At 64.2% G+C, this 56,678-nt stretch carries 56 protein-coding genes, 3 tRNA genes and 1 other RNA gene (1 of these 60 running past the window's edge); 28 read left to right on the forward strand and 32 right to left on the reverse strand.

Annotated features, from left to right (window positions below; translation table 11 throughout):
- Positions 1-340 precede the first annotated feature (340 nt).
- The 4 genes from FM101_RS08005 (at position 341) to FM101_RS08020 (ending at position 2,190) form a co-directional block, all read left to right on the forward strand.
- Positions 341-757, forward strand: a complete 417-nt coding sequence (locus FM101_RS08005; protein WP_086998052.1) for a DUF3052 domain-containing protein — start codon at positions 341-343, stop codon at positions 755-757.
- Positions 758-786: 29 nt separating this feature from the next.
- Positions 787-1,233: a redoxin domain-containing protein gene (locus FM101_RS08010; protein WP_281255509.1), complete on the forward strand. Its 447-nt coding sequence runs from the start codon at positions 787-789 to the stop codon at positions 1,231-1,233.
- Positions 1,234-1,305: 72 nt separating this feature from the next.
- A tRNA-Val gene (locus tag FM101_RS08015) sits at positions 1,306-1,378 on the forward strand.
- A 149-nt stretch (positions 1,379-1,527) separates the two neighbouring features.
- Positions 1,528-2,190, forward strand: coding sequence for a mismatch-specific DNA-glycosylase (locus tag FM101_RS08020; protein WP_086998058.1), 663 nt, complete (start codon positions 1,528-1,530; stop codon positions 2,188-2,190).
- A 53-nt stretch (positions 2,191-2,243) separates the two neighbouring features.
- On the opposite strand, the gene arfB is transcribed toward FM101_RS08020, so the two are convergent.
- From arfB to FM101_RS08040, 4 genes are read right to left on the reverse strand one after another with little or no spacing between them, the layout of a single operon-like run.
- Positions 2,244-2,666 (reverse strand): alternative ribosome rescue aminoacyl-tRNA hydrolase ArfB, encoded by a 423-nt coding sequence (gene arfB, locus FM101_RS08025; RefSeq protein ID WP_086998060.1) that lies wholly within the window; start codon positions 2,664-2,666, stop codon positions 2,244-2,246.
- A gap of 3 nt (positions 2,667-2,669) precedes the next feature.
- Positions 2,670-3,470 carry a glycosyltransferase family 2 protein gene (locus tag FM101_RS08030; protein ID WP_086998063.1) on the reverse strand — a complete coding sequence of 267 codons (801 nt, stop codon included), beginning with the start codon at positions 3,468-3,470 and terminating at the stop codon, positions 2,670-2,672.
- Positions 3,467-4,096 (reverse strand): hypothetical protein, encoded by a 630-nt coding sequence (locus FM101_RS08035; protein ID WP_086998066.1) that lies wholly within the window; start codon positions 4,094-4,096, stop codon positions 3,467-3,469. The genes FM101_RS08030 and FM101_RS08035 overlap by 4 nt, the downstream gene beginning before the upstream one ends.
- Positions 4,093-4,908, reverse strand: coding sequence for an endonuclease/exonuclease/phosphatase family protein (locus tag FM101_RS08040; RefSeq protein ID WP_179204271.1), 816 nt, complete (start codon positions 4,906-4,908; stop codon positions 4,093-4,095). Before FM101_RS08040 ends, FM101_RS08035 begins: the two co-directional genes overlap by 4 nt.
- A gap of 353 nt (positions 4,909-5,261) precedes the next feature.
- Between FM101_RS08040 and gndA the strand changes: the two genes are divergently transcribed.
- Positions 5,262-6,698 (forward strand): NADP-dependent phosphogluconate dehydrogenase, encoded by a 1,437-nt coding sequence (gene gndA, locus FM101_RS08045; RefSeq protein ID WP_086998072.1) that lies wholly within the window; start codon positions 5,262-5,264, stop codon positions 6,696-6,698.
- Positions 6,699-6,818: 120 nt separating this feature from the next.
- The gene (locus tag FM101_RS08050; RefSeq protein WP_086998074.1) at positions 6,819-7,823 is read left to right on the forward strand and encodes an aldo/keto reductase family protein; all 1,005 of its coding nucleotides are present in this window, start codon (positions 6,819-6,821) and stop codon (positions 7,821-7,823) included.
- Positions 7,824-7,907: 84 nt separating this feature from the next.
- On the opposite strand, the gene epsC is transcribed toward FM101_RS08050, so the two are convergent.
- From epsC to msrA, 3 genes are all read right to left on the reverse strand, one after another.
- Positions 7,908-8,492 carry a serine O-acetyltransferase EpsC gene (epsC, locus tag FM101_RS08055; protein WP_086998077.1) on the reverse strand — a complete coding sequence of 195 codons (585 nt, stop codon included), beginning with the start codon at positions 8,490-8,492 and terminating at the stop codon, positions 7,908-7,910.
- A gap of 39 nt (positions 8,493-8,531) precedes the next feature.
- Positions 8,532-9,467, reverse strand: coding sequence for a cysteine synthase A (gene cysK / locus FM101_RS08060; RefSeq protein ID WP_086998080.1), 936 nt, complete (start codon positions 9,465-9,467; stop codon positions 8,532-8,534).
- A gap of 71 nt (positions 9,468-9,538) precedes the next feature.
- Positions 9,539-10,174, reverse strand: a complete 636-nt coding sequence (gene msrA, locus FM101_RS08065) for a peptide-methionine (S)-S-oxide reductase MsrA (protein WP_281255510.1) — start codon at positions 10,172-10,174, stop codon at positions 9,539-9,541.
- Between the two features lie 193 nt (positions 10,175-10,367).
- On the opposite strand from msrA, the gene FM101_RS08070 reads away from it, so the two are divergent.
- The 3 genes from FM101_RS08070 to FM101_RS15960 are packed head-to-tail and all read left to right on the forward strand — an operon-like array spanning position 10,368 to position 12,469.
- A complete protein-coding gene (locus FM101_RS08070; RefSeq protein ID WP_086998254.1) occupies positions 10,368-11,246 on the forward strand; it encodes a Nif3-like dinuclear metal center hexameric protein in 879 nt (292 codons plus the stop codon).
- Between the two features lie 54 nt (positions 11,247-11,300).
- On the forward strand, positions 11,301-12,038 hold the full coding sequence (locus FM101_RS15955) for a zinc ribbon domain-containing protein (protein ID WP_086998086.1): 738 nt from the start codon (positions 11,301-11,303) through the stop codon (positions 12,036-12,038).
- Positions 12,029-12,469, forward strand: coding sequence for a VOC family protein (locus FM101_RS15960; RefSeq protein WP_245806653.1), 441 nt, complete (start codon positions 12,029-12,031; stop codon positions 12,467-12,469). The genes FM101_RS15955 and FM101_RS15960 overlap by 10 nt, the downstream gene beginning before the upstream one ends.
- Before the next feature lie 16 nt (positions 12,470-12,485).
- Here the strand turns inward: FM101_RS15960 and FM101_RS08085 are convergent, their stop codons facing one another.
- Positions 12,486-13,268 carry a YaaA family protein gene (locus FM101_RS08085; protein ID WP_086998088.1) on the reverse strand — a complete coding sequence of 261 codons (783 nt, stop codon included), beginning with the start codon at positions 13,266-13,268 and terminating at the stop codon, positions 12,486-12,488.
- Between the two features lie 164 nt (positions 13,269-13,432).
- Here FM101_RS08085 and FM101_RS08090 point away from each other — a divergent pair, with 164 nt between their 5' ends.
- Positions 13,433-14,560 carry an acyltransferase family protein gene (locus tag FM101_RS08090; RefSeq protein ID WP_179204272.1) on the forward strand — a complete coding sequence of 376 codons (1,128 nt, stop codon included), beginning with the start codon at positions 13,433-13,435 and terminating at the stop codon, positions 14,558-14,560.
- A gap of 13 nt (positions 14,561-14,573) precedes the next feature.
- An RNA gene (gene rnpB / locus FM101_RS08095) (RNase P RNA component class A) lies at positions 14,574-14,942 on the forward strand.
- 298 nt (positions 14,943-15,240) lie between these two features.
- On the opposite strand, the gene FM101_RS08100 is transcribed toward rnpB, so the two are convergent.
- Positions 15,241-15,477, reverse strand: coding sequence for a hypothetical protein (locus tag FM101_RS08100; RefSeq protein ID WP_086998094.1), 237 nt, complete (start codon positions 15,475-15,477; stop codon positions 15,241-15,243).
- A gap of 321 nt (positions 15,478-15,798) precedes the next feature.
- On the opposite strand from FM101_RS08100, the gene FM101_RS08105 reads away from it, so the two are divergent.
- Positions 15,799-19,059, forward strand: coding sequence for a BTAD domain-containing putative transcriptional regulator (locus FM101_RS08105; protein WP_086998097.1), 3,261 nt, complete (start codon positions 15,799-15,801; stop codon positions 19,057-19,059).
- Here FM101_RS08105 and FM101_RS08110 read toward each other — a convergent pair.
- Positions 19,056-19,871 carry an ABC transporter permease gene (locus FM101_RS08110; protein ID WP_086998100.1) on the reverse strand — a complete coding sequence of 272 codons (816 nt, stop codon included), beginning with the start codon at positions 19,869-19,871 and terminating at the stop codon, positions 19,056-19,058. The genes FM101_RS08105 and FM101_RS08110 overlap by 4 nt on opposite strands.
- Positions 19,868-20,866 carry an ATP-binding cassette domain-containing protein gene (locus FM101_RS08115; protein ID WP_086998103.1) on the reverse strand — a complete coding sequence of 333 codons (999 nt, stop codon included), beginning with the start codon at positions 20,864-20,866 and terminating at the stop codon, positions 19,868-19,870. Before FM101_RS08115 ends, FM101_RS08110 begins: the two co-directional genes overlap by 4 nt.
- A 299-nt stretch (positions 20,867-21,165) precedes the next feature.
- Between FM101_RS08115 and FM101_RS08120 the strand changes: the two genes are divergently transcribed.
- A complete protein-coding gene (locus FM101_RS08120) occupies positions 21,166-22,647 on the forward strand; it encodes a glyceraldehyde-3-phosphate dehydrogenase (RefSeq protein ID WP_245806654.1) in 1,482 nt (493 codons plus the stop codon).
- 68 nt (positions 22,648-22,715) lie between these two features.
- Positions 22,716-23,327 (forward strand): hypothetical protein, encoded by a 612-nt coding sequence (locus tag FM101_RS08125; RefSeq protein WP_086998109.1) that lies wholly within the window; start codon positions 22,716-22,718, stop codon positions 23,325-23,327.
- A gap of 84 nt (positions 23,328-23,411) precedes the next feature.
- Here the strand turns inward: FM101_RS08125 and def are convergent, their stop codons facing one another.
- From def to FM101_RS08145, 4 genes are all read right to left on the reverse strand, one after another.
- Positions 23,412-23,990 (reverse strand): peptide deformylase, encoded by a 579-nt coding sequence (def, locus tag FM101_RS08130; RefSeq protein ID WP_086998112.1) that lies wholly within the window; start codon positions 23,988-23,990, stop codon positions 23,412-23,414.
- Between the two features lie 67 nt (positions 23,991-24,057).
- Positions 24,058-24,133, reverse strand: a tRNA-His gene (locus FM101_RS08135).
- A gap of 150 nt (positions 24,134-24,283) precedes the next feature.
- Positions 24,284-24,943 carry an oligoribonuclease gene (gene orn / locus FM101_RS08140; protein WP_086998115.1) on the reverse strand — a complete coding sequence of 220 codons (660 nt, stop codon included), beginning with the start codon at positions 24,941-24,943 and terminating at the stop codon, positions 24,284-24,286.
- A 56-nt stretch (positions 24,944-24,999) separates the two neighbouring features.
- Positions 25,000-25,197: a hypothetical protein gene (locus FM101_RS08145; RefSeq protein ID WP_086998117.1), complete on the reverse strand. Its 198-nt coding sequence runs from the start codon at positions 25,195-25,197 to the stop codon at positions 25,000-25,002.
- Positions 25,198-25,431: 234 nt separating this feature from the next.
- On the opposite strand from FM101_RS08145, the gene mptB (FM101_RS08150) reads away from it, so the two are divergent.
- The 4 genes from mptB (FM101_RS08150) to FM101_RS08165 are packed head-to-tail and all read left to right on the forward strand — an operon-like array spanning position 25,432 to position 30,715.
- Complete coding sequence (gene mptB / locus FM101_RS08150; protein ID WP_179204273.1) at positions 25,432-26,973, forward strand: polyprenol phosphomannose-dependent alpha 1,6 mannosyltransferase MptB; 1,542 nt, start codon at positions 25,432-25,434, stop codon at positions 26,971-26,973.
- Entirely contained in the window at positions 26,974-28,581 is a 1,608-nt protein-coding gene (gene mptB / locus FM101_RS08155; RefSeq protein WP_086998120.1) for a polyprenol phosphomannose-dependent alpha 1,6 mannosyltransferase MptB, read from the forward strand.
- Positions 28,578-29,894, forward strand: a complete 1,317-nt coding sequence (locus tag FM101_RS08160) for a glycosyltransferase family 87 protein (RefSeq protein ID WP_086998123.1) — start codon at positions 28,578-28,580, stop codon at positions 29,892-29,894. The genes mptB (FM101_RS08155) and FM101_RS08160 overlap by 4 nt, the downstream gene beginning before the upstream one ends.
- Entirely contained in the window at positions 29,891-30,715 is an 825-nt protein-coding gene (locus FM101_RS08165; RefSeq protein ID WP_245806655.1) for a formylglycine-generating enzyme family protein, read from the forward strand. The genes FM101_RS08160 and FM101_RS08165 overlap by 4 nt, the downstream gene beginning before the upstream one ends.
- Here the strand turns inward: FM101_RS08165 and FM101_RS08170 are convergent.
- Positions 30,712-31,239, reverse strand: a complete 528-nt coding sequence (locus FM101_RS08170) for a flavin reductase family protein (RefSeq protein ID WP_086998126.1) — start codon at positions 31,237-31,239, stop codon at positions 30,712-30,714. The genes FM101_RS08165 and FM101_RS08170 overlap by 4 nt on opposite strands.
- 104 nt (positions 31,240-31,343) lie before the next feature.
- A complete protein-coding gene (gene soxR, locus FM101_RS08175) occupies positions 31,344-31,784 on the reverse strand; it encodes a redox-sensitive transcriptional activator SoxR (protein ID WP_086998129.1) in 441 nt (146 codons plus the stop codon).
- A 135-nt stretch (positions 31,785-31,919) separates the two neighbouring features.
- Between soxR and FM101_RS08180 the strand changes: the two genes are divergently transcribed.
- The 3 genes from FM101_RS08180 to FM101_RS15585 all read left to right on the forward strand — a co-directional run bounded on the left by FM101_RS08180 (position 31,920) and on the right by FM101_RS15585 (position 33,899).
- Complete coding sequence (locus FM101_RS08180; protein WP_086998132.1) at positions 31,920-32,525, forward strand: HAD family hydrolase; 606 nt, start codon at positions 31,920-31,922, stop codon at positions 32,523-32,525.
- 439 nt (positions 32,526-32,964) lie between these two features.
- On the forward strand, positions 32,965-33,405 hold the full coding sequence (locus tag FM101_RS08185) for a hypothetical protein (RefSeq protein ID WP_143269251.1): 441 nt from the start codon (positions 32,965-32,967) through the stop codon (positions 33,403-33,405).
- A 38-nt stretch (positions 33,406-33,443) separates the two neighbouring features.
- Positions 33,444-33,899: a hypothetical protein gene (locus FM101_RS15585; RefSeq protein WP_143269252.1), complete on the forward strand. Its 456-nt coding sequence runs from the start codon at positions 33,444-33,446 to the stop codon at positions 33,897-33,899.
- 184 nt (positions 33,900-34,083) lie between these two features.
- Here the strand turns inward: FM101_RS15585 and FM101_RS08195 are convergent, their stop codons facing one another.
- On the reverse strand, positions 34,084-35,571 hold the full coding sequence (locus FM101_RS08195) for a DUF2079 domain-containing protein (protein WP_086998140.1): 1,488 nt from the start codon (positions 35,569-35,571) through the stop codon (positions 34,084-34,086).
- 142 nt (positions 35,572-35,713) lie between these two features.
- On the reverse strand, positions 35,714-36,346 hold the full coding sequence (locus tag FM101_RS08200) for a hypothetical protein (protein ID WP_086998263.1): 633 nt from the start codon (positions 36,344-36,346) through the stop codon (positions 35,714-35,716).
- 290 nt (positions 36,347-36,636) lie between these two features.
- Here FM101_RS08200 and FM101_RS08205 point away from each other — a divergent pair, with 290 nt between their 5' ends.
- Complete coding sequence (locus FM101_RS08205; RefSeq protein WP_086998143.1) at positions 36,637-37,755, forward strand: GTP pyrophosphokinase; 1,119 nt, start codon at positions 36,637-36,639, stop codon at positions 37,753-37,755.
- 38 nt (positions 37,756-37,793) lie between these two features.
- Here FM101_RS08205 and FM101_RS08210 read toward each other — a convergent pair whose 3' ends face one another.
- Positions 37,794-38,420: a malonic semialdehyde reductase gene (locus tag FM101_RS08210; protein WP_086998146.1), complete on the reverse strand. Its 627-nt coding sequence runs from the start codon at positions 38,418-38,420 to the stop codon at positions 37,794-37,796.
- Between the two features lie 117 nt (positions 38,421-38,537).
- Entirely contained in the window at positions 38,538-39,248 is a 711-nt protein-coding gene (locus FM101_RS08215) for an HAD-IA family hydrolase (RefSeq protein WP_086998151.1), read from the reverse strand.
- 97 nt (positions 39,249-39,345) lie between these two features.
- Here FM101_RS08215 and FM101_RS08220 point away from each other — a divergent pair, with 97 nt between their 5' ends.
- A complete protein-coding gene (locus FM101_RS08220) occupies positions 39,346-40,185 on the forward strand; it encodes an aldo/keto reductase (protein WP_086998154.1) in 840 nt (279 codons plus the stop codon).
- Positions 40,186-40,212: 27 nt separating this feature from the next.
- Positions 40,213-40,872, forward strand: a complete 660-nt coding sequence (locus tag FM101_RS08225; RefSeq protein ID WP_086998157.1) for an SDR family oxidoreductase — start codon at positions 40,213-40,215, stop codon at positions 40,870-40,872.
- 13 nt (positions 40,873-40,885) lie between these two features.
- Here FM101_RS08225 and FM101_RS08230 read toward each other — a convergent pair whose 3' ends face one another.
- Both FM101_RS08230 and FM101_RS08235 read right to left on the reverse strand, forming a co-directional pair.
- A complete protein-coding gene (locus FM101_RS08230) occupies positions 40,886-42,130 on the reverse strand; it encodes an MFS transporter (RefSeq protein ID WP_086998160.1) in 1,245 nt (414 codons plus the stop codon).
- Positions 42,131-42,355: 225 nt separating this feature from the next.
- Positions 42,356-42,431: transfer RNA gene (locus FM101_RS08235), tRNA-Arg, on the reverse strand.
- A gap of 212 nt (positions 42,432-42,643) precedes the next feature.
- Between FM101_RS08235 and FM101_RS08240 the strand changes: the two genes are divergently transcribed.
- Positions 42,644-43,189, forward strand: a complete 546-nt coding sequence (locus tag FM101_RS08240) for a single-stranded DNA-binding protein (RefSeq protein ID WP_158225915.1) — start codon at positions 42,644-42,646, stop codon at positions 43,187-43,189.
- Between the two features lie 134 nt (positions 43,190-43,323).
- Complete coding sequence (gene ettA, locus FM101_RS08245; RefSeq protein WP_086998166.1) at positions 43,324-45,006, forward strand: energy-dependent translational throttle protein EttA; 1,683 nt, start codon at positions 43,324-43,326, stop codon at positions 45,004-45,006.
- A 79-nt stretch (positions 45,007-45,085) separates the two neighbouring features.
- Here the strand turns inward: ettA and FM101_RS08250 are convergent, their stop codons facing one another.
- Positions 45,086-46,042 carry an acyl-CoA thioesterase gene (locus tag FM101_RS08250; protein WP_428844150.1) on the reverse strand — a complete coding sequence of 319 codons (957 nt, stop codon included), beginning with the start codon at positions 46,040-46,042 and terminating at the stop codon, positions 45,086-45,088.
- A gap of 116 nt (positions 46,043-46,158) precedes the next feature.
- Here FM101_RS08250 and FM101_RS08255 point away from each other — a divergent pair, with 116 nt between their 5' ends.
- Positions 46,159-46,833, forward strand: a complete 675-nt coding sequence (locus tag FM101_RS08255) for a hypothetical protein (protein ID WP_086998171.1) — start codon at positions 46,159-46,161, stop codon at positions 46,831-46,833.
- A 9-nt stretch (positions 46,834-46,842) separates the two neighbouring features.
- Here FM101_RS08255 and FM101_RS08260 read toward each other — a convergent pair whose 3' ends face one another.
- Together FM101_RS08260 and FM101_RS08265 are read right to left on the reverse strand one after the other, a co-directional pair.
- Entirely contained in the window at positions 46,843-48,750 is a 1,908-nt protein-coding gene (locus FM101_RS08260) for an FtsX-like permease family protein (RefSeq protein WP_086998174.1), read from the reverse strand.
- Positions 48,751-48,754: 4 nt separating this feature from the next.
- Positions 48,755-49,522 (reverse strand): ABC transporter ATP-binding protein, encoded by a 768-nt coding sequence (locus tag FM101_RS08265; protein WP_086998177.1) that lies wholly within the window; start codon positions 49,520-49,522, stop codon positions 48,755-48,757.
- A 321-nt stretch (positions 49,523-49,843) separates the two neighbouring features.
- Between FM101_RS08265 and FM101_RS08270 the strand changes: the two genes are divergently transcribed.
- Positions 49,844-50,761, forward strand: a complete 918-nt coding sequence (locus FM101_RS08270) for a type II CAAX endopeptidase family protein (protein WP_218778269.1) — start codon at positions 49,844-49,846, stop codon at positions 50,759-50,761.
- Here FM101_RS08270 and FM101_RS08275 read toward each other — a convergent pair.
- The 6 genes from FM101_RS08275 to pepN form a co-directional block, all read right to left on the reverse strand.
- A complete protein-coding gene (locus FM101_RS08275) occupies positions 50,758-51,435 on the reverse strand; it encodes a response regulator (protein WP_086998180.1) in 678 nt (225 codons plus the stop codon). The two genes, FM101_RS08270 and FM101_RS08275, sit on opposite strands and share 4 nt — an antisense overlap.
- Positions 51,432-52,733 (reverse strand): sensor histidine kinase, encoded by a 1,302-nt coding sequence (locus FM101_RS08280; RefSeq protein ID WP_086998183.1) that lies wholly within the window; start codon positions 52,731-52,733, stop codon positions 51,432-51,434. Before FM101_RS08280 ends, FM101_RS08275 begins: the two co-directional genes overlap by 4 nt.
- 165 nt (positions 52,734-52,898) lie before the next feature.
- The gene (locus FM101_RS15965) at positions 52,899-53,504 is read right to left on the reverse strand and encodes a globin (protein WP_241895351.1); all 606 of its coding nucleotides are present in this window, start codon (positions 53,502-53,504) and stop codon (positions 52,899-52,901) included.
- 44 nt (positions 53,505-53,548) lie between these two features.
- Positions 53,549-54,232 (reverse strand): DNA alkylation repair protein, encoded by a 684-nt coding sequence (locus FM101_RS08290; RefSeq protein ID WP_086998186.1) that lies wholly within the window; start codon positions 54,230-54,232, stop codon positions 53,549-53,551.
- A 2-nt stretch (positions 54,233-54,234) separates the two neighbouring features.
- The gene (locus FM101_RS08295; protein ID WP_086998189.1) at positions 54,235-54,702 is read right to left on the reverse strand and encodes an OsmC family protein; all 468 of its coding nucleotides are present in this window, start codon (positions 54,700-54,702) and stop codon (positions 54,235-54,237) included.
- A gap of 61 nt (positions 54,703-54,763) precedes the next feature.
- On the reverse strand, positions 54,764-56,678 hold the 3' portion of the coding sequence (gene pepN, locus FM101_RS08300) for an aminopeptidase N (RefSeq protein ID WP_245806656.1). It continues 632 nt past the right edge of the window; only the last 1,915 of its 2,547 coding nucleotides appear in the window; its start codon lies beyond the right edge, outside the window; the stop codon is at positions 54,764-54,766.

Consider the following 56,678-nt stretch of genomic DNA (forward strand, 5'->3'; position numbering starts at 1 on the left):
AGGTCTTCCCTATTTCAACTACCCCGGAGCGTTACCAACGTCCGTGGTCAATACAGCTAGGCCGCTTGACGATGGATGCACGCCTCGTGGGTGTGAGTCCATCCCGTCCACTGTAGTTGTCTTTCTCCGGTGATGCGTAGCCGAGGGTGTCGTCGGTGACCTTGGTTACGCTCACTCAACCCGCCGCCGAGCTGGCGACGACCGGTGGTATCTGGCCTTCATTCGGGCCATGGAGGCATGATTTTCGTTCTGGAAGCGTGTTTGCGGGCTCTGCGCTTGATGGGAACTGTTTAAAGGTGTTGGCTTGAGAGGTGTATATGCATCTAGTGGGAGGAGAAACGTGAGCGACGCCGGAGCGGCTAAGACCGCAGCCGTGGAGAAAATGGGCTTCAAGGATGGAGACCTGATCCAAGAGCTGGGTTATGACGACGACGTTGACGACGGTCTCCGTGACACGTTGGAAGAAGTTACCGGCCACGCATTGCTGGCCGAGGACGAGCATGAAGTCGTCGACGGCGTCCTCCTGTGGTGGCGCGAAGGCGAGGGCGACCTTGTGGACGATCTCGTCGACTCGCTGACCACCCTGGACGAAGGAGGCGTCATCTGGTTGATGACTCCCAAATCCGGACGCGATGGCTTTGTCGGTGTGCCCGAAATTCAGGAAGCCGCCCCGACTGCCGGGTTGCATGTCACCAGCAGTGAAGGTGTTTCCGAGGACTGGACGGCGACCAGGCTCGTGGGGCGTCGAAAGAACTAGTGACGACTGACCCCGGAACTCACCCACTGGTGGGTTCATTGATCCCTGCTGTGAGCCTACCGAATCAGTTCGGTGAACCGGTGTCCCTGGAGGGCATTGGCGCCGCACGGGCTTTTGTGGTGTTCTACCCGTTTGCCTTCTCCCGGGTCTGCACGGGCGAACTGGCTGCCCTGGAACGGATGCGTCCGACACTAGAGGCCTCAGGGGTTTCACTGCACGGGATCTCCGTGGACCATAAGCACGCCTTGCGGGCCTATGCGACCGAGCAGGGCATCGGGTTCGACCTGCTGGCTGATTTCTGGCCCCATGGCGAGGTAGCTCGGGCCTTCGGCTGCTTCGATGAGGACCACGGCCGGGCCCTGCGCTCGACGTTCCTGCTCGCCGGCGGGGAAGTAGTGGACCATTTCAGCAGCGGTATCGGCGAACCGCGAAGCGGTCAGGATTACCTCGACGCGGTCGCCCGGCTGAGTCCCTGATGAGCTCCTGAAGCGGTCCCCGGGGCCCGAGTTGGTGGCGGAGCCGTTTACCGGTAAGCTCGATCCCCGCAAGGGCCTTTAGCTCAGCTGGTAGAGCGTCACGTTTACACCGTGAATGTCATCGGTTCGATCCCGGTAGGGCCCACGCTTCTAATCCCCGTCTTTCCCGCGGCACAACCGCGAGGAAGGTGGGGATTTTTGTCATTCCCACGCGAGTACTTCGGGGTAGGCCCGAGGGGGCACGATACTGCCCCGTGGGTCCCGCGTCAGCTACCAGGATCTAGGCTGTCCTGTATGCAGACCCGACTACCCTCCGACTGGACACCCTGGCGTCAGAAGTCCCCACTGGAGGGAAGACGGCCCACCAAGGCGGAGGTGGCCCACGCAGTGGACTCGGGGCAGGGCCGGGAAGACGTCCTGCCCTATCCGAGCGACCGGCTATCGGCCGAGCTGCTCCGATTGCTGATCGTGGGGATCAACCCCAGCCCGTGGACGGCAGCAGTGAATGCCCCTTTCGCCCGGCCCGGAAATCGTTTCTGGACTTCGCTGGCCTTGGCGGGAGTCATCGATCGAAAAGTTGATGCTTCGCGGGGACTCGCCGCGACTGACGAACGGATGCTGGCGGAGCGGGGCCTCGGAATCACCAACATGGTCTCGCGCACTTCGGCACGGGCCGACGAACTCACGACCGAAGAACTGTGGACCGGTGGTGCCCAGCTCGTGGAGCGGGTGCGCACTCTGCAGCCTCGAGCGGTCGGTGTGTTGGGGGTGACGGCGTTCCGTGTGGCGTTCAGGCAACCTCGAGCGAAGCTGGGGCTGCAAACCGACGCCCGGCCACCAGGTTGGCCTGAGGAGGTGCAGTTGTGGGTGCTCCCCAATCCCAGCGGACTCAATGCCCACGAAACAGCCGGATCGCTCGCGCAGAAGTGGGAAGAGGTCTGGCACGCCAGTGCCTGAGCGGGGGACCCGGCCCGCCGTGGAAGGGATGACTCCGCCCGTCCGGGCAGCAGCTACTCCGCGGAGGGCCGACGGCGCTGGGCTTTGACGTCCGATCGCTGTTTCTTTGCGGCCCGATGTCGGCGTTTGGAACCCCGTGTTGGTTTTGTCGGACGCCGCTGGGGTCCCGCCGTGGCCAGGCCCTCGCGGATGAGCTGGGCCAGCTTCTCCACAGCGGTCTCGCGGTTTCGACGCTGCGAGCGTTGCTCGGAGGACGTGACGGTGATGGCTCCCGCGACCAGCCGGGAACCCAGGCGGTCCAACAGCAATTCACGCTGTTCTTCGTTAACCGTGGTCGAATCCTCGATGTTCCAGAACAGTTCCACGCGGCTGTCCGTCTTGTTGACGTGTTGCCCGCCGGGTCCCGAGGCGCGTGAGAAACGCCAGCCGAGCTCCGAGGCCGGGATCGTCAGAGCCGGCGATACGTGAACATCCATGAATCAAGCGTCCCACGAAGCAGTGTCCCCGGGAGTCCCGCCGTCGTACTGGCCCCTGCTGGTGGGACGCCGGAACCTCCTGCGGAGCCGCCGGGTGAGGCGAAGCCAGGGCAGATCGTGGGGCCAATGCAGGAACACCGTATGGAATCCGCGTCGCAAGCGCAGGGCTGCCGCGCCATCATGGAAGGGGCGCATCGAGATGCCGGTGCGCAGGGTCGGCACGAAACGGAGCACATGAGCGACGCCCAAATGGAATGAGAGATCGAAATCATCGTGGACCAACCAGCGGTCGGTATGGAGGTGATTTCGGACCTCGTGCCATGCCCGGCGTCTGAAGGCCATATTGGAGCCGAAGAGCGGCACATGCCCCAGGGCCAAAGAAGAGAGTGCAAAATAGGGCAGGAGGTAGGCCAACAGCGCTGGTCGGCGGAGGGCCGAAGGTCCGTCATTGAAGTGGGCTGGACCAGTGATCGCGTCGACGCTGGCATCGGCGTGGAAGGACCTGAGGATCGTGGCGATCCAATCCGGAGCCGGCACCGAATCGGCGTCCAACCGGGCCAGGATGTCCCCACGTGCCCGGTTATAGCCGGCAGCACTGGCGACACCGATCCCGGGGCGGGGCTCGAAGAGAACCTCTGCCCCGTTCCGCCGGGCCACCCCCGCACTATCGTCGCTGGAGCCGTTGTCCACGACGATGATTTCCAGGGGGGCCATCTGCTGCCGGGCCAGTGCCTCCAGGCAATGCAGCAATTTCCGGGCGTCGTCCTTGACCGGGATCACCACACTGACCGTTGACCGGCTCATGGGAGCTCCGATGGGCCATGCTGCGCGGCAGCCTGCGCGGCGGAGCCCGACGGGACGGCGGACTCCCGGGGATCAGCCGTCAGGTAGGGAAGCAGGAATCCTCCGATCAGCGCCCCCGACCCATCGGCCGCCAGATCGCCCATGGTGTCCTGGTATCCGACGTGCACCTCCGGGTCGATGAGGGTGTGTCCGGCCCATTCCAACAGCTCCCAGACGGCTCCGGTGGCCAAACCGAGAAGGACGGTAGCCAGGACGAGTGCACCGGGACGCTGGGTGGTCGGTGGCAGGATGCCTGCCCGTTGGGCGATCACCACGGACAGGACGGCAATCATCCCGCCCAGGACGGCGTGCATGAACTTATCCCACCCCGGCAGGAGCACATACAGGTCGAAGACATTGCTCCAGGCGGCTGCCAGCGAGGCGATGCCGACACAGAGGTCCAGGCTGCCGCGTAGTCCCAGCGCACGGGGGATCAAGGTCGCCAGCACGGCCAGCAGGAAGACAGCTATCTGGATCCACCCCCACCCCACGCCGGCGACCACGACGCTGATGAGCATGGCGGCCCGCACGAGATCGGCCACGAGCACCACCCGGTTCACGGCAGGCCGGAAGAGGGCCTGCTTCATCGTTTCGATGACTGGCCTCCTTCGGGTTTGGCCGAAAGGTTCGGGCCGAGGTTCAGCACTGCCTGCACCGGTTCATGGTCCGAAGCGGCCGCGCCGCCAAGGCGAAGCGCATTCACGCCCGCCGACTCGACCTCCAGATCGGGGGAGACGAGGATCCAGTCCAATCGGGGGCCGTCGGCAGTGGGGCTCCGATACCTGGAGAACGTCGAACAATCGGCGCCGACCCTTCGCGTCGACACGTCCATAGCATCGGACAGAACGAGGTTGTCGACCAGCTCACGGTGGGCCGGCGAGCCGGCCGTGGCATTGAAATCGCCCATCATGATCACTGGGCCGCAAAGCCCTGCCACGACCCGGCGCAGGAGTTGGGCCGAGGCGATGCGCGACGGCGCGGAAAACGGATCCAGATGGGTGACCAGGGCGTGGAACCTCAGGCCGGTCTCTAGATCGTTGAACTGGCACTGGACCACGAAACGGGGTAGCTGGTTGCCGAAGGAGCGTGAGCCGGGCCGTTCGGGTTGGGCCGAAAGCCACCAGTATCGGGAGTCGAGGAGACGGAGTCGACGCCGATCGTAGTGCAGCTCGCAGCGTTCCCCGCGGCCACCGGTGGAACGACCGGTACCTACGTGTGCATACCCGTTGCCGAGCAGGTTGCGAATTTCCCGCGAGGGGCCGGGCAACACTTCCTGCAAGGCCAGCAAGCTGGGCTGCTCGGCGGCCAACAGACGTTGCAGGAGCGGGCGCCGCCGTGCCCAACGATCTGCGGCCGGGAACCAAAAACGGGGCATTTGTCGCCGGACGTTCAACGTCATGACATGCAGCAGAGGAGCCGGCGTCGGGCCGATCAGCGGGGGCGGCGAGGAGTGGGCGGGGAATGACCGCAGAACGCTGTTTCCCTCGCCCGCCCTGCTGCCCATGCCGTCACGTTATCAGCAGGCCAACGGACAACGCAGGAAACTGGCACAAACCCAAACACTTGTATTTGATCCTACAAATCGCAGGGGTTGTTCTCCGGAGGGTGTTCCGGCGGGATCCTCCAGTGTGGCTTCATCGGCTTTCCGCCGACGGGCGGGCGAACTAGACTGGGAATCAGTCACGGAGCCGTGTCCGGCACCGTAGTGTGCCGGGGCACCAGCTCGTCTTGTTTCCAATGGATGGAGTCCTGATGAAGGCACAAATCGGCGTCACCGGCCTAGCGGTCATGGGCGCGAACCTCGCTCGCAATTTCGCCCGCAACGGCTACACGGTGGCCCTGCACAACCGCTCGATCGAGAAGACCGACGCCTTGCTGAAGGAACACGGTGATGAGGGCGACTTCATCCGCACCGACACCATGGAGGAGCTCGTCGAGTCGCTGGAGACCCCGCGCCGCGTACTGCTCATGGTCAAGGCCGGCGCCCCCGTCGACTCGGTGATCGACAAGCTCGTTCCGCTGCTCGAACCCGGTGACATCGTCATCGACGGCGGCAACTCGAACTTCCAGGACACCCGCCGCCGCGAGGCAGCCCTGGCGAAGAAAGACCTGCACTTCGTGGGCATCGGCGTCTCCGGCGGTGAAGAAGGCGCCCTGTTGGGCCCCTCCATCATGCCCGGTGGTTCCGAGGAGTCCTATCAGGCGCTGGGTCCGATGCTCGAAAAGATCTCGGCCCATGTCGACGGCGATCCGTGCTGCGCCTGGATCGGCACCGACGGCGCCGGCCACTTCGTGAAGATGGTCCACAACGGCATCGAATACGCGGATATGCAGGTCATCGGTGAGGCCTTCGACCTGCTGCGCTCCGGCGCCGGCATCGAACCAGCGGATCAGGCCAAGATCTTCAAGGAATGGAACGAAGGTAACCTGGCTTCCTTCCTCATCGAAATCACCGCAGAGGTGCTGGCCCACCAGGACGCCAAGACCGGCAAGCCGCTCGTGGATGTCATCGTCGACTCCGCGGGGCAGAAGGGCACCGGCCGCTGGACCGTACAGTCAGCCCTGGACCTGGGGTCGCCCACCTCTGCCATCGCCGAATCTGTCTTCGCCCGCGGCCTGTCCTCCCAACGTGACCAGCGCGCCATCGCCCAGGAAGTGCTGGCCGGGCACGAACAGGACGTCACCCTCGGGGACGACTTCGTTGAGGACGTCCGCCAGGCGCTCTTCGCCTCCAAGCTCGTCTCCTACGCCCAGGGCCTGGACATGCTCACCGCAGCAGCCACCGAATACGACTGGGATCTGAAGCTCGACGAAATCGCCTCGCTCTGGCGCGGTGGCTGCATCATCCGTGCCGAACTGCTGGCCGACATCATGAAGGCCTACGCCTCGGACGATCAGCCGGCCAACCTGCTCTTCGCGCCGGCCTTCTCGGAGGCCATTGCCGGCGCCGTCCCGGCCTGGCGACGCGTGGTCTCGAAGGCTGTTGCCCTCGGGATCCCGGTTCCGGTGTTCTCCTCCTCGCTGGCCTACTACGACGGCCTGCGCCGCAAGCGCCTTCCGGCAGCGCTGACCCAGGGGCTGCGCGACCTCTTCGGCGCCCACACGTACAACCGGATGGACGCGGAAGGGACCTTCCACACCCAGTGGAGTGGGGACAAGACCGAGATCGAAGCCGTCTCGACGCACTAACACCAACACCCGACGGAGTACAGGCCGATCTGTTCCGTCTCAGGGCGCGACGAGGGAACCGTTCCCGGTTTCACCGTCGTGCCCTGTTCTGCTGGTGGCCCCCGGGCATAGTCTGAGGACATGGATTACAGATTCCTCGGAGCCTCGGGGCTCAAAATCACCGAAATCACCTACGGCAACTGGCTCACCCACGGATCCCAGGTCGAGAACGACGTCGCCACCCAATGCGTCCAGGCGGCCCTCGACGCAGGCATCACCACCTTCGACACTGCGGACGCCTACGCCAACGGCGCCGCCGAGAAGGTGCTCGGTGACGCGTTGCAGGACCAGCGGCGCGAATCGCTGGAGATCTTCACCAAGGTCTACTGGCCGGTCGGACCCAAGGGGCCCAACGACGTCGGACTGTCCCGCAAGCACATCATGGAGGGCATCAACGGTTCACTGAGCCGGTTGGGCATGGACTACGTCGACCTGTACCAGGCGCACCGCTACGACCACCAGACGCCGTTGGAGGAGACCATCCAGGCGTTCGCCGACGTCGTCCGTGCGGGCAAGGCCCTCTACGTCGGGGTGTCCGAATGGTCCGCTGGCCAATTGCGCGAGGGGCAGCGCCTTGCGAAGGAGGCCGGGTTCTCACTGGTGTCCAACCAACCGCAGTACTCTGCGCTGTGGCGGGTCATCGAGGACGAGGTTGTCCCGGCATCGAAGGAACTGGGCATGTCCCAGGTCGTCTGGTCGCCCATGGCCCAGGGCGTCCTCTCGGGCAAGTACCGCCCCGGCCAGCCGGCACCGGAAGGCAGCCGTGCCACCGATGAGAAGGGTGGGAAGAACACCATCTCGGGCTTCATGAGCGAGGAGGTCCTCACCCGGGTGCAACAGCTGCGTCCTATCGCCGATGAACTGGGCCTGAAGATGTCCCAGCTGGCCATCGCGTGGGTGCTGCAGAACAAGAACGTGGCCACCGCGCTGGTCGGCGCCTCACGGCCCGAACAGGTCGCAGAGAACGTGAAGGCCTCCGGCGTCCGGATCCCCGCCGAACTCATGGCCAGGATCGATGAGGTGCTTGGCGATTCCGTCGAGCGTGATCCGGCCAAGACGGTCAGCCCCGAACAGCGGCCCGCTTAGCGCGGACACAGAGGAACGGTCCGCGACCGGCAGTGACAAGCTGCAGGTCCCGGACCGTTCGTCCTCGGGTGACCGGGGAAGGTCTCAGATCCACATGGCCGGGTCGATGTATTCGGCTGGATCCACGGCCGGCTGATGCTCCTGGGGTTGCCGTGGCCGGTTGGTCGCCGGGATACCGGTGATGATCGAATCGGCCGGAGCATCCTTGACCACCACGGCATTGGCGCCAATCGCCGAATCGGCGCCGATGGTGATCGGTCCCAGGACTTTCGCGCCGGCACCGATCACCACCCGGTCCCCAATGGTCGGGTGGCGCTTGACCTTCGCCAGTGACCGGCCACCGAGGGTTACTCCGTGGTAGATCATCACGTCGTCGCCGATCTCGGCGGTCTCACCGATGACGACCCCCATGCCGTGGTCGATAAAGAACCGATGGCCCAGGGTGGCCCCCGGATGGATCTCGATACCCGTGGCGAACCGGGCCACTTGGGAGATGAGGCGCGCCGGTAGTCGCAGCGCAGGATTCTGCCAGAGTCGGTGGGTCAGGCGGTGCACCCAGATGGCATGCAGGCCCGAATAGGCCAACGCGTTCTCTGCATTCCCACGTGCCGCTGGGTCATGGGCGCGGGCCCCTTCAAGGTCCTCTTGGAGGCGGGATAGGAATGTCACACGAAACCTTTGCTGGTGGTTGTCCCGGAGGTGCTGACGCTATCCGCGGATGTCGTCGTACAGCAGGGTGGAGATGTAGCGTTCGCCGAAGTCGGGGACCACGGCCACAACCAGCTTCCCGGCATTCTCCGGACGGGCAGCGACCTGCAAGGCACCCCAGATCGCGGCACCGGCGGAAATGCCTCCGAGGATGCCCTCCTTGGTTCCCAGGTCACGGGCGACGCGTACGGAGTCTTCGATCGTGGCGTCCAGAACCTCGTTGTAGACCTCGGTGTCCAGCACCTCGGGAACAAAGTTCGCGCCGAGGCCCTGGATCTTATGCGGGCCGGGGGCTCCACCGTTGAGGATGGCCGAATCCTTCGGCTCCACCGCGACGATCTGCACCTCGGGCTTCTTCTCGCGTAGCAACTGGCCGGCACCGGTGATGGTGCCGCCGGTACCAATGCCGGCGACGAGAACGTCCACGGCACCGTCCGTGTCATCCCAGATCTCCTGGCCCGTGGTGGTCCGGTGGATTTCGGGGTTGGCCTGGTTGGCGAACTGCTGGGCCCAGATGGCGTTTTCCGTATGGGCGACGATCTCCTTGGCCTTCTCCACGGCCCCGCGCATGCCCTCCGAACCGGGGGTCAGCACGATCTCGGCACCGAAGGCGCGCAGCATGACCCGGCGTTCGGTCGACATGGTTTCGGGCATCGTGAGGATCACCCGGTAACCGCGGGCGGCGCCGACCATGGCCAGGGCAATCCCGGTGTTACCCGAGGTGCCCTCCACGATGGTTCCGCCGGGTGTCAGCGCGCCGGCCTTCTCGGCGGCGTCGACGATTGCAACACCGATGCGGTCCTTGACGCTATTGGCGGGGTTGTAGAACTCGAGTTTGACCGCGACCTGCGCTGGCAGGCCCTCGGCCAACCGGTTCAGGCGGACCAGGGGAGTGCGTCCGACCAGTTCGGTCACGTCGTTATAAATCTGTGCCATCAGCGGCCTGCTTTCGGAAGGAAATGAGGGGTTTGTTGGTGTTCTAGCCTATCGAGGTGCCGAATCACGGTTTATTCGGTCAGCCACTGGGAGTAATATTTCCTCGCTTTGGCCAACTTGGGGTTGATGATGACCTGGCAGTAGCCCTCGTAGGGGTTCATGGCGTAGAAATCCTGGTGGATCGGTTCGGCTTCGTGGAAGTACGAGGCGGGGACGATCTCGGTGACGATTGGATCATCCCAATTCTCCTGGTTTCGCCGGAGGGACGCCTCAAAGAACTCCCGTTGCCGGACATCGGTGTAGAACATGGCCGAACGGTATTGGGTGCCCACATCGTAGCCCTGACGGTTCAAGGTCGTGGGGTTATGCCCGGTAAAGAACATGTCCAAGATGACGTCGGCGGGGACGACGGCGGCATCGAATGTTACGGCGACCGCCTCGGCATGGCCGGTGGTTCCGCTACAGACTTCCCGGTAGTTCGGGTTCGGGGTGTGCCCACCGATGTATCCGGAGACCACCGACGAAACGCCGATGGTCTTGCGGTAGATCGTGTCCATGCACCAGAAGCATCCGGCACCGAGGATGAAGGTGTGGACGCCATGGTCCGGTAATCCGGCGGAATCGGACGGGCCGAACTGCGTCTCTGACGTGGGGATTGCTGACTTGCTCTTCACATTCATGGTCAATGCGCGCAGAGGCTCATTCATTCCCGAAGGTCTTCGCGGTCAGGGTAACCGAGCCCATTTGACGCCCATTTGACTCGTCTCGGACTACGGTAGGAGCATGCGCAATGATCAGGACAGGACGCCGCAGGACTCCCCGGAAGGCGAGACGGACGTGACGGACAACGCCCCCGAGGTTGAAGAAGCCGTGGAGACCGTCGAGGGCGGTGCGCAGGATATGCGCGCCGTGGTGGCCCCCGAACCCCGGCCCGGAGCGACCGTGCCTACCTTGGGCGAGGTCCTGGTGGCGATCGAAGAGCTCTGGCCGGCCTCGTTGGCCGAAGACTGGGATGCCGTCGGCCTCGTCGCCGGCCGGGTCGAACGTCCGGTACGGCGCATCATCTTCGCGGTGGACCCGACCCTCGAGGTGGTCCGCGACGCCGTCGCTCGTGGAGCAGACCTGCTGATCACCCACCACCCCTTGCTGCTGCGTGGAGTGAAATCGGTGGCTGCCGACCAGTTCAAGGGCGAAGTCGTCCACGAGCTCATTGAAAACCAGTGTGCCTTGGTCACCGTTCACACCAACGGCGACTCGGCGGTGGGAGGGGTCTCAGACGTCCTCGCCGATATTCTCGGACTGACTAACGTCACCCCCTTGGTGGCGGCCTCCGAGGGCCTTCCCGAAGAAGGGCTCGGCCGGGTCGGCACCCTTCCGGACGCACTGGCCCTCTCCGATTTCGCCTCCCGAGTGTTCGGCGCACTGCCAGCTGTCGCAGGAGGTGTGCGCGTGGCCGGGGACCGTGACGGGATCGTGAGCACGGTGGCCGTCTGCGGCGGCGCCGGGGACAGCCTCTTCGACGCGGTGCGAGCCGCCCGGGCCGACGTGTTCGTCACCGCCGATCTGCGCCACCACCCGGCCTCCGAAGCACGCGAGGCCGCCGTGGAAGACCGCCCCTACCTCGTGGACATCTCCCACTTCGCCGGCGAATGGCTGTGGCTTCCGGCAGCCGCCGAAGGCCTCTACAACGTGCTGATCGACCAGAACTTCATCCTGGAGATCGGTGTCAGCTCGATCAATACCGACCCCTGGGATTTCATCCTCACCCCCGGGGACTGATCGGCGCCGGTGGGCAGTAGGCTGGGGAGCCACCGAGCACGAGGAGAATCACCGATGGCCAAGGCATCACCCGCCGACCAGCTGCTGCTGTTGGACCTGCAGGCACTGGACTCGAAGATCGTGAAGATCGACCGGGCCGTGAAGGTTCTGGCCTCCGACCCGGAGATTATCGCCGCCGGCGAAACGGTGGCCGAAGCCGAGGCCGCCCGCCGAGAAGTGGCCGAGGAATCTGCTGCCGCCCAACATGCCTTGACCGATATTGAGCATCAGACCGAGAAGGTGCAGACCCGGATCGAGAAGGATCGCGCCCAAATCGAGGCCGGCCGTGGCACCGCACGGGACATGATGGCCCTCCAACATGAGATCGACTCCTTGACGCTGAAGCGCGGAGAACTCGAGACCACCGAGCTGGAATTGATGGAAACTGCCGAGGAAGTGGCCGGCGGGCTCGAAGGGGTCACCGCCTCGGCCGACGGAACCGCGGCCCAACTAGCCCAGCTCGAACGCGCCCGAGATGAAAAGGCCGCGGAGTTGGCCGCCGAGCGTGCCACGCTGGTGACCGAGCGCACCGAACTGGCCGGACGCATCGACTCGACCCTGGTGGGAATGTATGAAAAGCGTTTGGCACAGCGCGGTATCGGTGCCGCTCGCCTCTTCCACGGCACCTCGGAAGGATCCGGCATGCAACTAGCCGCCGGTGACTTGGCTGAGATTCGTGCTGCGGCCGAGGACGACGTCGTCTCCTGCCCCGACTCGGGCGTGATCCTGGTCCGCTCACCCGAGTGGAAATAGAACAAAACACCCGCAGGCCGGTTCCGCGGGGGCGGCTGCACCATGTGGAGATATGGGTTGCTGATCTGGAGCAGGCCACCACGACGCTCGGCTGGATCTTCGAATCCCTCGGCTACGTGCGTGCCGAGGAATGGTCAGGCGGCGCGAGTTGGCAGGGTACGGGAGAGTATTTGGTCCTCGAATCAAGTCCGGATGTGGTGGGAACCGTGCATGAACGCCGGCGTCCCGGGCTGAATCATCTGGCGTTCTGTGCTGGAACCCCCGAAAATGTTGAAGCGCTTACCCGTGCCTCGGTGGAGCGGGGATTCACCCTGATGTTCGCCGACCTGCACCCACACGCGGGCGGACCCGACCACTACGCCGCCTATCTGCAGAACGCTGACGGTTTCGAAATCGAACTCGTGGCAGACGGCGAAGTCTCCAAGCGCTGATCCTGCGGCGGCGGGATTATTGGGCGGCGAAGCTATGCTCTTCGGGCAGGATGATGTTCAGCTGGTGGGCCTTTTTGGCGGTGGCGGGAACCAACTCGGCATCCCACCTTTCCTGGACGGCCTTCAGCAGGGCCTCCGGAGTGCCGGGTGGGCTTCGTCGGGCCAGGACATGGCGGGCCACCTCGCCACGGGTGTGCTTGGCGAAATGTGAGACGACCTTGCGCTGGCCCCCGCGTAGCTGGAATACCGAAACGGCCACCGTGTTCTGCGGCGGGGGAGCGAAGGCAGCGACATAGGTGCTCGAACGGCAGTCGATCACCAACTCTTGGCCAGCACGATCACCCAACACCGGGTTCAGCCGGGTCTTCCACCAGCTGGCCAGTTTTCCGATCCCCGGGAGCTTCACCGACATCGACAGCCGATAGGCGGGAATCCGGTCGGCGAAGCCCACGGCGCCCCATAAGGCGGAGACCACCACGACGGAGGCATCCGCCCTGCGTTGCTGGGCCGGGGTCAGCGTGCGGTAGCCCAAAGCCTCGAAGAGCACACCGGTGTAGACCTCGTGAGCCGGAGCAGCCGGTTCCTGGTGGAGGGCAATATTGCGGGTCACTTCCCCGGCCAGTGAGGCTCCCACACCCAAGACGCTCAGGGCATCGTCTTCGGCCGAGACCGCGGCAAGGGCCTGAAGGACTGCGGCACGATCAGCCGCGAGTTCGGGAAAACTCAGAGAATCGGCGTCGTAGGCGGGGCCCGCGGCGGCAGGCTTCTTTCCTTCGGAAGGGGGGAGCAGAATAAGCACCCATCGATCCTAGCTGCGCCCCCGGCAGCTCGGAGCACGGTAGACTGCCGGGGCGGGACGCTCGTACGGTCTTTCGTCGCGCAATCGGTCCATGGAATGTCCGGGTTCCACGGATGAGTGGGGGGTGCCATGCCCAACCGGTTGTCGTCAGGAAAACGCAGTACATGATGGTTACCTCACGAACCCGTAGAGACCCGGTCTTGGACGCCTCCAAGGGGATCTTGATCCTGCTGGTCATTTTGGGTCACTTGCTGGCCCGTTCCAACCCGGGGGACGGATTCGTCACCAAGGCGATGATTACCGGCATCTATGCCTTCCATATGCCAGCCTTCGTCTTTCTCGCCGGAATCACTTCCAAACCCCGGGGAATCCTCCAGCGCTGCACGCAGTTTTTGACCCTGTTGGTCGTTTTTCAGGTCGCTTATTTCCTGGCTCGGCGGGTGATGGGTTCCGACGCAACGTTCTCTTGGGAAAGGCCGTACTGGATTCTCTGGTTCTTGCTCTCCATGGCCGTGTGGACGGTGCTGACCCCGCTGATCGCGAAAATTCCCCGCACGAGCCTTATTCTTTCAGTCCTCATTTCGCTGGCATCCGGGACGATCGACGTGATCGACTACCCCTACAGCGCCTCCCGCACCCTGGTCTTCCTCCCGTTCTTCGTGCTCGGTTTCACCTACGGCAAACCGATCCTGGCCTATTTCTCCCAATTGAGGCTCCGAGGTCGGACAGTGGTGACAGGGGCCGCTCTGCTCATCTTTGGCTTCCTGTTGTACTGGTCGCCGAACCACAAATGGTTCTACGGGAGCAGGGGCTACGACGTCCTGGATGTTTCCGATCCCATGGGTGTCATCTATCGACTCGTGCTACAGATCTGTGCCGTGGTGCTCACCGCCGGTCTGCTGGCCCTGGTTCCCCGCGACCCCGGCCTGCTGGTCAGGTTTGGCCAGCGGAGTCTATCCATTTTCCTCCTCCATGGCTTCGCGATACTTGCCGTGGCGCGCTACGCGAAGATCATGGCGAAGGACAACAGGTACGAAGCCGTGGTGATCTACGTGATCCTCATGGCAGGAATTGCGTTGCTTGCCTCGATGCAGCCGGTCCACCAGGTGATTGGCCGCATCGGCACCCTTCTGGTGCCGCTGGTCGAAAAGATGACCCCGTCCAGATCAAGAGCTGACACTGGCCGCCCAGAGCCAGTGGATTCCGGGCCCGCCGGGCAGGCGCGCCTGGCCGAGGGACCCGACGAGAAACACGCCGAGGCCTCCGAGCGAACCCCACCCGGAGCACGGTAGACTATTCGGCGGACGGGATGGCTGGACGATCGCGTGTCGCGCAAGCGGCCCGAGGAACGTCCGGGCTCCACAGAACAGGGTGGTGGGTAACGCCCACTCGGGGTAACCCGCAGGATAGTGCCACAGAAAACAGACCGCCCGCCTCGTGCGGGTCAGGGTGAAAAGGTGGTGTAAGAGACCACCAGCGCCCCAGGTGACTGGGGCGGCTCGGTAAACCCCACCCGGAGCAAGGCCAGACAGGCTGCGTATGAGGGCTGTTCGCCCCAGTAGTCGGGTAGGCCGCGTGAGGGCATCGGCAACGGTGCTCCTAGATGGATGATCGTCACCGGCAATCGGGTAACCGCTGCCGGTACAGAACCCGGCGTACAGGCCATCCCGTCCCCTATGATCCACCACGTCCCGCCACGTTCGGCGGCCGAGCTCATTCGGGTTGGACGGGACTGCGATCGGACTCGTCATCTGGTTCCCAGTCATCGGGATGGATCTGTGGCGGGTAGTCGCCCGGCATCAGGGCCCGCTTGAGATGGTGTTGGCGACCCCCGCTGGCCAAATCCGAGTTGAGGATCCGCAACGCTTGAGCGACGTCGACCTTATTGATGGTGTCCTCCCCGGTGGTTGGCGAGGTTTAACCATAGTCGAAAGTATGTTCTAGTACATGCCGGAGCGCTCTGCTGCGCGCTTCACGACGTGATCTCTGCGCTGGCAGCCAGTGGGCCGGTGTGGGGTTCTTGGACTTCGATCTCTGCATCCAATGACAGTGGCGGTGAAACCCAACCACTAATGGTTAGCACCTGCCGATATTCGCTGCCGACCCAAATCGCCCTGAAATACTCCAACGTCCCGTTGATGGCCATCGTCTCGTCGAGAAAGACCACGCCCAGGTGGCGATGCTCGCGGGATAAATCCCCGATTCTCATAACTCCCCAGTCAGTTGTCGGTTGACGGCGACATGCCGGACCTTCCGCCAGTGTAGATGCGCAGTGCCCCTTTGTGGCCGAGATGACGGGTGGGGCCTGTACGAGACCATGGGTGGACGCCCCTGAACCGGCAACCGACCCTGCCCGAGGTGAAGGGGCAGGGTCGGTTGATGGGCACGGTCTGGGGGAACCGTGCCGGCGACGCAAGAGACGGGGCGCCGCCACACCCAGTCTAATCGAAGATGTCTTCGAAGCCATGGTTTGTGGTCGGCGCGCCGGAGGACTGGATTCAGCCGGGCCCGTCCTTGCTAGGCTCGGGATGTGCCCCCGGAATCTGAAGCCCATCTACGCGTCGCGATCCTCGGCACGGTGCTGGCTTCCGGGCGAGATTCCGACCGCCTGGTTGAACCACCAGGGGTGCGCGGCAAGGGCCTTCTTGTCGCGCTGGCCCTGACACCCGGAATATCGGTATCGGTCGGGGGACTGGCCGAAGATATTTGGGCCGGAACGCCACCTCGTGACCCGCGGGCCTCGATCCAGACACTGGTCTCCCGGCTACGACAGGTGCTGGCCCCCGGGCTGATTGAATCCACGGCCACGGGCTACCTGCTGCGGGTCGAGCCCCGAGAAATCGATCTGGGGCGGGCAGAATTTTTGGCCGAAGAGGCCAGGCACCACCTGGAACACGGTGAGGCAGAGAACGCCGCATCGGCCATCACACAGGCCCTCGGCCTGCGGCGTGCCGCACCTGGCGCCGATCTGGGTGTGAGCGAAATGGGGGAGCTGCTGGCGAGCCGTTGGGAAGGACTGCGGGTCAAATCGCAGACTTTGCGCGCCGAGGCCAGGATCCTTGCCGGTGATGGGCCCGGGGCGCTCAGCGATCTCGACGCCGTCGATGATTCCGGGGCAGACGAAACAATCTTGGAACTGCGGATGCGCGCCCACGCCGCGGCCGGCGCCTCCCACGAAGCACTCAGACTTTTTGCCCGGCACCGCAGAGAGCTGCGCGATTCCTTGGGAACCGACCCGGTGCCACGGTTGGTGGAGCTCAATGCCCGGCTCTTGACTGCCGAAACCGAACACAGCGGGAATCGCCCCCATATCGGCCTCCGTGCGGCTCCCAATGAACTGGTGGGCCGTGCCGCGGACCTTGAGGCCTTGAGTTCCCTGCTGGGCACCGGGCGCTTGATCACCGTCCTCGGGCCCGGCGGACTCGGCAAAACCCGGCTAGCCCAAGAAGCTGCAGCAGCTGCGGGACGGTCAGGGCCCTTCGTTGTCTTTGTCGAATTGGCGGGTGTTGCTTCCGGGGAAGATCTTGGCCTCGCCCTGGCCTCAACATTGGGGATCCGGGAGGCGGCACCACGGATCGGTTCGTTGGAGGCGCCGGCACGACTCGATGTGCGGGCACGCATCCTTGGTCTCCTGGCTGAACGTGACACCTTGCTGGTCATGGACAACTGTGAGCATCTGATCGAGCAGGCTGCCCGCTGGATTGCTGATATTCTCGCCAGCTGCCCCGGGGTCAGAGTGCTCGCGACCAGTCGCTCACCTCTACGTATTGCTGCGGAACAGATCTACGCACTTGGCCCACTTCCGGCTGAAACCGGCGGGGCGGCGGTTGAGCTCTTCACCGCACGGGCTCGGGCTGCTCGGCCCGCGGTGTCCCTGCCGGCAGCTGAGGTCTCGATGCTCTGCCAGCATCTTGACGGTCTGCCGCTGGCGATTGAACTGGCTGCGGCGCGGGTCAGGTCGATGACCGTGCAGGAAATCCTGCAGCGCCTCGATGACCGATTCGCCCTGCTGACCGTCGGTGACCGGGCGGCTCCGCGACGACACCGAACACTGTCCGCGGTGATCGATTGGAGCTGGAATCTCCTCGAGGCGCCCGAACAGCAGTTACTCGGCCGGCTCTCGGTCTTTGCCGACGGTTTCAGTGCCGGCGGAGCACGAGCCGTGGCCGGCGGAGGGCATGACATCGAGGACGGGCTCGGTGCCCTGGTGGAACAGTCCTTGGTGACCGTCTCCGAGGAGTCACGTACCGGGGAACTGCGCTACCGCTTGCTGGAAACCGTCCGCGAATTTGCCGCCCACGCACTTGATAGCGCCGGGGAAAGGGGGCTGGTGCAACAGGCGCAGGCCTCCTGGGGTGTGTCATATTGCCGTGACATGTTGCCGGCACTGGATTCCGGGGATCAACGGAGGGCCTTCGCCGGTTTTGCCGTCGAACAAGAAAACCTGGTGGCGATCCTCCGTGAGGCGTTGGACCGCAGGGACGCCCCGGTGATCCTGACCCTCTACGGGGTGATGGGTTACTTCTGGACCATGTCCGGGGCGAACTCCGATCTGTTCACCTTCGGGGCAGCGGTAGAACACGCCACGGTGGGTTACCGCGCGACGCCCGAGACCCTCGACGTCGTCGTGTTGTCCGATCTGCTGGCCGCGACCGGTTTCCCGTTCGGCGAGCGGCGGGCCGCACTGTTGGCTATGGGACGTTTGCGGCACACCCTGGCGATGGCGACACCCTCGATGCCGCGGATTGCCGCGGCAAGCCGGCTGCTGGTGGCGGCTCTGCAGGGCATGGACGCCGGACGTGCCCAGCTGGCCCGCCTCGTCAGCTCCCCTGATCCTGCCGTGAAGGCGCTTGCCTTGCTCTTGACCTCCCATCTGGCAGAAAATGACGGCCACACCAGCCGGGCCCTGCCGGGTCTTCTGCAGGCCTACGATCTGGCAGTCTCCGACGGGCATCTGTGGAGTCAGGCGTCCACGGCCCAATCCATCGCGTCTTTGCACGTTCAGCTGGGGTACCCCGAGCGGTCCCTGGACTGGATTGAACGGGCCCGAGCTGGCCAACGTGCCCTACGCGCCCATCCCGATCTGGACCAACTCGATTGGCTGGAGGCCATGGCTCGGCTCTCCGGCGGCGATTATGAGGTGGCCGCCCGGATCTTTGACGGAATGAACACCGAAGAAAGCACCCCGGGTTTTGGCGCCGGCGGCCGGCAGGGGATGGGTCTTTCCGGGCTGGCCGAGGTGGAGCTGGCTTCAGGGCAGACGGAACTCGGGTTGGCGCATTACCGGCAAGCGCTCCAGACGCAGGGGCCCGGGGAGCACGATCCGTGGTACCAGATTCTGGCAGCGGGGGCCGTCCTGGCCCATATGAGGGTAGCGGAGACCGACGCATCGTGGTCCCTGCCGACGGTTCGCCGGCTGCGCTCGGGGATCCTGGCCAGGCACCGGGTCCAGGGCGCCTCCATCGATGTGCCCGTCTCGGGCTCCGGATTGATGGCGATTGCTGCCTGGCTGCTGCGCCCGACCGGGCCGGGGCTACTCCCGGAGCGGCAATTCGACGGGTTGGACCTGCTGGCCCTGGCGACCCGGATCGGGGTCCAACAGACCCTCCCGAGCCTGAACGTACGCACTTTTTCTGAACATATCGCCGGAAGGTTCGGGGCGGGTGCACTGGAGGCCGCCCGACTCCGCGTGGATGGGCTCGACCTGCAGGAAGCACTGGACCGTGCCCTCACGCTCTTGCGTCAGGACACGGTCCGTAGCGCCCTCCAAGAACACCGACCGGGGGATTAGGCCTTGCGCATATAGGCGCGCACGGTCAACGGGGCGAAAACGGCCACGATGACAGCAGCCCCGATCAATGACATGACCAGATCCGTTCCGACGACCCCGTTGTTGGCGAGGTCTCGGACGGCGCTCACCAGGTGGGACACCGGATTGACCTGGACGAAACCCTGTAACCAGGTCGGCAACGTGTCCACCGGGACGAAGGCATTGGACAGGAACGTCAACGGGAAGAGCACGATCATGGAAATTCCTTGAACGCTGGAGGCGCTGCGGGCGACGACACCAAAGAAGGCGAAGATCCAGCTGATGGCCCAGGAGTAGGCAATGACCAAGAGCCCGGCCATCACCACGGCAGACAACCCTCCCTGCGGGTGGTACCCCAACAGGTACCCCATCGCGAAGGTCAAGGTCGTAGCGATCGCATAACGCACCGTGTCGGCGAGCAACGCTCCCGATAAGGGGGCGATCCGTGCGATCGGCAGGGACTTGAAACGGTCAAAGACCCCCTTGTCCATATCTTCGCGCAGCTGGGTGCCGGTGACCACCGACGTGGTAATGACCGTCTGGACCAGAATGCCGGGGATGAGCAAGGGCAAATAGCTGGCGGTATCCCCGGCGACCGCTCCGCCGAAGAGGACGGTAAACATGAGCGTAAACAGAATCGGTTGAACGGTGACGTCGATGAGCTGTTCGGGGGTCCGTTTGATTTTCAGCAGCCCACGGTAGGCCATGGTCAGCGTGTTCTGTAGGGTCTGGGCCGCCGAGGTGTGGTTCGTGAGTTGGCGTTCGGCGCCGGGAATGATGGTGGCTGTACTCATGAGTAGATCCTTGTCAGTGCGTCGGCATCGGCGTCGGTGCCGTCGCTTGCGGTGGGATGTCCGGTAATACCGAGGAAGACCTCGTCGAGGGTGGGCTTCTGGACGCTCATCTCCGCCAGGGTGATCCCTGAAGCCCGCATTTCAACCAACAGGTCGGTGACCCGATCCACGCCGGTCATCGGTGCCGTGATCCGGGCGGCTTCGGGGGAGACCGTTCCCTGAACTCCCAGCACCCGGTGGATGATCTCCAACGATCCGCCCACATCGGCGGAATCCTGCAGGCGTAGCTGCAAGGAGGCCGTGCCGATGGAGGCTTTGAGGTCATCGGGTGTTCCTTCGGCGACGACGGTGCCATGGTCGATGACGGCAATGCGGCTGGCCAGCTGGTCCGCCTCGTCGAGCATCTGGGTGGTGAGCAGGACCGTGGATCCTCCGGCGACCAGCCGGCGGATCGTTTCCCACATCTGGGTGCGCGTCCTGGGGTCCAACCCGGTGGTGGGTTCGTCCAAGAAGATCAGTGGAGGTTGGGCAATGAGGCTTGCCGCCAGGTCCAGCCGCCGGCGCATTCCGCCGGAGAACTTTGCCAGCGGCCGGCGGGCTGCTTCGCTCAGACCGAACTCCTCCAACAGTTCCTCGGCCTTGACACGCGAGGCGTGCCGGCCCAGACCGAGGAGACGGGAAAAGATGACGAGATTCTCCGTCGCACTGAGCTTCTCGTCGACGGACGCGAATTGGGCGGTCACCCCGACGAGCTGCCGGACGATCTGGGCCTCGGCAACGACGTCGTGCCCGAAGATCTTCGCCTGTCCGCGGTCCGGGCGCAAAAGGGTGGCGAGCATGCTGATCGTGGTGGTTTTCCCGGCACCATTGGGTCCGAGGACCCCATAGACGGTTCCGGTTTTGACGTGGAGGTCGACGCCGTCGACGGCTCGATGAGTGCCGAAGGTCTTGATGAGGCCGTGGGCTTCAATGGCCCAGTCGTGGGTGGTTTCCATGGTTGGTTCCTTTCATGCTGTCGTGCGGTGCACTGTTGGAAACCAGCATGGGGTGCGCCACTGTCAAGACCCTGTCATCGCGCTGTCATGGCCTGACATGGACCTCAGGGACTCTTCAGGTCATGTGAGTGAGTTCACCGGCATCAATGCGGTGATCGGGGGCCAACAACCTAGAATGGAGGTGGGCTCAGCCCCGGGGGGAGAGGAATCTCGGACCCCAACCAACCGTATCTGCAATGGTGCTTTCGCGGTGCCAACCGGCTAGTGGATCCCTGCCGGCTGAATTGGAAGGACAAAAAGTGACCCAGCAGTCTGTCGCCGCCCAGAACGAATGGAGCGGCCGCGAGGAACTCGCCGAGGCCATGATTCCCCTCATTGGGCGTCTCTACCGCAAGAACAATGTGGTGACCTCCATCTACGGGCGCAAGCTCATCAACAAATCCCCGATCGACATCCTCAAGGCCCACCGGGTGGCCCGCCATATTGACGGCGTGGAACTCTCCCCCTCCCAAACACTTCCCCTGCTCCAGGGCCTTGACGCACTGGATCTCGGTGCGGTCTCGGTGGATTTGGCCCGGCTGGCCCGCAAATTCAACGAACAGGGCAACGGCGCCGTGCTGCAGGACTTCCTGGCCGCCGAATTCGCCGAAAGGGCCGGCGGCGCCGGGCGCACCGACGTCGAATCCCGCGATATCGTGCTTTACGGCTTCGGACGCATCGGACGGCTGCTCGCGCGCATCCTCATCGAGCGCGGCGGCTACGGACTGCGCCTGCGCGCCATCGTGGTGCGCAAGAACGGCGAGAACGATCTGGTCAAACGCGCCTCGCTGTTGCGTCGCGACTCGGTGCACGGACCCTTCGAAGGCTCGATCACCGTCGACGAGGAAAACAACACGATCCTCGCCAACGGAACCCTGATCCAGGTCATCTACTCCAACGACCCGACCACCGTGGACTACACCGCCTACGGCATCGACAAGGCGATCGTTGTGGACAACACGGGCCGCTGGCGCGACCGCGAAGGACTGGGCCAGCACCTCAAGGCCAAGGGCGTATCCCAGGTCCTGCTGACCGCTCCGGGCAAGGGCGATGTGAAGAACATCGTGCACGGCATCAACCACGGCGACATTGCCGCCGACGACACGATCGTCTCCGCGGCGTCCTGCACGACGAACGCGATCACCCCGGTGCTCAAGGCGATCAACGACGAATACGGTGTCACCCACGGTCACGTGGAAACCGTCCACTCGTTCACCAACGACCAGAACCTGACCGATAACTTCCATAAGGGAGACCGTCGTGGACGGTCGGCGGCGTTGAACATGGTCATCACCGAAACCGGTGCCGCGAAGGCAGTGTCGAAGGCACTGCCCGAATTCGAGGGCAAGTTGACCGGAAACGCGATTCGCGTCCCCACCCCCGATGTCTCCATGGCGATCCTGAACCTGAACCTGGAGAAGGACACCACCAAGGAAGAGCTGAACACCTACCTGCGTCAGACGTCGCTGGGAGCCGAACTGCATAAGCAGATCGACTACATCGACTCCCCGGAGATCGTCTCCACCGATTTCGTCGGTTCGCGCCGGGCCGGCATCGTCGACGGGCTGGCGACCATCGCCAACGGCCGGAACGCCGTCGTCTACGTCTGGTACGACAACGAGTTCGGTTACTCCTGCCAGGTGGTTCGCGTCATCGAGGAACTTGCGGGAACCCACCCGGTGGCTTTCCCCGCAGTAGAAAAAACCGAAGACATCACGGTCGAGGCAGAAGCCACCCTGTAATCACCACCGGCGCCATCAGCGGCACCGGATAACCAGCCCACGCACCGGGCAGGAAGCAGGACAAGAGCATGGATCGTCGGATCGATAGCCGAGCACGCCGCACACTGGGGGTCACCGCCGCCGGATTCGCGGTACTGCTGGCAGCCACCGGATGTTCCTCCACGGGAAGCGCCGACGAATCATCGTCGGCGCCGGCCACGCAGGAAACCTCGGCAGCAGCCTCCAGCTCGGGACCGGTGAGCAGCAGTGCTGCCTCGTCGGCATCGGAAACCGCGACCGCGGAGAAGTCCTCCTCCTCGGCGCCGGCCACGAAGGCCGCCCCGGCCAAGGACACGTCGGCTCTGGACACCGTGAAGAACAAGGAGCACAAGATTGCCGTGGTCTCCACCGGCGCGTCCGCTTCCGGTAAGGATTCGCTGAACACCAAGCTGATCATTGCCGATCATGGTTGCTTCCACGCCGTCAATCAGCAGGGTCCCCCGACGCTGCTCGTCTTCCCCGAAGACACCACGCTGAACAGCAAGGGCAAGCCGACCGTGACGGTGGGGGGAACCTCCATCCGCGTGGGTCAGCAGGTGACCTTCACCGGCAAGAAGATCAACCTGAGTACGGACCAGGCCTCACAGGCCAAGCCGTGCCGCGCCAAGGGCGACGTCTTCCAGGTGGCCTCGGCGAAGTAGTCGGACACCCGCGCCAAAGAGTCGGGGGCCCCCCCCCCCCCGGGGGGGGGGGCCCCGACTCTTTCGTGGGCGGTCTGAAGGCGCTCAGTGATCGTGCCCAAACGGGTCGGGATCGACCCCCGGTAGCCACGAGTTCCCCGGAACGCCCCAGTCCAAGGACTTCTTGGCCTTCTTCCACCGCTTCGCCCATTTGGTATTGAGCTTATCGACGTAGAGGTAGCCGTCGAGGTGGTCGTATTCGTGCTGCAACATCCGGGCGAACCAGCCGGTCGCCTCGAAGTCGAGCTGGTTCCCCTCGCCGTCGTAGCCCATCACCCGGGCATAGTCCGCACGTTTCAGCGGGAAGGACAGGCCGGGGGCCGACAGGCAACCTTCGGCCTCCTCGTCGGGGTCGGGCTGCGCGCCGGAGACCTTGCCGAGCACGATCCGCGGATTCACCAGCACACCCTCGGAGGGGACCCCGTCGTCGTTCTCCATCGTGTAGGTGAACAGCCGCAGGCCCACCCCGATCTGAGGGGCAGCCAGACCGACACCGTTGGCGGCGTGCATCGTCTCTGACATATCGGCGATCAGTGCCCGCAGGTCATCGTCGAAGGCGGTGACTTCGGCGGCACGGCAGTGCAAGACGGGTTCGCCGTAGACGACGACGGGACGGACGGGCATCTGTGCCTCCTGCTGGTGATCATGACAGCGAAGAAAAAACCGCCCCGGAATGATCCGGGGCGGCTGTTGGGGTGAGTAACGGGGCTTGAACCCGCGACCTTCTGGACCACAACCAGACGCTCTGCCAACTGAGCTATACCCACCATTGCGTCTCTCAACGCGGTGCCCGCACCTTCGGTATTCCTACCGGGGAGGTCCGGGCAACGAATACTAGTTTACACACTTTCGGCAGGGCTTGCGACATGGGGACACGCCCGCGTCGAACTGTGGCAGGGATCACTCCCTGTGGTTGTTCAGTTGGTGTGGGGGCCCGACGTGGCGTCGGCCCCGGAACCCTCGGGGGCAGCGTTTTCGGCTGCCACGGAACGGGCAGCCTCCTTGGCCGTCTTGCTATCGGGGCCGGGGGCCGGAACCATGACCGCCTTGCGGTAGTACCGCAGTTCGTTGATCGAATCACGGATGTCACCCAGGGCCCGGTGGTTACCGGTCTTCGGCGGAGCCTGGAAGTAGGCGCGGGCATACCAGCGCCGGGCCAATTCCTTGATCGTGGAGACGTCGATGACACGGTAGTGCAGGTGGTCGATGACCCCGGGCATATCACGGGCCAGGAAGTTCCGGTCGGTGCCGATGGTGTTTCCAGCCAACGGGGCCTTGCCCGGCTCGGGGACCCATTGGCGGATATAGGCGAGGACCTGCTCGGTGGCGGTATCCAGGTCGACGCCGGCGTCGAGTTCCTTGAGCAGCCCCGAGGTCACGTGCATCTGGCGCACAAAGTCATTCATCTGTTCCAACGACTGGGCTTCGGGTTTGATGACGACATCGACACCCTCACCGAGAATATTCAATTCCGGGTCGGTAACCAGGACGGCAACTTCGATCAACGCGTCGGCTTCCAGGCTCAGCCCGGTCATTTCGCAGTCGATCCACACAATGTTTTCAGCAGAAATAGGCACAGCCCCAATCTACCGGATTCGGCGACCCCCACGGTGAACGGCAGGGGTGGGGCGTCCTAGGTGGTCAGGCCACTGAGGAAATACAGGACCACGAAGACGACGCCCGCGGTGACGCCCAGGGCGGCAGCGGCCAGGGCGTGCAGCCCCAGCAGGGGAGAGACGACCACCACCAAAAGGGCGATGAATAGACCCCATCCCAGCAAAGCCTTCTGCCGGGTGGGGGCGCTGCCTCCGCTCGATGCGTGCCGACCCACTGAAGCCCCTTCCATCAGCTACGTGTCCCGCCGGAGGATCCCGGCAGCAGATACCACCTTAGGTCCCGTCGGCGGAGAACCCGGGATCCGGCGTCGTGCCGCCTGTTGGGGAAGACGCGATGCTAACATCGGGTGAGTATTTGAGCGGGCCGCCGGCCCCGGAGCCCGGTCGTCTCAGCGTCCGCGGTGATGGGTTGGCGCAGCCCCGAGAGGGCAAACGACGGAAACGAGCCGATGGCGATGAGCAGGGTCGAGGCGGGCGCGGGGACCCGCCGCATGGACCACGGGACCCGGGCGGTCCTGGTCCAGGGCTTCATTGGCGCGATGCTGGTCCTGCTGGGCTCCTACGGCATCGGCTGGCTGGCGAGCGTCTCACCGCTGAACCGGGACCACCTGCTCATTGCCGTACGCACCGAACAGTGGGGGGTGATCACCTCCACGGTCGTGCTCACGGTCGGCTGCTGGATCATGTTCCGTGCCTGGCTGCGGTTGGGGCAGGAACTCGCCGGTTGGGCCGAAGGCTCCCTGCGAATCGTCAGACAGGCCTGCTGGGCCTGGGGGGCGCCGCTGCTGCTCTGCTTGCCGATCTTTAGTCGGGACGTCTTCGCCTACATCGGACAGGGCAGGCTGGTCACCGCCGGGCAGGACCCCTACGTGGATGGAATCTCCACCCTGTCGAACTGGTTCCAGCTCGGTGCCGACGTCACCTGGGCGGAATCCGAAACCCCTTACGGTCCACTCTTTCTGACCATCGAACGCCTCGTGAACATGGTCGCCGGCTCCTCCCCGGATGCCTCGGTGCTGCTCTACCGGCTGGTCGCCTTTGCCGGGGTCGTGCTGTGCATGGTCTACGTCCCCAAACTGGCAGATCTGCACCAGGTTCCCGGCTCCAAGGCCCTATGGATCACCGTATCGAACCCGCTGTTTTTGATCAGCTTCATCGCCAGCGCACATAACGATGCCCTCATGGTGGGCCTCGCCGTGGCCGGCACCTATTATGCGGCCACCCGCCGCGGAATACTCGGCGTCGTCCTGGTCACCGCTTCCATCGGCATCAAACCCATCACCATGGTGATCCTGCCGTTCATCGGACTGCTCTGGGCCGGACCCGGTTCCTCCTGGCGGCGTCGCTTCCTGTATTGGGCCTATACCCTCGCACTCTGCCTGGGCATCATGGCACTCATCGGCTGGGTCAACGGCTACGGTTTCGGCTGGCTGAAGGTCATGCTGGGGACCGGGACCGGCACCGTCTTCTTCGCCCCCGTCGGGATGTTCACGAACTTCTTCAGCGGGATCCTGGACACCTTGGGCCTGGAATCGGAGTGGGTGCTGGGCGTGGTGAAGGTGATCGCCCGACTGGCCTCGGTGGCCGTCGTGCTGTTCCTGATGTTCCGCGGCAGCCACTCCCATTTGGTACAACGCCTGGCCCTGGCCTTCGCCGCCCTGGTCGTCCTCTCACCGATCATCCAACCCTGGTACCTGTTGTGGCTGTTGCCCTTCTTCGCGGCCACCGGCATCCGGGATGACTGGCAGCTGATCTGGGTCTACTTCACGGTGGCGTTCTTTGTCGCCTTCGGGGCTGCGGACCAGATCTTCATTTGGCAGTTCCTCGGGTCGTTGGACCCCTGGGTGAAGCATCTGTCCACCGGCATTTCCTGGGCCGCCATGGCCTATCTGGCGTTTCTGGATCCGCGGACCAAACATATTTTCCTGGACTTCCGTGATTCCCTGCGGACCGCCTGGGCGGCCCTGCGACGGCCCAAGGCAGCCAACTGAATGGTGGAACGCAACCACGGGCGGACGCGGGCCCGTACCGCAGCGCTCACCGAGGCGGTCTATGGGCTCCGCCATCACATCGAGCACCTGCCGATTTTGCATCGGCTGGCCGGCGGCGACGAGGCCAAACGCGGTGTGGCCATGGCCCAAGGATTTTTGGCCTCGCTGATGATCATGGTCGGCTCCTGGGGGGTCGGCTGGCTGGCTCAATCCCAGGATTCGTTGTTCGCCCGCACCACCGTGCTGAACCCCCTGCGCGTGGAAACGGCAGGGGTCATCGTGTGCACCATCCTGCTCGCGCTCGGTTCAATGATCATGTGCCGTGCGTGGTTGCGTTTCGGTCAGCGCGGTGGCCCGAACAGCAGGGCCTCGGTGGTGACGGTACGCAATACCGTCCTGCTCTGGACTGCGCCACTGCTTTTCGCCTTCCCCATCTTCAGTCGCGACGTCTACTCCTATCTGGGCCAAGGCCGACTCATGCATGCCGGACTGAGCCCCTATGCGAACTGGATCTCCCAACTCCCCGGCTGGTTCGCCCAGGGGTCGGACAGCCTCTGGGCCGAATCCGCATCCCCCTACGGGCCGCTCTTCCTGCTGGCCGCCCAGGGCGTCTACTTCATCACCGGTGGCATCCCCGAACTGGCCGTACTGCTGTTCCGCGTCCTGGCAATCGGGGGAGTGCTGCTGTGCCTATATGCGGTACCCCGGCTGGCCGAGCGGCTGGGCTCGGACCCCACCTGGGCGGTCTGGATTTCGTTGGCGAACCCCCTCTTCCTGCTCACGATGGTCGGCGGCGTCCATAATGATGCGCTGATGATGGGTGGGGTGCTGCTCGGGTTCCTCTGGGTCTACCAGGGCCGCCGGTTCGCCGGGGTCCTGGCCGTCAGCGCAGCCATCGCCATCAAACCCATTGTCGTGCTCGCCTTGCCGTTCATCGGCTTGGCCATGGTGCCCGCCACGGCCCGGATCGGCAGCAGGATCCGGGCCTGGGCCTATACGGCACTGGTGTCGGGGGTGACGCTCACGTTCCTGGGGTGGGTCTCGGGTCTCTGGTTCGGCTGGATCAAGGCGATGGCCTCCGCCGGATCGGCGGCCTTCCCCTACGCCCCGGTGGGACTGCTGGGGCTGGGCATCGGTTGGCTGGTCGAACAAGCAGGGGGGAACCTGTCCTCCACAGCCAACGGCGTCTACACGGCCTTCAAGGTCGTGGCCCTGGCCCTGGCCATCTGGCTGGCCTTCCGCAGACCCGCCACCTCACCGGTGCTCTATAGCGCCTTGGCCCTGCTGGCCTCCGTCCTGCTGGCACCGATCATCCAGCCCTGGTACCTCCTGTGGCTGGTTCCCTTCTTCGCGGTCACCCGCGTCTACAGCGGCCGCTGGACCCGCTTCTGGTACCTCCTAAGCATGGTCCTGGTTCTGGTCGGGGTCGTCGACCAACTCAGTGTCGCCCAATGGATCAGCCTGCTCTGGGTCCGGGTGCTGGCTGCGGCGATCGGGTTGCTGTATCTGGGCTACCTGGTCTTCTCCGACCCCAAAACGTCTTTCATCTTCACCCGGGGCGCAGGCCCCGAATCCACCGAGAACAGAAACGAGGCCACCACGTCGTGACTTCACCACTGACCACCCTGCGCAACTCCCGCGAAGCCACCCGGCCGGTGATCGGATGGCTGCTGGTTGCCACCGTCATCGGGGCGGTGCTGGCCGTCCTGAGCAAACAGTGGTGCCGGGTGAACGGCTGGTCCGGGGCCGATCAGCATATCCACATGTGCTATTCGGATTTCTCCGAACTCTTTGGCACCCGCGGGCTCGCCGATAAACTCTTCCCCTTCTTCACCGGGCTGCCCCAGGAACAGGCATTGGAATATCCGGCCCTGCTGGCCGTCATCGCCGGGGTCACCGCGTTCATGATCCCCGGCACCGGGTTCAGCCTCGAACGGCAGTTGGCCTACTTCGACCTGAACTCCTTGGGTTCCTTCATCTGCTGGGGGATCATCGTCGTCGCGGTGGCCTATAGCGCCCGCAAACGCAGTCGCGACGCCCTCATGGTCGCCCTGGCGCCGGGGATCATCCTGACCAGTCAATTGAACTGGGATCTGTGGGCCGTGCTGTTCGCGACCCTGGGGCTGTTCGCGTTCTCGCGCAAACGCATCTACCTGGCGGGGATACTGCTCGGGTTGGGGGCCGCAGCGAAGCTGTATCCCTTCTTCCTCTTCGGGGCGATTCTGGTGTTGTGCTGGCGCAGCGGGAAGATGTCTGCCTTCTGGAAGTCGCTCTCGGCTGCGGTGATCGCCTGGTTGGTGGTCAACGTGCCCTTCATGCTGACCGCCTTTGACGAATGGTCGCGTTTCTACACGTTCTCTTCCGAGCGCGAGATCAGCTTCTCCTCGATGTGGTTGGCCTTCACCTGGACCGGACTGGACGGGGAAGGCTTCTCGCTGCTCTCCAACGCCCTGTTCGGGCTGGCCTGCCTGGGGATCGCCTATCTGGGATTCACCGCCCAGCGTCGCCCCCGGATGGCCCAACTGGCCTTCTTGATCATCGCCGCCTTCATCCTGCTCAATAAGGTCTATTCACCGCAGTTCGTGATGTGGCTGATCCCGCTCTACGTCCTGGCCCGCCCCCGCTGGCGCGAATTCCTGCTCTGGCAGGTGCTGGAGGCCTACCACTGGGCGGCCGTCTGGCTGATGAGCGCCAAAATCGTCAGCGGAGGGACCTTCGGGCAGGGAACCGCGTGGATTGAAATCGCTTACGGCACCGGCATCGCCGCGCATATGGTGATGGTCATCTACCTGTGCGTGAAGATCATCGGGGATATCAGGCACCCCGAACGCGATCTCGTTCGCGCCGACGGAGACGACGACCCGCTCGGCGGTCCGGTGGAAAATACGCCGGACCGGTTCACCCTGCCCCGACGACGGTGAACCACAGCGACGGCCTGTCCCTGAACGACGACGACGGCAACCCCCTCGCGCTGCGGAAGGTCCCAGCCGGGCGGATCACCCTGCGCGACGCCCGCACCAACGGGCGCCGTGAGGTGGACCTGAGGCCCTTCGCCATCGGCACCACCACGGTCACCCGGGCGCAGTGGCAGACGGTCCACCGGCAAGGACCTGAGACCGGTCCGGCGGCGACGAGCCACGACTTCCGGCTCCCGGCCCATCAGCTGACCTGGTTCGAAGCGGTGACCTGGTGCAACGCCGCCTCCACCACCCAGGGGATCGGCGCCGCCTACACGATCGAGGGCCGTGAGGTGCACTGGGACGTCTCCTCCACCGGATACCGGCTACCCACCGAGGCCGAATGGGAACACGCCTGCCGGGCCGGCACCGACGGGCCCCGCTACGGCGAACTGCCCCGGATCGCCTGGACCGCTGCCGACCAGGTCAGCGGAGTGCAGCCCGTCGCCTCGAAGGAGCCCAATGCTTTCGGCCTTTTCGATATGATCGGCAACCTCTGGGAATGGTGCTGGGACTACGCCGACACCGCCAGATACGCCGACTACCGGAGCCTGCGCGGTGCCGGCTGGGCGGATCCGCACTACAGTGCCCGGGCCTCGGTCCGTCGAGGCAGCGCCCCGGATGCCCGGATTGAGGATGTGGGTCTTCGGGTGGTGCGGGGAGCCGCCGGGCCGGAGGGAAGTGACCTGGGCCAGGGCTGGAGTGCCGCAGCCGACGCCCGCCGGGCCGCCATAGCAGGCCCGTTGCCGATGGGGTGGACCCCTTTGCGCGGTCTGAAGCCCTAGCCGGGAAGGCTGGAGCCTTCGGATAACTGGTGGTAGGTCCGGTCGTGGTAGACCAACGGGCCATGACCTGTTGCTTGGCCCTGGATCCCCAGTACGGCAGCGACGATGACCCGGGAGGAGCCGACATCGACCCGGTCGGTGATCGAACAACGCAGCGCCCAGGTGCTGTGACGCAATAAGGGCTCACCGGTGGGAAGGAACTCCCAGTCCATATCCTCGGTGAAGCGGGCACTGCCCGGGGTGGCGAAGGTCCGGACGGTCTCTGCCTGCCCGGCATCCATCAGGTGGACCAGCACTGTGTCGGCGGCTGCCAGCAGGGGCGCGGTGGTCCGTCCCGAGAGTGAGAACACCAGGGCCGGCGGATCGGCGGATACCGAGGCGACCGATGAAGCTGTCAGCCCGATCGGCCCCTCAGGCCCGGTTGCGGTGATGACAGCCAGCCCTGCAGGGTGCCCGCGGAAGGCCTCCCGGAAGAGGAGCGATTGCGGGTGCGTCGCTGGCAGGGACTGGGCGGGGGCTGTCATTGATGGTCTTTCGTCGGCGGGTTCACGACGTCCTCGAGAACACCTCGAGCCTAAAACCTCAACCTAGGTTCAGGTCAAACCCGGACGCCTTGATCCGCTGCACCCTATTGCTCGAGGCCCGGAGCACCGGTGGTAGCGGTTCCCAGATGATCTTCGGCATTGACGAAACCGCAGGTGGATAAAGAGAGGCAACCACAGCCAATGCAACCGTCCAGACGGTCCCGCAGATGCTCCAACATGGTGATGCGGGCGTCGATTTCTTCACGCCACGCCTCGGATAGATGCTGCCAGTCGGACTGGTCGGGAACCCCCTCCTGCGGCAATTGCTCAAAAACCTCCAGGACCGAGGCCAAGGGGATGCCGGCACGTTGGGCTGCCCGAATCACGGCGACCCGACGCAGGGTGGAGCGGGGATACCTGCGCTGGTTTCCGCTGCTCCGCCGGCTGTAGATCAGTCCCTTGCGTTCATAGAAGTGCAGGGCGGAAATGGCGACCCCACTGCGGGCGGACAGCTGCCCGACACTGATCCGTGAATCATCGTCCATGGTCTGGGTTTCCCTCCTGCGTTTCCGCGTGGCCCCCGAGGACCACAGCCGATGGGAAGAATACACCGGATCGCCTGACGAAGCTGCCGGCCAGCGCTGAGCTGATGTGGGGGATGAGCCGATAGGCTGGGGAATATGGCACAAGCACAGCACGACGTCGGCTGGTACCTCTTCGACTACGGAATGGTGATCGCCGCGGCGCCGGCAGACAGGGACTGGGAGCGGCTGCAGCAGGCCACCGGTCGGGCCCTGAAAGAGCAAGGCAGTACGTATTGGGCTCACCGACACTCCTTTGACGCGGGGGCCTTGGATTCGCCGTCGTACTGGACTGCCGTGTTGGAACGGGCCGTGGACGCGGCAGAGGCCGAGCGGTTGGACCGGCTCGATACAGCCCTGTGGTCCCAACCCGATCCGCGGACGCGGGAGGTTCTCCAGTCGCTGGAAACACGCGGGGCGTCGATGGCGGTGCTCTCGAATATGCCGGCGCGGATGTCGCAGATCTTTGAGGCCGAGGGCTGGTGGACCGGTTACTTCGAGCACCTGATCTTTTCCGGGCCGCTGCGCCTGGCCAAACCCGACCCGCGGATCTACGAACACGCCCTGGCACGGATGGGCGCCGAAGCCTCCGAGGTCGTGTTCATCGACGATAAGTCGGAGAACATCGAAGCTGCCGCGGCACTGGGACTGGGGACGGTTCACTACACCGCAGGCACCGACCTGGCCGCCGAACTGGGGCTTTAACCGCCGCCCACGCCAGCTGGACCCCTGTCACGGCAGGGAAGTGTCTCCGTGCTGGGGAAGGGCAGCGTGCACTCTCAACCACTAAGCTCCGTCCAGGTGGTGCGGATCCGGTGGATTCTTCCTGTTCAGTCCAGAACATGATGCCACGTGATGCCCTGTGCCGGCTCGGCCAGCGACGTCCGCATCGGCTAGGTGACCAATCCGCGATGAAATACCCAAAACAGCTGGTCAGGTCGCGAACTGTCGTGGTCCGCACCTAGGCTCGATACACAACAATTGGGGGGGAACCATGAAAAGAACCGGATGTGCCGCTGTCCTAGCTATCGCCGTTCTCAGCGCGTCGGCGTGCACCAGCGAGTCTGTCGGGAACTCGAGCGCCGATGGGTTGGTCGGCGGGAGCCCAACGAGTGCAGCAACGACAGCAGCACCCACGCAGCAGATGTCGCCGAGTGAAATGCCGTCAACCGGCGCGGGGCCGACAAGTATGTTCAAAACGGGCCAAGCATGGGCCGATGATGCCTACGAATCATGGTTCGAGGGGATGCAGACCACCTATATCGATGACTCTGACGTCGGATTCTGCCCGCCGTTCGATGACCTCAAGGGGTATCGCGAGTGCCTGCCGAACGACCCACATGGTTACGTCGAGAGTTTTACCTCTACTGAGCCTGGGCACTTGGTGGTCACCCTCAGCCCGGATAGTCGATGGCAGGGCGGGGAATATGACACGGATGGAATCTCGGGGCTTGAATTTGTGGCCGGGAACGTCGGACCGCGACTCCAACAGGATGGGTTCCCCTTCTTGAAAGTCACGGCAAAAATTTCCGGAACCGATAAGTCCTCTACATATGAGCTGTTTCCCTCGAAGTCCGGGCGCTAACACCACGAGGGGCCCAAGATCCGACCGGAGAGTAAAACATGAAGAAAATAGCGTTCGTCGCGGCACTCGGCGCCGTAGCACTCAGTCTCTGGGGATGCACCGGTGGTATGAGCGGACTGTCAGATAACGAGCGGACGATGGTCAGCACGGAAGTGCCCCCCGCGGCAGCATTCGCGCCCGCTGAGTCGAGGCCTGAAAACGCTCAACGCCAGGTATGGGCAAACGAGCTCATGAACCGATGGCTCAACGCCGAAGGCGCGCACAGCATCTCTGGTTTCTCGAAGCCCTACAGCCTCATCACCGGTTGGGAATCACCAGCCCCCGGCGTGGTCGTGCTTCACGTAGCCAACTCCATTGAAGGCCCGGATACCGACGCTGATCTACACTCAATCGCTGCCGTGATGCTCGCAGCCGTCGGGGAACAAACTGCGGCGCTGGATCGGGTTGAAGCACAGACCGAAGACGGCCGTTTTCGCGTGAGTGCCACGGGATAACCCACGTGCCCAGCAAAGGCGCTGAAACGCTCAGCAGCAGTCGGTTCATCAACCGACCCACGGATCTGCGAACGTGCCCTGGCGCAGATGGGCACCGTTCACTACCCCGCAGGCACCGACCTGGCCGCCGAACTGGGCTCTAACCACCTTCACGCGCCCCTAGCCCGGCAAACAGGGAACGGCCTCAGCGCTGGGGCAGGTAGTCGCGACAGACCTGGTTGACCGGGATATCGCGGTGGAGCACCCAGATACCGTGATCGTCGCGGGTGACCACCTTGAAGCCCAGGTCCTTGCCGCGTTTCAGCGCTTCCTGCGGCGAGAGCGGATCCCAGCCGCCGAGTTCGTCGGTATTGAAGTCGATGATCATCCAGCTGGACAGGTCGTCCCCGATATCCCCGTGGAGGCCCACATAGGTGCGCTGAACCAGGTGGGGGACCGCTGTATCCGCCGCCTCCACGCATACCCCGTCGGGGATCAGGGCCACCGCCCGGGCCTGCGCCTTCGCCGTTTCAGGCATCGACCAATTCTGTCCGGTCAGCGTGCGGCCCAAGGGGAAGACCGCGTGGATGAACAGGGTGCAGACAAACGCCAAAATCAGCAAATAGGCGGGAGCCCCGACGGCCAACTTCTTTTTGCCGGTGCGGGCAATGATCTTCGAGAGCACATGCACCGAGGCCATGATGAGCACCGGGGCAAGCATCGCGTCATATTGGTAGACCGGAGCCCACGTGTTCAACCGGTCGTTGAAGAGGCGGCTGAGCAGGCTCGGCGCCACCAGGATCACATAGGGGGAGAGGAAGGGCAATAAGGCCAGCGGGACGAAGGACATCAACCAGAGCAGGATCTTCAGTTCGTTGTTGAACAGTAACGCGATGGATTTCAGCGGGTGGGACAGGATGAAGGCGATCGCCGCCCCCGCTGTGGGGCCCAAGGCCGTGTATTGCCAATAGGACATGGCATCCGGCGGTGCGAAATGGGGGACCAGTATTTCCGTGACCACCACGTAGCCGGCGACACCCACGACGGCCATGAGGATGGCCTTGCCCCACTGGCGGTGGAAGGCCAGGACGATGCCCACGGCAACGAGTGTCACCCCCATGTCTTCACGGACCAACAAGAGGATGGAGGACAGGCCCACGACCAGCCAGTACCTTCGGGCGTCGAACGCCCAGACGATCCAGGCCATCAGGGGTACCGCGAAAGCCACCTCGTGAAAATCCCAGTTCACCATCGACTGGAACGGCCACCACAGCAGCAGGGCCGCCGCCGTGAGCAATCCTCCACGGTGGCCCAGATGTTTGCGGCAGAAGAGGTAGACGGGAATCGCGGTGACCACCAGCAGGGCGATCATGCCGAAGTTGAGCATGCGCGGGTCCGGCCAGATCCAATACAGCGGGGCGAACAGCGCAATGATCGGGTGGAAATGGTCCCCGAGGAGATTGAAGTCCACGCCCTTGATCGGCACGATCGGTGCCTTGAACAGCGAGTACTGGTGCACCGCCTGGTCGAAGATGCCCAGGTCGTAGCCCTTGGCCTCAAAATTGCGGTAGCGCAGCAACGAGTGGGCGACGTACAGGATGGTGGCGCCGACCATGACCGCGGTCAGCTGCAGCTTCTGTGCTCGGCTGACGGGGTGGATCGCAGAATCGGTGGCGGGTGGGGCTTCGGGCATGGCTACGAGTTTAGCGGTGCGTCGGTTCCCTTGTGGGACCGCGCAGGCGGTGGCACGGCACGGTGTTGATCACAAAAAACGGTGCCCACCCGAAGGTGGACACCGTTTCGACGATTGCCGCTGGATCCGGCGGAAGGGCGGACTAGTGGATGGATGCCAGCCCGGTGCGGGCCATGGCGTCGGCGTAAGCGGCCTGCATTTGATCCAGGTGGCCCTGCTGACGTTCGGCGGAACCGGCGAAGGCGCGGCCGTCGAGGGACTTGACCTTATAGGTCTTGAAACCACGGCGCCACAGCAACGGGTTCTGCGTTTTGGCCAGCTGATCGGCCAGGCGGTGTGCCTCGGTGCCGTGAGCGACCAGAACGGAGGCACGCGGAACCTGCTTGAGCATGCGCAGCAGCGGCTTCAGGCCCGAGGTGATCTGGGCCGGCTCAAAGCGGCCATTGGCTTCACCGGGGGTATGCCAGGGGGAGACGTTCCACGGCATGACGTATTCCGGACGCAGGCCCAGCTGCCACTGCAGGGCGATCATGCGCTCTGCGGCGTCGGAGTCGCCCGGGGTGATGAAGCCACTGTCATCGGCGGTGCCGATATTGGAGAACAGGGAGATGATCTTGACCTGGTCGACGTCGTGCTGGGGGTCGACATAGCTGACCGAGGAGCCCGGGCGCAGCAAGGCGGTCTCGTCAAGAAGTCGGTTGACGGGGGCGATCTGCTCCTCGTAACGGCGGCTAAACAGCGTGTCGGTCGATAATTCCGGGGCAGATGCGGTCATGAAGGGGTGCTTCTCCTGGGGTTGCTGCTGGTTGCGGATAGCTGGTCCGCCGGTGATGTCCGGCGCACGGGAGGACATGCCCCCTGGGGCGCCGAGGTGAACGGAAAACGCTGCGGAAAATGCCGTTGCGTGCTTCCCACACTACTCCTTCTGTTCTGTGGACACGCCGAGAGGGTCCCTCGGTCGTCGGTGATCCTCGGCACGGAGCTCCTATCCCGACGGATGCTCAGCCCGGATGACGCTTGATAGTGTGTGGTGCGGTACACAACGAGGCGAGGGAGCGACCATTCATGGGAGCAGTATTCGACCGGCTGGATGAACAGTTGAAACCCGGGGTCGAAGCAGTGACGCTCGACTATGAGCGCCTTCGCCCCCACCTGGAGAAGGTGACCGCCGACGTCACCGCACGGATCCGTGAGATTTTCGAAGGCGTCGATGTGCAGCCGCTCTTCGTCACCGGACGCACCAAATCGGTGGACTCCTTCCGAGATAAGGCCTCGCGGATGATCGAACCCAACGAACCAGGAGGGGACCGCCAACTCGAATTCCCGCACCCGCTGCGGGATCTGCATGACCTCGTGGGCGTGCGGGTCATCGTGAGTCTGCCCCATGAAGTCCGTGAGGCCGCCAACCTGATCAAACGTCGACGCAACGAATTCGATTGCCGTGCCGACCGGGAGAAGGACATTGGCTCGGTGGAGTCCGGAACCTACGGCTATTCCAGCCGGCACCTGATCCTGCGCACCCGGCAGAATGACGTCGTCAGGGACTACCAGGGCGAACTGGCGGAAAACGTCAGGGTCACCGGTAACTATATTTTTGAAACCCAGATCCGGACGATCCTGGCTCATGCCTGGAGCGAGATCGAGCATGACATCAGGTTCAAGAAAGTCGATCCGCGCGCCTGGAGCCCGTATCTGGACCGGCAGTTCACCGCGACCGCCGCGATGCTCGAGGCCGTCGAGTCGACGTTCGAGGAACTACATGACCGCTACCTGGCGGTGACTGGCTACTGGGACAGCGAGGGCGAAGGGGGTGTGGAACTGGATCCTGCGCGTATTCGCGAGGTCTGGCAGACATTGCTTCCGCATGTGGACCGCAAGGCAGACGATGACTGGGGGTGGGCCGCCGAACTCCTGGCCGCCCACGACCTGACCACGACCATCGAATTGGCCGGGCTCCTCGACGCCACGGCGATCACCGAAGTGCGCAAGGCCCTGGATCACCGGTATTCACCAGGACCTGACCGTCTTTTGGACGATGTGCTGCTGTGGCGCTTCGGGGCCAGCCATATCGAGCTGACCGCCGGGAAGGATCGGCAGCGCCAAGAGAGCCTACGACGCCGGCTGGCCCAAATGGATTCCTATCAGGCAGAAAAAACCCCGGGACGAGCGAGCGAAGAGCCCTAGGGGCGACGCCCGCCGATCCCGGGGGAGGGACGGGCCGACTAGATGGTGGTCGTGGCCGTCTGGTAGTCGAAACGGGGAAGGCGTGGACGCCAGGCGTTTTCGCCGGGCTTGCCGATGTTGACGACCATGAACGTCTTCTGCGTGGTTCCGGCATGGAAATCCTCGTCCACCCCGGCGGCGTCGAAACCGCCCATGGGTCCGGCATGCAGGCCCACGGCGCGCACGGCCATGATGAAGTACCCCGCCTGCAGGTGGGCGTTGGAGTTGCCCACGTGGGAGCGGGCGGCAGCCTGGTCCTCGCCGTCGAAGGCTGCCTTGCGATCGGCGGCGTGGGGCAGGAACGTCGCGAAGTGCTCATGCCATTCGGTATCGAAACTCAGGACGGCGACCAGCGGCGCCGAGAGCGTCTTGGCGCGGTTCCCCTCGGCCATGCGGTCGACCAGGCGTTCACGGGCGGCTTCGGAGCGGACCCAGGTGATGCGCATCGGCTGGTTGTTCATCATGGTGGGCCCCATTTTCATGAGGTCGTAGATGGCCTGGGCCGTCTCCTCGCTGACCGGCTCATCGGTGAACGTATTGGCTGTGCGCGCTTCACGGAAGAGGACGTCGGCGGTCGCTGGATCAATGGCCAGTTCCTGCTCGAAATCGGAGATCGTGGTGGTCATGGAGTCCTTCCGGGAGGCAGTGGTCCAAGCGAGCGATCCGCCCGGCACTGACGGTGTGCTGGTACACCCTCCCCAACCAGTCGCTGTCGAGGCATATTTCCGCATCCCGGTGTGGGCTTAGTCACCCGCAGGTTCATCGGCGGTCGGGAAGCCCAGTCGCAGACCGGCGTCACCGGCTGCCACGGCCACCGTGATGCCCTCCAAGGTCTCCACGATCTTCGAAGCAGCCAAGGATCCCGCGTCGTATGTTCCGGTAATGCCCAAGGTCCACGCCCCGGCGGCACGGCCGGCCTCGACCCCTGCAGGGGCATCCTCGAAGACCACGGTCCGTTGCGGGTCCACGCCCAGGCTGGCCGCCGCGGCGAGGTACCCCTCCGGGTCGGGCTTTCCGTGGGCCACGGAGTCTGCGGAGATCAGAACCGTGGGGGCTTCGATCCCCGCCACCGCCAACCGCACGGCAGCCAGTTCCGCCGTGCACGAGGTGACGATGGCCCAGCGGGAAGACGGCAGCGCCGCCAGCAGTTCGGCGACACCGTCCTTGATGGTGATGCCTTCCTTCTGCTCGACTTCCAGGGCTTCGATCAACGCCAATGCTTCGCTGCGGCGGGCCGGTTCGATCCGTTGAGCCACCACATCGCGGGCTGGCACCCCGTGCGGGTGCTGGCCGTGGTCGCCCAACCCCATCCTGTGGGACCACTCCTGCCAGCAGCTTTCGGTGGCCCGGGTCGAATCGATGAGGGTCCCATCGAGGTCGAAGAGCAGTGCCTCGACGTCGAGGTCATCGCCGATGGCGTCGTGGTGGGCTGCCGGGGAGTCGCTGGTCGTCATGTTCCCAGCCTATCGGCGGTATCGGCGCTCCGGGGTCGCATAAAAAATCGTTGCCCGTTCTCGGGCGGGAAGCGACGGGGCAAGCTAGCATGAATGAATGTCAGAGAATCCAGCAGCAGTTCCCTTGCAGAAGCTCGCCAACGGTGCCGAGATCCCCATGATCGGATTGGGTACCTGGACGATGGACGATACGGAGGCCGGTGCTGCCGTCCGTAACGCCATAGACGTCGGGTATCGGCTCTTCGACACCGCAGAGAATTATGGCAATGAGGTCGGGATCGGTGAAGGAATCGCCCGTTCCCCGCTGGCCCGCAATGAGGTGTTTTTGACGTCAAAGTTCAATGCCGAATGGCATTCCTTCGACGGCGTACGCCAGGCGTGGCGGCATTCGATCGAACAGCTGGGCGTGGACTACATCGACCTGCTGCTCATCCACTGGCCGAACCCGGAGCGGGGCACCTATGTGGACGCCTATAAGGGCTTGGCCAAGCTTCTGGCCAAGGGCAAAGTCAGGGCGATTGGCACCTCGAACTTCACCCAGTCCCAGCTGACCGAGCTCATGGATGCCACCGGTGTGGTGCCGGACGTGAACCAGATCCAGCATTCCCCGCTGTGGATGCGCGCAGACGATATTGCCTTCCACCAACGCCATGGCATCCACACTCAGGCCTGGGCCCCGCTGGCCCGCGGCGGTGTCTTGGAGGCAGCGCCCGTCGTGGAAGCGGCGACCGCCCACCAGAAGACCCCTGCCCAGGTGGTCCTGCGTTGGAACCTGCAACACGGTGCCTCACCCATCCCGAAGTCGGAAGATCCCGGGCGCATGGCCAGCAACCTCGATGTGTTCGGTTTTGAACTCGACGCCGCACAAATGTCAGCCATCGATGCCCTCGATGGGACCGGGGACGCCCCGGTCGATCCGATGGTCTTCGGTCACTGATCACCCTTTTGAACCCAGGAGCTACGTATGAAGATCATCGTGATCGGCGGCCACGGAAAGGTCGGCCTGTTGTTGACCCGCGAACTGGCCAACCGGGGTGACGAGGTCACCTCGGTGATCCGCAATCCAGCCCACGCCGACGAGGTCCGCGCCGCCGGCGGCACTGACGTGGTGCTGGATATCGAGCGCGCCCAGGCTCCCGAACTGGAGCCGGTCCTGGCAGGTTTCGACGCCGTGGTCTTCAGCGCTGGGGCCGGTGGCGGTGACGCCGACCGGACGTACGCCGTCGACCGCGATGCGGCCATCCGGATCATGAATGCTTCCATGGCCGCAGGGGTCCAACGGTTCATCATGGTCTCTTTTGCCACGGCTGATACTCAGTATCTGAAACCCCTCGATGACCCGTTCTACCCCTACCAAGCGGCCAAGATCGCCGCCGATGAGCATCTCCGCGAATCGGCACTGGATTGGACCATTCTGGGCCCGGGGGCTCTCACACTGGAGCCGGCCACCGGGAAAGTAACCCCGCTGGAGCATCCGATCTCCGGGGATACCTCGACCTCACGGGCCAACGTCGCGTTGGCTATTGCCGAGTCGTTGGTGCAACCACGCACCATCGGAGCGACGCTGAAGTTCTGCGACGGCGAGAAGCCCGTCGGCCCATGGTTCGCCACGCTGGGCGTCTGAGCGTTCCGGGTGGCTAGCGCGCCGAGGCGCGCATGGCGCGCGGTGCCACCAGCAGCGAGAGCAACAACATCAACGCCACGAGGTAGAGGGCGTTCAGGATTCCGAAGTGTTCGCCCAGCAGTCCCAGGACCGGCGGGCCGACGAGGAACGCCATATAGCCGAAGATCGAAATGATGCTGACTCTGCGGGCCGAATGGGTGGGGTGGTCTGCCGCAGCGGAGACTCCGATCGGGAAGCCCAATGATCCCCCCAGACCCCAGAGTGCGGCGGCACCGAAGGCCGTCCAATGTGTGTTGGTCAGGATGAAGACCAGGAGCCCAAGGAAACCCAAAGCCCCCATGATCGTGAGCGTATGGCGTCGACCCAACCTGTCGATCAGTGGTCCGCCGGCAGCACGCCCCACGGTCATTGCCGCGACGAAAGTCCCATAGACCAGGGCTCCGCCGGCATTATTGAAACCGTGCCCATCGACAGCTGCCAGGGGTAACCAGTCGTTGGCGGATCCTTCCACGAAGGCCATCCCAATGACCATGAGACCCAAGAAAAACAATTGCGGCTCCGCGGCCATCTTCAGGGTTTCCCGAAGGCGTGCACCGAAGCGGGGGTGGCGTCCGAAATCGGCGGCCGCCGCTGGAGCGGCTGGGCCTGCACTGGATACCTTGGCGCCGGGGCCAGGGATATGAAGCACACTCCAGCTGCCGGCCGCCGCAATCGCCAGGCCGACCACCGTGAAGTGGATGCCCACCGGGAGTGAGTTCATGGCTGCCACGGCGCCGAGGGCTGCGCCGATGATGGTCCCCAGGCTAAAGAAGGCGTGCATCATCGGCAGCAGGGTGCGCCCATTGGCCTTTTCTACGTCTGCCCCTTCGACGTTCATGACGACATCGGTGATGCTGTAGAAGAAGCCGAAGAGCACCAAAACCCCTGCTGAGGCGAGGAAGGAACCCCATACTCCGGCGGCCAGGCCCAGTAACACGGTGGCCCCGGCCATGGCCAGAAGTGAATAGCGCAGCCCGTTCCGGGTTCCCATCCTGGCCATATAGTTCGGGGCGGTCGCGAGTCCGGCAATGGACCCGAAGGCCAGCCCGAAAAGCATCAGCCCGATGGTTGCCGTGCTCAGGTGCATGCCGTCCCGCACCGCGGGAATCCGGGAAACCCAGGAAGCAAAACCCAGACCCGAGAGAGCAAAAACAGCGAAAACAGCGTTGCGCCACGCACGGAGGCTTCCGCGAACCATGATCGGCTGCGACGTGGGCACCTGGATGCTTCTTCCTGTTCCTGAGGGGATACGGGTGGTGTTGCGGCTCCGTGAGGGCCGCGAATCGCCCGAAGAGATGTAGGGCGTTGCTGGCAAAACGGGCAGGATTGCTACCACTGGGTACAGTCTAATCGCTTTTGTGCCGCGGGTGGACTATATAGGGTTCGTGCCTCGGGCGACTCAGGAATCTGGCGGATATCCGTCCTGAGGCCTGCTGTTCATGGATGGTGCCCCCGGCGCGATTCGAACGCGCGACCGACAGATTAGAAGGCTGTTGCTCTATCCACTGAGCTACGGGGGCCGGTGCCCCGCAGGGCAACAGGAATCATTCTAGCGATCCGTTGCTGCAGCGCCACATTCGAGCCCACATCCCCCTCACAACCGGCGGTAACATCGGGTTGGTCGCCAAGAGTCCACAGACCGGACCACGGTGGCATGGCTTCCTTGGACTCCCGGCCAGTCTGGGGAAGCGGGACTGCCTGTTCCGGTTGGAGATCAGCACTGGAGGACACCATGAAAGACGTGAACAACTTCATTACCGTGGTCGGCAATGTCGGTACCGACCCGGTGGTGCGCACGCATGCGAATGATTTTCGGGTCACCCACTTCCGGCTGGGTGCCGATATCCGGGGCAGGAACCAACAGAGCGGGGAATGGGAGACCAAAAGCACCAACTGGTACACCATCAAGGTGTTCCACCAATTGGGTCTTAATGCCCACGCGTCGCTGCGTAAGGGACAACGGGTTTTCGTGGCCGGCTACGCCAAGGTGGACCAATACACCCGGGAGGACGGCAGTACGGGTACCGGGATTGACGTTGAAGCAGAGGTCATTGGTCACGACCTCAAATTCGGGACCACCGAGTTTTCCCGTCTGCCGCAGCTGGCCGCAGCCCGTACCGCAGACCGGTCCGTGGAATCGGACCCGCCGGTGGTGGAGGGTGAGGAAGCCGGTGGCCCGGTCGAATCGGCAGATCCTGCCGCCGGAAGATTCGGTACCGATCCGGTGTCCGGGTGGGACGAGCCGTCAGGTTCGGAAACCGAGCCCCTGGCCGGCTGATCTCTCCACGGGTGCCCTGCTCGTCGATAAGTATATGGAGACCGGTAGCTCACTCACCGCTTCCGACGTCCCAACAGTCTGTGGGCCTACCTCTAAATAGGGAATTGGCGGCGGGAACGACTAGCCTAGTGGGCATGGCAGAATTCATTTACACCATGACCAAGGCCCGCAAGGCCGTTGGCGACAAGGTGATCCTCGACGACGTCAGCATGTCGTTCTACCCCGGCGCGAAGATCGGTGTTGTTGGCCCGAACGGTGCTGGTAAATCGACAATCCTCAAGATTATGGCCGGCCTCGACCAGCCTTCAAACGGTGAGGCGCGCCTCAGCCCCGGATACTCGGTGGGCATTCTGCTCCAGGAGCCACCGTTGAACGAAGAGAAGACCGTCTTGGGCAACGTCCAGGAAGGTGTCGGTGAAATCTACGACAAGATCTCGCGTTTCAACGAGATCTCAGAGGAGATGGCTTCACCGGATGCCGACTTCGACGCACTGCTCGAGGAAATGGGCAAGCTGCAGGAGGCCATCGACGCCGCCGACGCCTGGGATATCGATTCCCAGCTCGAGCAGGCCATGGATGCACTGCGCTGCCCTCCGGGCGATACCGAAGTTTCCATTCTCTCCGGTGGTGAGCGCCGCCGCGTCGCCCTGTGCAAACTCCTATTGCAGAAGCCCGACCTGTTGCTTCTTGACGAACCGACGAACCACCTCGACGCCGAATCGGTACTCTGGCTTGAGCAGCACTTGCAGGCCTACCCGGGCGCCGTCCTGGCCGTGACCCACGACCGGTACTTCCTGGACCATGTGGCCCAGTGGATCGCCGAAGTCGACCGCGGCCAGCTCCACCCCTACGAAGGCAACTACTCGACGTACCTGGAGAAGAAGCAGGCGCGGCTGGCGGTACAGGGCAAGAAGGACCAGAAGCTTTCCAAGCGTCTGAGCGATGAACTCGAATGGGTTCGTTCCAACGCCAAGGGCCGCCAGACCAAGTCCAAGGCACGTTTGAACCGTTACGAGGAGATGGCTGCGGAGGCCGAGCGCACCCGCAAGCTGGATTTCGAGGAAATCCAGATCCCACCGGGCCCACGGCTGGGTTCGCTGGTCATCGAAGCGGACAAGATCAAGAAGGGCTTCGGGGACCGTGTGCTCATCGAAGATCTTTCCTTCACCTTGCCGCGTAACGGCATCGTCGGCGTCATCGGCCCCAACGGCGTCGGTAAATCGACCCTGTTCAAGACGATCGTGGGCATGGAGGAGATCGACGACGGGGTGCTGAAGGTTGGCGACTCCGTCAAAATCTCCTATGTTGACCAGAACCGCGGCGGGATCGATCCGGAGAAGAACCTCTGGGAAGTCGTTTCCGAGGGTAATGACTACATCCAGGTCGGCAACGTCGAAATGCCCTCACGGGCCTACGTCTCGGCCTTCGGTTTCAAGGGCCCGGACCAGCAGAAGAAGGCGGGTGTGCTCTCCGGTGGTGAGCGCAACCGGTTGAACCTGGCGCTGACGCTGAAGCAGGGCGGGAACCTGCTCCTTCTTGACGAGCCGACCAACGACCTCGATGTCGAAACGCTCTCGAGCTTGGAGAACGCCCTCCTGGAATTCCCCGGTTGCGCCGTGGTCGTCTCCCACGACCGGTGGTTCCTTGACCGGGTGGCCACCCACATCCTGTCCTATGAAGGCACGGAAGACGATCCCGCCAAATGGTACTGGTTCGAGGGCAACTTCGAAGCCTACGAAGAGAATAAGATCGAGCGGCTCGGCCCGGATGCGGCCAAGCCCCACCGTGTCACCCACCGCCGCCTGACGCGCGGCTAGGGTTTACGGATCCAAAAACGGTGCCCCCACCGGATGTTCGCATCCAGTGGGGGCACCGTTTCGTGCGGGGTGGGGAGCCTCAGCGCTTCTGTTCGTGCTTGATGGCCGCACGCATCAGCCGCGCCTGGACACCACCGATGAGTTTGGACTTGGTATCGGTGGGGACCCTGACCATGCCTTCCTGCGCGACGGTGGCAACCAGGACGCCGTCTCGGGTGAAGAATCGTCCCTGGCCCAAACCACGGGCACCGGAAGAACTGGGGCTCTCCTGGACGTAGAGCAGCCAATCGTCGACACGGACATCGCGGTGCCACCACATGGCATGGTCCAAGCTGGCCACGCTCATGCCCGGAGTGATCCACGGCAAACCATGGCGGCGCAGTACCGACTCCAATAACGTGTAGTCGCTGCCGAAAGCCAGCGCAGCCCGGTGAAGTGACTGGTCGTCGGGGAGCGCTTCATAGGACTTCATCCAGATGGCGTTCGACGCCTTCCGGGCGTCACCGGTCGGAGCTTCGAAGTACAACGGCTTGTCAATGTAGCGGATGTCGAAGGGACGCTTATACGCCCATTCCCTGGCCACCGGATGATTGATCTTACCGATGACCTCGGCGGTGGTCGGCAAGGACTCCGGTTCCGGAATGCCCTGGGGCATCTGCACCTGATGTTCGAGTCCCTCCGCGGGCTCCTGGAAGGAAGCGATCATCGACAGGATGGGCTTGCCGTTCTGGTACGCATGGACCCGCCGGGCGGAAAAGGACCGGCCGTCGCGCAGCCGCTCCACACCGAAGGTAATGGGAACCTTCACATCACCTGGACGCAAGAAGTATCCGTGCATGGAGTGGATGGGGCGTTCACCCTCGACGGTGCGCGAGGCAGCGATGACCGACTGGCCCAAGACCTGCCCGCCAAAAACTCGGCCCCGGCTCTGTGCGGGCGTGTGGCCGACGAAGATGTCCTCGTCCGTGCGGGTTTGACCGTCTCCTTCGAGAGCCAACACCCTGACCAGGGATTCGGGCACTTCATGTTCGGGCACTATTACTCCTTGGTAGGGATTGTCCTGCGCTTGAGACTATCCGTGGGCCACCTCGCCGATCAACCGGGAAGAACCGGAAAATAGCGTGCCGACTCCGGGGGTGACAGCATGGGATCATGCTTCACGATACGCTGCCCCTCGCCGATGCCGACACGATGACCGATCTACGCACGTTCCTGGCCCGGGCCCGGACCGTCGAAGACGGACAGGTCAGGCTCCAAGCGGTCAGGACGGCGCTGGCGGTATATGTTCCGGTGCTGGCCCAAGAAGCCATTGCCGCGGTGACTCCCACGGTGCTCGGGCTGCGCGTGGCCCAATTGGCCACCCCGGAAGCAGACGGCTTCGAAGCCGTCTATGAGCTCGGTGCCCTGACCGACCGGCTGGCCCGGGTGGAGGAGTCCGAGACGATCCTGGCCCTGCCACCAGCAGAATCCAGGGCAGCATGGGCCGGTATCACCCCACCCTTAACGGGGTGGGAGGAACGGGGAGCCTACGACGACGACGAGCTACGCCGGCAGGCCGAAGCCGGGATGCGCTCGGTGGCCGAGGCGGTACCGACCAGCGTGGGCCGCCCGGTCCTCGATACGGTGCGCGGGAGGATCTGGTCGGCACCGGTCACCGGCACCGGCCCCGCGGAGATCGAACTGCCCCTGGGGGCTGCTTTCGCCGCCCATACCTTGGGCTTCCTGCGCCCCGGGGGCAGCAGCCGACTCTTCGGGCAAGGTCGCTGGCTGCGCCTGTCCTCCTCCGGGGGCCACACCCTCATCCGCCATGCAGCCCAGCTGCTGTAGGCTACCCGATCAAGCCCTCACCTGCCGGTGATTCCGGGTGCCACCCCAGGCTGACAGACCCATCGCCCCGAGAGCGATGGCCACCACCGCGAGGGCGAGCCCACCATAGATGGGCCAGTCGACGGCGGGCGCCCATCCACCGAGCAGGCCGTAGCCGACGCCGAAGAGCGCTGGAAGAACACAGAGGGTACCTATCACGAGGGCTGCCACGGTCAGGAAAACGGCTTCGAGCAAAACCATGAGCCTCAATTGGGTCCGTGTGGCTCCGAGCTGCTTCAAGAGGACGAACTCGTCCCTTCTGGCACCGGTGAGCATCACCAGAGTATTGGCGGCGGCCAACGCCACGAACAGCACCAAAACCAGCAGCAGGACGTTGGAGAGTTGTTGTTCCTGCGCGGAGGAGGACACGGTGTGAGCTGCGTAGTCGGGGACGCTGCTGGCCGTGAGTCCGGTGCCCCCAATCGCCGTGCCGACCGACCCTGCACCGGTTCCGGTGGTGTTCACCAGCAATGAGTCAGCCCGGGCAGGTCTGCTCGCCTCGGGCAGGTTCTGTTCGTTGATGATGAAGTTTCCGAGACCCAAACCCTTGGAATATATCGCGGCGATGGTGAACGTCTGCTCGGCTCCATCGCTGAAACGCAGTTCGACGGGATCCCCGATGCCTTTTCCGGTACCCAGCGTGGCCTCGCTGCTGACCGCAATGGTGTCCGGGGCACCCAGATCCTCCAAGGAACCCTGAGTCAGCCCCGGGTGCAGGAACCGTTCGGCGTGGGCTCCGACGGTCCGCAGCGATCCGGGCTCCCACAACAGATCGTTGAAGAAGGCCAGGTCCTCGTCGTCGTCCTCGATTTTCGAGGTCACCGGAAGAGTCGAGCTGGCCATGACGGACTCCACCGAGGGCGCGTGCCCCACAGTGGCGGCGTTGGCAGCCGTGACGCCTGTGGGCGTGGAAATAATCAGATTCACGCTCAGCCCCTCGCGTAGCTGCTGACCGGCGGCGCCGACCGTTCCCAGGTTCACCCCCGACTGCACGGTCCCCAAGGCCAGAAAGAGGGCCAGCGGAATGATCGCTGCCGTGAGTCGACGCGAGAACCCCCGGGTATTGGCTGCAGCCAGGACCGCGGGACCAGCTGGCCCGGACCGGGAAGCCTTGACCGCTTTTCGGGCCACCCACCCCACGAGCACCGGCCCTCCCACGGCGGCGGCAGCAATGAAGAGGAACGCCGAGGAGGCACCGGTGGCGCTGCCGATCGTTCCCGGAACGAGGACGGGGGTGAAGGCCACCACGAAGCCCAGTCCCAGTAGCGAGAGCGCCGAAATACGGCGCACGGGGGAGAGCATCGAGGCTTCCGAGGCACTTGCGGTGACGGCCTCCACGGGAGCGATCCGGCTCACCTTGCGCGCGCTCAAACGTGCGGCCAGCAGGCTCGAGGGCAGCAGGACCAGCACAGCGCCCACCGCCGGCCAGGCGGTGATGCTCAACTCGAAGTCAGTGGGAATGATCCCATTTTCACGCAAGAGCGGCAGGAGCAACCGGGAGGCGAAGAGCCCGGGGATGGCGCCGAGCGGGGCGGCCAGGGAAAACACGGCAAAGACTTCGGCGGCGATCATCGAACGAATCTGCCCGGGGGTGGCTCCGATGGCGCGAAGCAGGGCGAATTGCCGTTGGCGCTGACGCAGTGCGGAGGAAAACGTTTGGGTGACCACGATGATGACGAGGATCAAGGCGGTTCCGGCGAAGGAACCGGCGACCGACACCAGCAAGGGCGACGACGGGCCCGCCGCGTCGGAGCTTAAGCCCGAAGCCAGGAGGACGCCAGTGGCAGAGAGCAAGGCCGCCGCCAGGACGACGACGAGGAAACTGCCGATTAAACTCGCACGATAAACGAGTAAGGCCGCGCGAGTATAAGCCCACATGGCCTTAGCCCCCGAGCTTCACGAGACGGTCGGCGATCCGGCTGCTGGTTGGCTCCACCAGTTCTCCGGCCAGCCGACCATCGGCGAGGAATATGACCCGGTCGGCGGCGGCGGCAACCCGTGCGTCGTGGGTGACCAGCACCAGGGTTTGTCCCAAGTGATGTGCCGTGGAGCGCAGGATCTGCAGGACCTGGTCCCCGGTCTGGCGATCCAGAGCGCCGGTGGGCTCGTCGGCGAAGACGACGGTTGGTCGGGTCACCAGCGCCCGAGCGATGGCGACCCGTTGGGCCTGGCCACCGGAAAGTTCACCGGGGAGCTGGTCCTCAAGACCGATGAGTCCGACGGCCGACATGAGCTGGTGCTGCCAGTCGGGGTCGGGGCGCCGGCCATCGAGTTGAAGCGGGAGCTGGATGTTCTCGACGACCGTGAGGTGTCCGATCAGGTTGTACGCCTGGAAGATGAAACCCAGATGGCGTCGGCGGAAACGGGTGGCCGCATCGGGGGAGAGCACGGTGAGTTCGGTTCCACCGATCACTACCCGCCCGCTGGTGGGTGCGTCCAGACCTGCGGCGCAATTGAGCAGGGTGGACTTTCCCGAGCCCGATGGGCCCATGACCGCCGTGAAACTGCCGGCTTCAAGGGACACCGACACGTCGTTCAGGGCGGTGGAGAGGCCGGGGCCGTTCGGGTAGGTCTTGCGCAAACGGATCAAGTCCACGGCGGGTGCAGTGATCTGTGGGTTCGGCGCTGCTAACGGGGCTGTCGTGCTCATGGGATGGCTCCTCAATCATGGTCTGTGGTGGTACGTCTTCGAGCCTAGAAGTGCGCCAGGTCGGGATCGAGCCGCCCGGGGAGGCAGTTGAGGACTTGCATCCTTTGATGCAATGCCCTCCCGTGAATCCTCCCGCCGGGCGCCGAATCAGCTCGCGCCTGAGCCCCTATCCGGTGCCAGCCAGCCGGTGGTCGGGGACTGGATTACACCGTTGGGAGGGACCTCTCCACGGCCATCCCGGGCGGCTAGAAGACCGTCTTGCTCCGGACCTAGCGTCGACAGGACAGTGCAACAGCGACCGAACCCTTGGAAGGGGCCACGATGACCACCACCGAATTACTGCCGGATCATGCCACGGGATCCATGAGGAATCTGATCCGAAGACGCCCGCTGATGACCTTCTTCGTGTTGACCAACGTCTTGAGTTGGTTGGGCTGGCTGCCCTATATCCTGTCGATGAACGGACTGGGGATCTGGGCCTATAGCTTCCCCGAGTTTCTGGGTACCTCGCAGTTCGCCGGCGTCATTCCGGGGGCCTTCCTGGGGCCCATCGGTTCGGCACTGTTGGTTACCACAGTGGCGGACGGCCGGTCCGGGCTCCGTAGCTGGGCCGGGCGCCTATGGCGTTGGCGTGTTTCCTGGCAGTGGTATGCCATCACACTCCTCGGGGTTCCCGCGGCGATGCTCCTGACCGGTTTCGCGTTCTCCGGCGGGAAGATCAGTGCTCCCTCGCTAACAGCCATCGCTCTCTACGTGCCGTTGCTGCTGCTGCAGATGATCACCACGGGCCTGGCCGAGGAACCCGGGTGGCGTGACTTCGCCCTGCCCAGGCTCCAACAACGCTTCGGAGCCCTGGGGGCGGCCATGATCCTGGGCCCGCTCTGGGCCCTCTGGCATCTGCCACTGTTCCTCACCGAATGGGGCGGCTGGCCCGAGGCAAACTGGATCCGTCCCGTGGCCTTCATTTTATTCTGCATTGCGTTCAACGTGGTGATGTCCTGGGTCTTCAACCGCACCGGGCAGAGCCTTCCGCTCTCGATGCTCATGCACGTCAGCGTCAACACCTTCGCCTCCATCATCTGGACCGAGACCTTCCCGGCGATCACCGGTGACCTGGTCCTGCCGGCCACTGCCACCGGTGCCATCGTTGCTGCGGTGCTGGTCATCGTCACGACGCGCGGGCAGTTGGGGTATGTGCCAGGTGGTGGGCAGGAGGACGTCCTCGACGGGGCAGTCTAGCTGCCGGAGCCGTCGGGGACTTCGACGATGCGATTCTGGTAGGCCCACACCACCGCCTGGAGGCGAGACCTGACCCCGAGCTTGGGCAACATTCGGGCCAGATGCGATTTGATCGTGGAGACTTCCACCACCAGATCGGCGGCGATCTCCTCGTTGGGTTTGCCTTGGGCCAGCAGGAGCAGGATCTCATGTTCACGCGGGGTCAGGAGGTCCTCCACCCGCCGCCCGGACACCGGCTGCAAGTTGCGGCGCTGAACGAACTCGCGCAGAACCCGCCGGGTGAGGCTCTGGTCGATCGTGGCCTCCCCGGCGGCTACCCGGCGGACCGCCTGGGCAATGACCTGCGGTTCGGCGTCCTTGAGCAGGAACCCCGAGGCGCCGGCCTCCAGGGCCCCGAAAACATAGTCATCGAGGTCGAAGGTGGTCAGGACCAGAACAGGGGTCGGCGTCTCGACGCCGGGGCCGCACAGTTCGCGGGTGACGGTGATCCCATCGATCCCGGGCATGCGGATATCCAGGCAGGCGACATCGGGCTTTAGCTCTCGGGCACGCGCCAACGCTTCAACCCCGTCGGAGGCGACGGCCACGACATCGATATCGGGTTCCATGTTCAACAGAGCTGAGAGTCCGGCACGTACGAGGGGTTGGTCATCGGCGAGCAGCACGCGGATCATGGCATCTCCTGAGGGGTTTCGTCTGCGTCAATGGGGTGCCTGGCGACCTCGCGGGGCACCACCAGACGTACCGACCAACCGCCCTCGGCGTTCGGCCCATGGTCGAGGGCCGCACCGATCAGTTCGGCCCGTTCACGCAGTCCGAGCAAGCCAAAACCCCCGCCGACACCAGCACCAGCGGCGGCACCAGCCCCGACCTGGCATGCGGCGGCGTGCCCATGGTGAACGACGGCGATGAGCTGGGAGGGATCACTGTCATCGACATCCACCACACAGCGGGCCCCGGGGGAATGGGCAGCGGCATTGCTCAGGGACTCCTGGACCATCCGATACACCACCAGTTGCGCCAAGGGGCCGATTCCGGCGGCTAGCTCCCGATCTGGCCGGGCCGCCGACAGGAGGAGATCCACGTCCATCCCGGTACGTCGGCGTTCTTCAACCAGCCCGGGAATCCCCGCTATGGTTTCCACCGAGCGGGTGCCCTCGGGGTGTTCGCGCAGCAGCCCGACGATCCTACGCAGATCCTCCAGCACCGCCGTGCTTTGGGAACGAACCTGCTGGGCCGAGCGTTTGGCTTCCTCGGGATCGGTGTCGATTTGTTGTTGGATTGCGGCGGTCATCAGGGCTATACCCGACATATGGTGTGCGGCGATATCATGCAGTTCCCTGGACATCGCTGTGCGTTCCTTTGAAACGGCGGCCTCGATGCGGGCCTGTTGTTCGCGGGCCAGAGCCTGAATCTCATGGGTCCGTGACAGACGGGCTTCCCGCCGAGCCGAGAGCACCAAGGCGAACAACAGGGGGGCCCCGACCACCACCAGGGCTTGCCCGACGGCGGAAGTCACGGCAGCGGTGGCAGGGAGGCCGGTGCGGAAGTCATTGAACGCCTGAGCCCCGGCAATGATCAGGACGGCCAGCACCAACAGGGGCGCCACCCGAGGCAGGGGAAGCCGACCCGCCGACAGGAAGACGGCACAAAAGATGGCAATGGTGCTGAGGCTGAACGCCGGGCCCGGCACGAAAACGGCGAGTACCACCGGCAACAGCACCACGAGGGTCAAGACCGTTCGCGGTGCCGACTTCGCCCACAGGAGCGCCGCGGACTGGCACACCAGCACCACCGCAACGACCCAGAAGTTCTCGCCTCCCGCGGGGAACGTCCCTCCGGGTATACCGGTGTCGGCCTCCTCGAGCAGGGGGAGCAGGAAGAGGACTGTCAGGGCCAGCCCGCCGCTGATCACGGCGATGATCCCCTCGATGGGGGATGGCCGGAAACCGTGCTGCGCCTGCTCGTTCATCTCGTGAAGTTCCTGTCGTGAGCCGGTGTTGGAAAGGGGCGACGTCGTCGTGGATCCCCTATCTAGGCCCGGGGCACCATGCCATCCTTGCAGATGAGGGACCGGGCCGAACAGGGCAGCTGAACGGCCAAGACACGACCAAAACGGCTCCGGCCGGCAGCGGTCCTACCCGTCGGCGGCGTTCTGTAGCGAGCGGGCCGCCCGGTCGAAGTAGTCCCAGATCGTCGCATCCTGCAGCGGTGGCAGGGCGATCCGGTCCAGGGCATGGCGCATATGGGCCAACCAGGTATCCCGGGCTGCGGTGTCCACGATGTAGGGGACGTGACGCATCCGCAGACGGGGGTGCCCGCGCAGTTGGCTGTAGGTGGTGGGCCCACCCCAATATTGTTCCAGGAACAACTGCAGTCGGATGGCTGCGGGCTTCAGATCCTCTTCCGGGTAGATCGAGCGGAACCCGGCATCGTTGGCGACGGACTCGTAGAAGTACTCGGTCAGCCGCTGGAAGGTCTTCGAGCCGCCGACCTCGGCGTAGAAGGTTCCCAGGTAGGGGGAGAGGTCCTCATGATCGCCCACGTCTGCAGATGCCGGGGTGGTTCCGCCGAACCGGTCGGGACTCTGCCCGGAGACATCGGTGTCCTCGGGCTGCCCGCCCGAGGCGCCGGGGGATACCGAGGGGGAGGACAGCGGGCGTACCTGTCCGACATGGATGCCCAGGGATTCCCCTCCGGGCAAACGGATGGGCCCGCCTTGCTGGTTTTGTTGGTCGCTCACGAGTCGATTCCTTCCACGGCTGGCACGGTCCAGCCTTCTCCACACTATCGAATGCGCAGGTGCTTCAGTGCTTCGCGTTGACTCAGGCCCGAGAGCTCGGAGCGATGGCTGGCAACGAAGGAGCGGACCCAGGTTGGATCGGTTTTGGCGTATTCGCGTAAAGCCCAACCAATCGCCTTGCGGAGGAAGAAATCCTGTTCGGCCATATTCGGGTAGATGGCAGCTTCCAGCAGGCCGACGTCGGTGTCTTCCTTCGAGCTGAGCTGGGTGATGATGGCTATTCGACGTTTCCAATGGTTCGGATCCACCGCCCAGCGACGCAAGAGCGGATCCATCTGCTCGCGATGGTGGGCGAGCAGATGGGCGAACCTGCGGTGGCAATTATCGACGATGTCCCACCAGGCCCCGTCAACGACCATGTCTTCGAACAGGTCCAGGAACTCGAGTCGGCCCCTGCAGGACCGGTAAGCGGTGAGTTGTTGGGCGGCATACCATTGCTCGCGGCACTGGGCACCGTCCCACAACTTCCTGGCCTCGTCGAGTAGATCCTCCCAGCGGCTGACCCCCGTTTCGCGGACCGCCTCACGGACGATCCGCTGGACCGTGGGGGCGCGGACGCCGAAGAAGTCCATTTCGGTCTTCAGATAGCGCTGCATGGCTCCCGCCGCGGTCGGATCGGCGACGGCCGCCAACCGCGAGGTGATCAACTGCCCGAGTTCATCTGCCATGACTAGGGTGCGACGGGTCGGTTGAGGACCGGGAAGTTCACCGAGCGGGCGATGAAGCACAGCTGGTGCGCCCGTTCGTGGAGGGAATCGGCGAGGCCACGTTGGGACTCATCGGCCAACACGACGCGCGGACTCAGGAGGGCTTCAGTGAATTCGCCGCTCCCGTCACGGTTCAAGCGCAGGGTTCCGGCGGCGGAGTCCGTGTATCCGGTGACGTGGAGCCCATATTTCACCGCCACATGGAAGTAGGACAACATATGGCATTGGGCGAGGGCACCCAGCAGGAGTTGCTCGGGGTTCCACCGGTCGGAGTCGCCGTGGAAGGTCGGGTCCGCGGTCCCTGGCAGATCCGGTAACCCGGTTGCCCGCAAGAAATGTTCCCGGCCGTAGTCCCGATGACCGGTGGTCCCGGTGCCGTGGTTGCCCGTCCACTCGACGTCGACGCGGTATTGATGCAGATTCGGGTCCATGGCACCACTGTAGGCCCGAATCCTCGGACCCAGCCGGTTGCCCCGATCAGCCGCTCAGGAACTATCCGTCCACTGCCTGCGCGGCCAGGGCCCGGACCACCGCGTCGCGGCTTTCCACCAGCATCCGGCGCAAGGCAGGGCTTCCGGTACCCAGCTGATCCAAGAAGGCATCGGTGGCTTTCAACGTCGCCTCCGTCGTCTGGGCCATCGGGAACAAGCCGACGATGATCTGCTGGGCGATCTCCCAGCTCTTGGACTCCCAAACACCCTGGATGACCTGGAAGTACTTCGCGGCGAAGGGCTCCAACAGTGCTGGATCGTGGGCCTGCTTGAACCCGTTGATGGCCGAACGCTGATGGGTGTTGGAGAGCTCGCTGCCATCGATGATGGCCTCCCAGGCGGCCAGCTTCGCTTCGGCGGTGGGGATGGCTGCCCGGGCGACCTCGGCGGCCAGCCGGCCGTTGGCCGTATCGTCGGTGGCCAGTTCGGCCTCGATATCGGCTGCGCCGGCTCGCCCGCCGGCGACCAAGACGGTGAGCAGATGCCAGCGCAGGTCGGCGTCGATCTGCAGATCCTTCAGCTGCTGTTCGCCACCGAGCAGGGCAGCTACCGTATCCAGCTGGTCCGCGGTCCGTGAGCGTGAGGCCGCGGCCTTCACGAATTGGAGCTGCTTATCCGAGCCGGCCTCCGCGCTACGGGCCAACTCCCAGAGCTGATCGGCTGCCTGCTCACCCATCCGCTGGCGATCCTCGGCGCGCACGTAGTAGTCCAAGACGGTGTTCAGCTGGCCCAAGATGACCAAGACCACCGAAGAGTCGGATTCGTGGCCAATATTGCGCAGCACCAGTTCGACGAATTCGCGGGCAGGTGTTTCGGCGTCGCGGGCGGCATCCCACGCCGAACCCCAGACCAGGGTGCGGGGCAGCGAAGCCTCGAAATCCTTCAGATGCTTCATCGCCACCTGGAGTGAGGCGGGATCCAGACGGATCTTCGCATAGGCCAGGTCGTCGTCGTTCACCAGCACCAGGTCGGGGCGCTTCCTGCCCACGAAGGCCTCGACCTCGGTGCGCTCACCTGCGACATCGAGTTCCTGACGGTGGGTGCGGACCAGCTTTCCGGCTTCGTTCAGGTCATAGAAGCCCACTGCTGCCCGGTGCGGACGGATGGTGGGGTAATCCGCTGGGGCCGACTGGACGACGGCGAAGGAAGTGATCGTTCCGTCCTCGGCGGTAGCAATCTCGGCTTCGAGCTTATTGACGCCCGCCGTTTCAAGCCAGAGCCGGGTCCATTCGGAAAGGTCGCGACCACTGGAGGCCTCGAGCTCGCGCATCAGGTCGGGAAGTTCGGTGTTGGAGTAGGCATGTTTGGAGAAGTATTCGCGGACCCCCGCCATGAATTCCTTCTGGCCGACCCAGGCCACCAGCTGGCGCAGCACCGAGGCGCCCTTGGCATAGGTAATGCCGTCGAAGTTGACCTGTACGTCCTCCAGATCCTTGATTTCGGCCTTGATCGGGTGTGTTGAGGGCAGCTGGTCCTGGCGGTAGGCCCAGGACTTTTCCATGGAGGAGAACGTGGTCCAGGCCTGGCTGAACTCGGTGTTCTCCGCGGCGGCCAGCGCCGACATGAATTCGGCGAAGGACTCGTTGAGCCAGAGGTCGTTCCACCAGCGCATGGTCACCAGGTCCCCGAACCACATATGGGCCAGTTCGTGCAGGATGGTGATCGCCCGGCGTTCAATCATGGCATCGGTGGGACGGGACCTGAAGACATAGGACTCCAGGAAGGTGACGGCCCCGGCGTTTTCCATGGCCCCGGCGTTGAACTCCGGGACAAAGAGCTGGTCGTACTTCTCGAACGGGTAGGGCGTGCCGAACTGCTCCTCGTAGAACTCGAAGCCCTGGCGGGTCAGCGTGAAGATGTTCTCAGCATCCAGGTGCTCCATGATCGATTTGCGCGCGAAAACGCCCAACGGGATG

This window comes from Arthrobacter rhombi, from assembly GCF_900163545.1.
Classification (GTDB): domain Bacteria; phylum Actinomycetota; class Actinomycetes; order Actinomycetales; family Micrococcaceae; genus Arthrobacter_H; species Arthrobacter_H rhombi_A.

Coding starts and splice junctions, on each gene's coding strand:
- mptB (WP_086998120.1), top strand. CDS start 26,974: ATGGTGGAACGCAACCACGGGCGGACGCGGGCCCGTACCGCAGCGCTC.
- soxR (WP_086998129.1), bottom strand. CDS start 31,784: ATGGACGATGATTCACGGATCAGTGTCGGGCAGCTGTCCGCCCGCAGT.
- FM101_RS08110 (WP_086998100.1), bottom strand. CDS start 19,871: ATGAGTACAGCCACCATCATTCCCGGCGCCGAACGCCAACTCACGAAC.
- FM101_RS08295 (WP_086998189.1), bottom strand. CDS start 54,702: ATGGACCCGAATCTGCATCAATACCGCGTCGACGTCGAGTGGACGGGC.
- FM101_RS08265 (WP_086998177.1), bottom strand. CDS start 49,522: ATGAGCACGACAGCCCCGTTAGCAGCGCCGAACCCACAGATCACTGCA.
- FM101_RS08225 (WP_086998157.1), top strand. CDS start 40,213: ATGAAGATCATCGTGATCGGCGGCCACGGAAAGGTCGGCCTGTTGTTG.
- ettA (WP_086998166.1), top strand. CDS start 43,324: ATGGCAGAATTCATTTACACCATGACCAAGGCCCGCAAGGCCGTTGGC.
- FM101_RS08240 (WP_158225915.1), top strand. CDS start 42,644: ATGAAAGACGTGAACAACTTCATTACCGTGGTCGGCAATGTCGGTACC.
- FM101_RS08050 (WP_086998074.1), top strand. CDS start 6,819: ATGGATTACAGATTCCTCGGAGCCTCGGGGCTCAAAATCACCGAAATC.
- cysK (WP_086998080.1), bottom strand. CDS start 9,467: ATGGCACAGATTTATAACGACGTGACCGAACTGGTCGGACGCACTCCC.
- FM101_RS08070 (WP_086998254.1), top strand. CDS start 10,368: ATGCGCGCCGTGGTGGCCCCCGAACCCCGGCCCGGAGCGACCGTGCCT.
- FM101_RS08280 (WP_086998183.1), bottom strand. CDS start 52,733: ATGAACGAGCAGGCGCAGCACGGTTTCCGGCCATCCCCCATCGAGGGG.
- FM101_RS08040 (WP_179204271.1), bottom strand. CDS start 4,908: ATGACGTTGAACGTCCGGCGACAAATGCCCCGTTTTTGGTTCCCGGCC.
- FM101_RS08020 (WP_086998058.1), top strand. CDS start 1,528: ATGCAGACCCGACTACCCTCCGACTGGACACCCTGGCGTCAGAAGTCC.
- FM101_RS08035 (WP_086998066.1), bottom strand. CDS start 4,096: ATGAAGCAGGCCCTCTTCCGGCCTGCCGTGAACCGGGTGGTGCTCGTG.
- FM101_RS08220 (WP_086998154.1), top strand. CDS start 39,346: ATGTCAGAGAATCCAGCAGCAGTTCCCTTGCAGAAGCTCGCCAACGGT.
- msrA (WP_281255510.1), bottom strand. CDS start 10,174: ATGAATGAGCCTCTGCGCGCATTGACCATGAATGTGAAGAGCAAGTCA.
- FM101_RS08180 (WP_086998132.1), top strand. CDS start 31,920: ATGGCACAAGCACAGCACGACGTCGGCTGGTACCTCTTCGACTACGGA.
- FM101_RS08260 (WP_086998174.1), bottom strand. CDS start 48,750: ATGTGGGCTTATACTCGCGCGGCCTTACTCGTTTATCGTGCGAGTTTA.
- FM101_RS08275 (WP_086998180.1), bottom strand. CDS start 51,435: ATGATCCGCGTGCTGCTCGCCGATGACCAACCCCTCGTACGTGCCGGA.
- FM101_RS15585 (WP_143269252.1), top strand. CDS start 33,444: ATGAAGAAAATAGCGTTCGTCGCGGCACTCGGCGCCGTAGCACTCAGT.
- arfB (WP_086998060.1), bottom strand. CDS start 2,666: ATGGATGTTCACGTATCGCCGGCTCTGACGATCCCGGCCTCGGAGCTC.
- def (WP_086998112.1), bottom strand. CDS start 23,990: ATGCCCGTCCGTCCCGTCGTCGTCTACGGCGAACCCGTCTTGCACTGC.
- FM101_RS08290 (WP_086998186.1), bottom strand. CDS start 54,232: ATGGCAGATGAACTCGGGCAGTTGATCACCTCGCGGTTGGCGGCCGTC.
- mptB (WP_179204273.1), top strand. CDS start 25,432: ATGGCGATGAGCAGGGTCGAGGCGGGCGCGGGGACCCGCCGCATGGAC.
- FM101_RS08185 (WP_143269251.1), top strand. CDS start 32,965: ATGTCGCCGAGTGAAATGCCGTCAACCGGCGCGGGGCCGACAAGTATG.
- FM101_RS08115 (WP_086998103.1), bottom strand. CDS start 20,866: ATGGAAACCACCCACGACTGGGCCATTGAAGCCCACGGCCTCATCAAG.
- FM101_RS08195 (WP_086998140.1), bottom strand. CDS start 35,571: ATGCCCGAAGCCCCACCCGCCACCGATTCTGCGATCCACCCCGTCAGC.
- FM101_RS08170 (WP_086998126.1), bottom strand. CDS start 31,239: ATGACAGCCCCCGCCCAGTCCCTGCCAGCGACGCACCCGCAATCGCTC.
- FM101_RS08090 (WP_179204272.1), top strand. CDS start 13,433: ATGATGGTTACCTCACGAACCCGTAGAGACCCGGTCTTGGACGCCTCC.
- FM101_RS08270 (WP_218778269.1), top strand. CDS start 49,844: ATGACCACCACCGAATTACTGCCGGATCATGCCACGGGATCCATGAGG.
- FM101_RS08215 (WP_086998151.1), bottom strand. CDS start 39,248: ATGACGACCAGCGACTCCCCGGCAGCCCACCACGACGCCATCGGCGAT.
- FM101_RS15955 (WP_086998086.1), top strand. CDS start 11,301: ATGGCCAAGGCATCACCCGCCGACCAGCTGCTGCTGTTGGACCTGCAG.
- gndA (WP_086998072.1), top strand. CDS start 5,262: ATGAAGGCACAAATCGGCGTCACCGGCCTAGCGGTCATGGGCGCGAAC.
- FM101_RS08030 (WP_086998063.1), bottom strand. CDS start 3,470: ATGAGCCGGTCAACGGTCAGTGTGGTGATCCCGGTCAAGGACGACGCC.
- FM101_RS08125 (WP_086998109.1), top strand. CDS start 22,716: ATGGATCGTCGGATCGATAGCCGAGCACGCCGCACACTGGGGGTCACC.
- FM101_RS08210 (WP_086998146.1), bottom strand. CDS start 38,420: ATGACCACCACGATCTCCGATTTCGAGCAGGAACTGGCCATTGATCCA.
- FM101_RS08255 (WP_086998171.1), top strand. CDS start 46,159: ATGCTTCACGATACGCTGCCCCTCGCCGATGCCGACACGATGACCGAT.
- FM101_RS08205 (WP_086998143.1), top strand. CDS start 36,637: ATGGGAGCAGTATTCGACCGGCTGGATGAACAGTTGAAACCCGGGGTC.
- FM101_RS08100 (WP_086998094.1), bottom strand. CDS start 15,477: ATGAGAATCGGGGATTTATCCCGCGAGCATCGCCACCTGGGCGTGGTC.
- FM101_RS08200 (WP_086998263.1), bottom strand. CDS start 36,346: ATGACCGCATCTGCCCCGGAATTATCGACCGACACGCTGTTTAGCCGC.